55 protein-coding genes (2 of these 55 running past the window's edge) are annotated in these 57,671 nt (G+C 39.5%); 25 read left to right on the top strand and 30 right to left on the bottom strand.

Features of this window, described 5'->3' with window-relative positions:
- Together ABN099_RS14210 and chbG are read left to right on the top strand one after the other, a co-directional pair.
- Window positions 1-399 carry the end of a 6-phospho-beta-glucosidase gene (locus ABN099_RS14210; protein ID WP_349464530.1) on the top strand. The gene continues 957 nt to the left of window position 1, outside the view, so the window shows 399 of its 1,356 coding nt (coding positions 958-1,356); the start codon falls outside the window, past its left edge; it ends in the stop codon at window positions 397-399.
- 40 nt (window positions 400-439) lie between these two features.
- Window positions 440-1,201: a chitin disaccharide deacetylase gene (gene chbG / locus ABN099_RS14205; protein WP_349464529.1), complete on the top strand. Its 762-nt coding sequence runs from the start codon at window positions 440-442 to the stop codon at window positions 1,199-1,201.
- A gap of 103 nt (window positions 1,202-1,304) precedes the next feature.
- Here the strand turns inward: chbG and ABN099_RS14200 are convergent, their stop codons facing one another.
- Complete coding sequence (locus ABN099_RS14200; RefSeq protein WP_349464527.1) at window positions 1,305-1,721, bottom strand: hypothetical protein; 417 nt, start codon at window positions 1,719-1,721, stop codon at window positions 1,305-1,307.
- A gap of 21 nt (window positions 1,722-1,742) precedes the next feature.
- Between ABN099_RS14200 and ABN099_RS14195 the strand changes: the two genes are divergently transcribed.
- The 3 genes from ABN099_RS14195 (at window position 1,743) to ABN099_RS14185 (ending at window position 3,266) form a co-directional block, all read left to right on the top strand.
- The gene (locus tag ABN099_RS14195) at window positions 1,743-2,219 is read left to right on the top strand and encodes a hypothetical protein (protein WP_349464525.1); all 477 of its coding nucleotides are present in this window, start codon (window positions 1,743-1,745) and stop codon (window positions 2,217-2,219) included.
- Window positions 2,204-2,737 (top strand): hypothetical protein, encoded by a 534-nt coding sequence (locus ABN099_RS14190; protein ID WP_349464524.1) that lies wholly within the window; start codon window positions 2,204-2,206, stop codon window positions 2,735-2,737. The genes ABN099_RS14195 and ABN099_RS14190 overlap by 16 nt, the downstream gene beginning before the upstream one ends.
- Window positions 2,738-2,807: 70 nt before the next feature.
- Window positions 2,808-3,266: a GNAT family N-acetyltransferase gene (locus tag ABN099_RS14185; RefSeq protein ID WP_349464523.1), complete on the top strand. Its 459-nt coding sequence runs from the start codon at window positions 2,808-2,810 to the stop codon at window positions 3,264-3,266.
- 77 nt (window positions 3,267-3,343) lie between these two features.
- Here the strand turns inward: ABN099_RS14185 and ABN099_RS14180 are convergent, their stop codons facing one another.
- The 13 genes from ABN099_RS14180 to ABN099_RS14120 form a co-directional block, all read right to left on the bottom strand.
- The gene (locus ABN099_RS14180; RefSeq protein WP_349464522.1) at window positions 3,344-3,868 is read right to left on the bottom strand and encodes an outer membrane beta-barrel protein; all 525 of its coding nucleotides are present in this window, start codon (window positions 3,866-3,868) and stop codon (window positions 3,344-3,346) included.
- A gap of 78 nt (window positions 3,869-3,946) precedes the next feature.
- Complete coding sequence (locus ABN099_RS14175) at window positions 3,947-4,510, bottom strand: Ail/Lom family outer membrane beta-barrel protein (RefSeq protein WP_349464521.1); 564 nt, start codon at window positions 4,508-4,510, stop codon at window positions 3,947-3,949.
- A 230-nt stretch (window positions 4,511-4,740) separates the two neighbouring features.
- Window positions 4,741-5,229, bottom strand: a complete 489-nt coding sequence (locus ABN099_RS14170) for a hypothetical protein (protein ID WP_349464520.1) — start codon at window positions 5,227-5,229, stop codon at window positions 4,741-4,743.
- 11 nt (window positions 5,230-5,240) lie between these two features.
- Window positions 5,241-5,924 (bottom strand): hypothetical protein, encoded by a 684-nt coding sequence (locus ABN099_RS14165; protein ID WP_349464519.1) that lies wholly within the window; start codon window positions 5,922-5,924, stop codon window positions 5,241-5,243.
- 23 nt (window positions 5,925-5,947) lie between these two features.
- Window positions 5,948-7,504, bottom strand: a complete 1,557-nt coding sequence (locus tag ABN099_RS14160; RefSeq protein WP_349464517.1) for an SUMF1/EgtB/PvdO family nonheme iron enzyme — start codon at window positions 7,502-7,504, stop codon at window positions 5,948-5,950.
- Window positions 7,494-8,729 carry an ABC transporter permease gene (locus ABN099_RS14155; protein ID WP_349464516.1) on the bottom strand — a complete coding sequence of 412 codons (1,236 nt, stop codon included), beginning with the start codon at window positions 8,727-8,729 and terminating at the stop codon, window positions 7,494-7,496. The genes ABN099_RS14160 and ABN099_RS14155 overlap by 11 nt, the downstream gene beginning before the upstream one ends.
- Window positions 8,710-9,402: an ABC transporter ATP-binding protein gene (locus tag ABN099_RS14150; protein WP_349464514.1), complete on the bottom strand. Its 693-nt coding sequence runs from the start codon at window positions 9,400-9,402 to the stop codon at window positions 8,710-8,712. Before ABN099_RS14150 ends, ABN099_RS14155 begins: the two co-directional genes overlap by 20 nt.
- Window positions 9,402-11,399 carry a vWA domain-containing protein gene (locus tag ABN099_RS14145; protein ID WP_349464513.1) on the bottom strand — a complete coding sequence of 666 codons (1,998 nt, stop codon included), beginning with the start codon at window positions 11,397-11,399 and terminating at the stop codon, window positions 9,402-9,404. Before ABN099_RS14145 ends, ABN099_RS14150 begins: the two co-directional genes overlap by 1 nt.
- A gap of 9 nt (window positions 11,400-11,408) precedes the next feature.
- On the bottom strand, window positions 11,409-12,419 hold the full coding sequence (locus ABN099_RS14140) for a hypothetical protein (protein ID WP_349464512.1): 1,011 nt from the start codon (window positions 12,417-12,419) through the stop codon (window positions 11,409-11,411).
- A gap of 3 nt (window positions 12,420-12,422) precedes the next feature.
- On the bottom strand, window positions 12,423-15,140 hold the full coding sequence (locus tag ABN099_RS14135) for a putative virulence factor (protein ID WP_349464511.1): 2,718 nt from the start codon (window positions 15,138-15,140) through the stop codon (window positions 12,423-12,425).
- Window positions 15,137-18,118: a virulence factor SrfB gene (locus ABN099_RS14130; protein ID WP_349464510.1), complete on the bottom strand. Its 2,982-nt coding sequence runs from the start codon at window positions 18,116-18,118 to the stop codon at window positions 15,137-15,139. The genes ABN099_RS14135 and ABN099_RS14130 overlap by 4 nt, the downstream gene beginning before the upstream one ends.
- A gap of 3 nt (window positions 18,119-18,121) precedes the next feature.
- Window positions 18,122-19,606: an SrfA family protein gene (locus tag ABN099_RS14125; protein WP_349464509.1), complete on the bottom strand. Its 1,485-nt coding sequence runs from the start codon at window positions 19,604-19,606 to the stop codon at window positions 18,122-18,124.
- 569 nt (window positions 19,607-20,175) lie between these two features.
- Complete coding sequence (locus tag ABN099_RS14120; RefSeq protein ID WP_349464508.1) at window positions 20,176-21,690, bottom strand: vWA domain-containing protein; 1,515 nt, start codon at window positions 21,688-21,690, stop codon at window positions 20,176-20,178.
- A 440-nt stretch (window positions 21,691-22,130) separates the two neighbouring features.
- Between ABN099_RS14120 and ABN099_RS14115 the strand changes: the two genes are divergently transcribed.
- The 6 genes from ABN099_RS14115 (at window position 22,131) to ABN099_RS14090 (ending at window position 27,963) form a co-directional block, all read left to right on the top strand.
- A complete protein-coding gene (locus ABN099_RS14115; protein ID WP_349464506.1) occupies window positions 22,131-22,913 on the top strand; it encodes a class I SAM-dependent methyltransferase in 783 nt (260 codons plus the stop codon).
- A gap of 22 nt (window positions 22,914-22,935) precedes the next feature.
- Window positions 22,936-24,510 (top strand): nickel ABC transporter substrate-binding protein, encoded by a 1,575-nt coding sequence (gene nikA, locus ABN099_RS14110; protein ID WP_349464505.1) that lies wholly within the window; start codon window positions 22,936-22,938, stop codon window positions 24,508-24,510.
- Between the two features lie 80 nt (window positions 24,511-24,590).
- Entirely contained in the window at window positions 24,591-25,517 is a 927-nt protein-coding gene (gene opp1B / locus ABN099_RS14105; protein ID WP_349464504.1) for a nickel/cobalt ABC transporter permease, read from the top strand.
- Between the two features lie 2 nt (window positions 25,518-25,519).
- Complete coding sequence (opp1C, locus tag ABN099_RS14100; RefSeq protein ID WP_349464503.1) at window positions 25,520-26,389, top strand: nickel/cobalt ABC transporter permease; 870 nt, start codon at window positions 25,520-25,522, stop codon at window positions 26,387-26,389.
- Window positions 26,367-27,176, top strand: a complete 810-nt coding sequence (locus ABN099_RS14095; protein WP_349464502.1) for an ABC transporter ATP-binding protein — start codon at window positions 26,367-26,369, stop codon at window positions 27,174-27,176. The genes opp1C and ABN099_RS14095 overlap by 23 nt, the downstream gene beginning before the upstream one ends.
- 34 nt (window positions 27,177-27,210) lie before the next feature.
- On the top strand, window positions 27,211-27,963 hold the full coding sequence (locus tag ABN099_RS14090; protein WP_349464501.1) for an ABC transporter ATP-binding protein: 753 nt from the start codon (window positions 27,211-27,213) through the stop codon (window positions 27,961-27,963).
- 58 nt (window positions 27,964-28,021) lie between these two features.
- On the opposite strand, the gene ABN099_RS14085 is transcribed toward ABN099_RS14090, so the two are convergent.
- Window positions 28,022-28,450 (bottom strand): hypothetical protein, encoded by a 429-nt coding sequence (locus ABN099_RS14085; protein ID WP_349464500.1) that lies wholly within the window; start codon window positions 28,448-28,450, stop codon window positions 28,022-28,024.
- Between the two features lie 498 nt (window positions 28,451-28,948).
- Between ABN099_RS14085 and ABN099_RS14080 the strand changes: the two genes are divergently transcribed.
- The 10 genes from ABN099_RS14080 (at window position 28,949) to ABN099_RS14035 (ending at window position 40,337) form a co-directional block, all read left to right on the top strand.
- Window positions 28,949-30,535, top strand: a complete 1,587-nt coding sequence (locus tag ABN099_RS14080; protein ID WP_349464498.1) for an FGGY-family carbohydrate kinase — start codon at window positions 28,949-28,951, stop codon at window positions 30,533-30,535.
- A 40-nt stretch (window positions 30,536-30,575) separates the two neighbouring features.
- Entirely contained in the window at window positions 30,576-32,222 is a 1,647-nt protein-coding gene (locus ABN099_RS14075) for a signal transduction protein (RefSeq protein ID WP_349464497.1), read from the top strand.
- A 10-nt stretch (window positions 32,223-32,232) separates the two neighbouring features.
- Complete coding sequence (locus tag ABN099_RS14070) at window positions 32,233-33,162, top strand: dihydrodipicolinate synthase family protein (protein ID WP_349464496.1); 930 nt, start codon at window positions 32,233-32,235, stop codon at window positions 33,160-33,162.
- Window positions 33,163-33,184: 22 nt separating this feature from the next.
- Entirely contained in the window at window positions 33,185-34,237 is a 1,053-nt protein-coding gene (locus tag ABN099_RS14065) for a sialidase family protein (protein ID WP_349464495.1), read from the top strand.
- A 20-nt stretch (window positions 34,238-34,257) separates the two neighbouring features.
- Complete coding sequence (locus ABN099_RS14060) at window positions 34,258-35,232, top strand: tripartite tricarboxylate transporter substrate binding protein (protein WP_349464494.1); 975 nt, start codon at window positions 34,258-34,260, stop codon at window positions 35,230-35,232.
- A gap of 60 nt (window positions 35,233-35,292) precedes the next feature.
- On the top strand, window positions 35,293-35,754 hold the full coding sequence (locus ABN099_RS14055) for a tripartite tricarboxylate transporter TctB family protein (RefSeq protein ID WP_349464493.1): 462 nt from the start codon (window positions 35,293-35,295) through the stop codon (window positions 35,752-35,754).
- A gap of 19 nt (window positions 35,755-35,773) precedes the next feature.
- On the top strand, window positions 35,774-37,291 hold the full coding sequence (locus ABN099_RS14050; protein ID WP_349464492.1) for a tripartite tricarboxylate transporter permease: 1,518 nt from the start codon (window positions 35,774-35,776) through the stop codon (window positions 37,289-37,291).
- A gap of 54 nt (window positions 37,292-37,345) precedes the next feature.
- Window positions 37,346-38,350 carry a substrate-binding domain-containing protein gene (locus tag ABN099_RS14045; protein WP_349464491.1) on the top strand — a complete coding sequence of 335 codons (1,005 nt, stop codon included), beginning with the start codon at window positions 37,346-37,348 and terminating at the stop codon, window positions 38,348-38,350.
- 105 nt (window positions 38,351-38,455) lie between these two features.
- Entirely contained in the window at window positions 38,456-39,553 is a 1,098-nt protein-coding gene (locus ABN099_RS14040) for a Fic family protein (RefSeq protein WP_349464490.1), read from the top strand.
- A gap of 193 nt (window positions 39,554-39,746) precedes the next feature.
- Entirely contained in the window at window positions 39,747-40,337 is a 591-nt protein-coding gene (locus tag ABN099_RS14035; protein ID WP_349464489.1) for a DUF4291 domain-containing protein, read from the top strand.
- Window positions 40,338-40,390: 53 nt separating this feature from the next.
- Here the strand turns inward: ABN099_RS14035 and metF are convergent, their stop codons facing one another.
- A complete protein-coding gene (metF, locus tag ABN099_RS14030) occupies window positions 40,391-41,290 on the bottom strand; it encodes a methylenetetrahydrofolate reductase (RefSeq protein WP_349464488.1) in 900 nt (299 codons plus the stop codon).
- A 318-nt stretch (window positions 41,291-41,608) separates the two neighbouring features.
- Here metF and ABN099_RS14025 point away from each other — a divergent pair, with 318 nt between their 5' ends.
- A complete protein-coding gene (locus ABN099_RS14025; protein ID WP_349464487.1) occupies window positions 41,609-41,959 on the top strand; it encodes a DUF488 domain-containing protein in 351 nt (116 codons plus the stop codon).
- A 145-nt stretch (window positions 41,960-42,104) separates the two neighbouring features.
- Here the strand turns inward: ABN099_RS14025 and glpD are convergent, their stop codons facing one another.
- The 6 genes from glpD to gntX form a co-directional block, all read right to left on the bottom strand.
- Window positions 42,105-43,601 carry a glycerol-3-phosphate dehydrogenase gene (glpD, locus tag ABN099_RS14020; RefSeq protein WP_349464486.1) on the bottom strand — a complete coding sequence of 499 codons (1,497 nt, stop codon included), beginning with the start codon at window positions 43,599-43,601 and terminating at the stop codon, window positions 42,105-42,107.
- A 343-nt stretch (window positions 43,602-43,944) separates the two neighbouring features.
- Window positions 43,945-44,703 (bottom strand): DeoR/GlpR family transcriptional regulator, encoded by a 759-nt coding sequence (locus ABN099_RS14015; RefSeq protein ID WP_006534541.1) that lies wholly within the window; start codon window positions 44,701-44,703, stop codon window positions 43,945-43,947.
- A 38-nt stretch (window positions 44,704-44,741) separates the two neighbouring features.
- Window positions 44,742-45,581, bottom strand: a complete 840-nt coding sequence (glpG, locus tag ABN099_RS14010; protein ID WP_349464484.1) for a rhomboid family intramembrane serine protease GlpG — start codon at window positions 45,579-45,581, stop codon at window positions 44,742-44,744.
- A gap of 18 nt (window positions 45,582-45,599) precedes the next feature.
- A complete protein-coding gene (gene glpE, locus ABN099_RS14005) occupies window positions 45,600-45,926 on the bottom strand; it encodes a thiosulfate sulfurtransferase GlpE (protein WP_349464483.1) in 327 nt (108 codons plus the stop codon).
- 179 nt (window positions 45,927-46,105) lie between these two features.
- Window positions 46,106-46,684 carry a Fe-S biogenesis protein NfuA gene (gene nfuA, locus ABN099_RS14000; protein ID WP_064718208.1) on the bottom strand — a complete coding sequence of 193 codons (579 nt, stop codon included), beginning with the start codon at window positions 46,682-46,684 and terminating at the stop codon, window positions 46,106-46,108.
- A gap of 60 nt (window positions 46,685-46,744) precedes the next feature.
- Window positions 46,745-47,437: a DNA utilization protein GntX gene (gene gntX / locus ABN099_RS13995; protein ID WP_349464481.1), complete on the bottom strand. Its 693-nt coding sequence runs from the start codon at window positions 47,435-47,437 to the stop codon at window positions 46,745-46,747.
- Window positions 47,438-47,474: 37 nt separating this feature from the next.
- On the opposite strand from gntX, the gene bioH reads away from it, so the two are divergent.
- Window positions 47,475-48,248, top strand: a complete 774-nt coding sequence (bioH, locus tag ABN099_RS13990) for a pimeloyl-ACP methyl ester esterase BioH (RefSeq protein WP_349464480.1) — start codon at window positions 47,475-47,477, stop codon at window positions 48,246-48,248.
- 59 nt (window positions 48,249-48,307) lie between these two features.
- Here the strand turns inward: bioH and ABN099_RS13985 are convergent, their stop codons facing one another.
- The 6 genes from ABN099_RS13985 to yihI form a co-directional block, all read right to left on the bottom strand.
- Entirely contained in the window at window positions 48,308-48,778 is a 471-nt protein-coding gene (locus tag ABN099_RS13985) for an OsmC family protein (protein ID WP_349464479.1), read from the bottom strand.
- Between the two features lie 210 nt (window positions 48,779-48,988).
- Entirely contained in the window at window positions 48,989-49,219 is a 231-nt protein-coding gene (locus ABN099_RS13980) for a FeoC-like transcriptional regulator (RefSeq protein ID WP_349464477.1), read from the bottom strand.
- A gap of 19 nt (window positions 49,220-49,238) precedes the next feature.
- Window positions 49,239-51,566, bottom strand: a complete 2,328-nt coding sequence (gene feoB / locus ABN099_RS13975) for a Fe(2+) transporter permease subunit FeoB (RefSeq protein WP_349464476.1) — start codon at window positions 51,564-51,566, stop codon at window positions 49,239-49,241.
- Between the two features lie 49 nt (window positions 51,567-51,615).
- The gene (gene feoA, locus ABN099_RS13970) at window positions 51,616-51,852 is read right to left on the bottom strand and encodes a ferrous iron transporter A (RefSeq protein WP_349464475.1); all 237 of its coding nucleotides are present in this window, start codon (window positions 51,850-51,852) and stop codon (window positions 51,616-51,618) included.
- A gap of 426 nt (window positions 51,853-52,278) precedes the next feature.
- A complete protein-coding gene (locus tag ABN099_RS13965) occupies window positions 52,279-53,727 on the bottom strand; it encodes a DUF4026 domain-containing protein (protein ID WP_349464474.1) in 1,449 nt (482 codons plus the stop codon).
- A gap of 581 nt (window positions 53,728-54,308) precedes the next feature.
- Complete coding sequence (gene yihI / locus ABN099_RS13960; protein ID WP_349464473.1) at window positions 54,309-54,812, bottom strand: Der GTPase-activating protein YihI; 504 nt, start codon at window positions 54,810-54,812, stop codon at window positions 54,309-54,311.
- Window positions 54,813-55,001: 189 nt separating this feature from the next.
- On the opposite strand from yihI, the gene ABN099_RS13955 reads away from it, so the two are divergent.
- Together ABN099_RS13955 and ABN099_RS13950 are read left to right on the top strand one after the other, a co-directional pair.
- A complete protein-coding gene (locus tag ABN099_RS13955) occupies window positions 55,002-56,459 on the top strand; it encodes a glycosyltransferase family 39 protein (RefSeq protein ID WP_349464472.1) in 1,458 nt (485 codons plus the stop codon).
- A gap of 17 nt (window positions 56,460-56,476) precedes the next feature.
- Window positions 56,477-57,025, top strand: coding sequence for a GNAT family N-acetyltransferase (locus ABN099_RS13950; protein WP_349464471.1), 549 nt, complete (start codon window positions 56,477-56,479; stop codon window positions 57,023-57,025).
- Window positions 57,026-57,091: 66 nt separating this feature from the next.
- Here the strand turns inward: ABN099_RS13950 and ABN099_RS13945 are convergent, their stop codons facing one another.
- Both ABN099_RS13945 and ABN099_RS13940 read right to left on the bottom strand, forming a co-directional pair.
- On the bottom strand, window positions 57,092-57,403 hold the full coding sequence (locus ABN099_RS13945; RefSeq protein ID WP_349464470.1) for a monooxygenase: 312 nt from the start codon (window positions 57,401-57,403) through the stop codon (window positions 57,092-57,094).
- 84 nt (window positions 57,404-57,487) lie between these two features.
- Window positions 57,488-57,671, bottom strand: the end of a protein-coding gene (locus ABN099_RS13940; protein WP_432807516.1) for an NCS2 family permease. It continues 1,169 nt past the right edge of the window; only the last 184 of its 1,353 coding nucleotides appear in the window; its start codon lies beyond the right edge, outside the window; it ends in the stop codon at window positions 57,488-57,490.

Raw genomic sequence — 57,671 nt, 5'->3', positions numbered from 1 at the left:
GCGGCATGTGAAGTTATTAATGCTATCTATAATGACAAGCAGGCAGAGCATTATGTCAATATTCCACATCATGGGCATATTGATAATATTCCGGCTGATTGGTCGATAGAGGTGACGGCAATTTTAGGTCGTGATGGCGCTAAACCCCACCCACGTATCACGCATTTTGATGAGAAAGTGATGGGATTAATTCATACCATTAAAGGCTTTGAAATTGCGGCAAGTAAAGCGGCAATAACGGGTGAATTAAATGATGCATTGTTAGCAATGAATTTAACGCCATTGGTACTTTCAGATAAAGATGCTGAGGTATTAACGCGAGAATTATTATTGGCACATAAAGCGCATTTACCTAATTTTGCTAACGCGATAGCACAACTAGAAAAAGAGACTCACTAATCACTAAAGTGATGCTGAAATAAGTAAAACAGGAGACAAAATGGCGCATCTATTGATTGTTAATGCAGATGATTTCGGACTAAGTAAAGGTCAAAACTATGGTATTGCAGAGTGTCATCGTTATGGTGTGGTGACATCAACAACAGCATTAGTTAATGCCGAGGGCATTGAACATGCTGCGCAATTACGTAAAGAATTACCTCACTTAGGGGTCGGGCTTCATTTTACGCTGACAATGGGTAAACCGCTGTCTCCTTTAGCCTCTTTAACGCGTGATGGTGTGCTAGGTAAGTGGGTTTGGCAAATGGCTGAAGCGGGTGATTTACCACTCGATGAAATACGTATTGAGTTAAATGCTCAATATCAGCGTTTTATCGAAATTTTTGGTCGTGAACCAGACCATATTGATAGTCATCATCATGTGCATATGTTTAAGCAAATTTTCCCGATAGTGGCGCAATTTGCCCAAGAAAAGTCATTACCTTTACGTGTTGATAGACCTTTAGCAAAAAAAGAGTCTATCGATACGCAAGGTATTATTAGTAGTGAGGGCTTTGATAGCCAATTTTATGGTGATGAGATATCACAAGCACTGTTTTTAAAAGTACTCGATGCGTCATTAGCGCGAAATGAACGCTCTTTAGAAGTGATGACGCATCCAGCATTTATTGATAATCCATTGCGCGCGAGCGGTTACTGTTTTCAACGTTTAACTGAGCTTGAAGTATTAACTGGATCGTCATTAAAACAGGCGATAGCAGAGCGAGGATATCAATTAGGGACTTATAAAGATTTAATGTAATGGTGTTGGTTTAAAACGTATTTATTAGTGTTATGCCCTGGTGTGAGTCATTTTTTGTTTTTATTTGCCTCTGTTTTAATAAGACAGAGGCATTTTTGTTTTTTTAAGTGTTTTGACTTAATAGTAATGTAAGTGCATCTGAAACATAGCAATAAGATTGTGGTGCAGTGAAACCTGTTTCTTTTAATTTTTCGAGGGAGATCGGTTTTTGGTATTCAACGATATCTTTTAACCAAATCATCATTCCTTTTTTGCCATTAATAAGGTAGTTTTCTAATTCATCATTCGATATGGCAATTTTATCTAAATAATACTGTTTTATCTCATTCTTACTAACTTGTTCGATTTTATCGATATAAGCGTGACCAGTGATCGCTTTTTTAGGGGAAGAGCTATAAATATACATCTTATTGTTTTGTATAAAACCCAATCCAATAGATTTACGAAGTTCTATAACTTTCTTACCATCATAGATCTTTTGAACATATTTAGGCTTGATACTGATAATAATTTTTTTCATCTTGATCAGGAATGGTTATAAATGACACAGAGTTTAGCGTTTTGGGTTGAAAACTCAAGTGAGAATGTATCTAATAACTTGACTTTAGATCTTCATTTTAATTATTGGCATCTTTATGATGATAAAATAAATTATTTAGACATTGGTATATTAGTGAGTGGAATAGATAAGTGTTTTGATTCAATTAATGTTTACTTACCCTTTAAATATAATATAAAAAGTTATATCCCAACCTTAGGGGATAAAATTGTTGAAAATGAAAAGTTAATCTCAGCTATTTTTAATAATGATGTAAGTAGTATAAAACCAATAAGAGAATGTAGTGCTAAATACATTGTTTTTTCAGAGCAGAAAGAGAGTGAAGGTATTGTATTTTTCACTAACTTATCACATGAAACATCAGAAAATCGAGTCTTAATTGAAGAACATTGTGAAGATGATGAAGTTGGAACAATTCTTAAGTTTTCCAATAAAATATTTAATTGCTCAGAAGAATAAAAAAAAGAAATTGGTATTTAAGATTTAGGTATATTTTAGAAAAAGAAAATATTGATAATATTTCGAGGGAGTACAAATCAAAGGATTCACTGATCACTTATTATTTTGAAAAAAGTGAAGTTGTAGACTTTAGAGTAAATGAATCTCGTAATTTACCTAAAACAATTAGAGAGAAAGTCGCGATATGCAGAAGCATTAATAAAGTTCACTTTTTCCTTATTAGGAATGAATCATCAGAATTTAAAATAGGACATACAACTTATGATCGCTGTAGAATATTAGAGGATAACTTATGGAATGAATATCTTTGTGATAAAAATACGAAAGTGAAAACAAAAATGTTGATTTATCATTGGAAAACAAAGTTAGATAAAAATAGAGATTATTTCTCAGCTTTTGCTAGATTTATTACACGAAAGGTGGGGTTTAAAGAAATTACATTCATTATATTGAGTATTATAGGTTTGGGAACCGTTTCTAGTTTACTTGCAACAAGATTAACGAATATTATTACTTAGCTTTTTAGTAAATTAAAATATGATTGAGTTAATCTATTAATAATAAGCTTTATATGAAAAGGATAATCATATGGAAAGTATAAATTATACTTCTCTATTTTCATCTGATCGCCAAGTCCCTTTATTACAAATAAAGCACTTACTAAGTGATATAACAGTGCTGTACCCAGACTTTGATAACTGGTTAAAGTATAAATTTTATCAGCCATCATATGAAAATCAGCGAAAAGCCATTATTGCTCATAACGGTGAATCGCTGTTAGGTGTTGCCTTACTAAAAAAAAGCACCTATGAGAATAAAATATGTACGCTCTATACCTCTCCAATTTATCAAGGGCAAGGGATTGGTAGTCGATTGATTGATTTATCATTGCAATATTTTGATTCATCTGATGTTTTGATCACGGTTGCACAAGAAAAACTAATAGAATTAACACCCATTTTGAAATCAAAAGGTTTTATCTGTACATCAATAAGCAAAAGAATGTATCGGGCTGAAAATACAGAACATTTCTTTAATTTAAGGTGAAGATTAAAATTTAAGCTGACTTTAAAATTTTAACTTATTAAAGAGTATTACTCTTCTTCTTATTACTTACGATTAAATCAAAACCAATAACCAATATTTGCCAAAATACCGTAAGTCGGTGTGCTGATATCGTTAATCTTAAAGTAACCACCTTCATAACCTATTGTAATAGCAACATTTTTTATTGCAGTAACCGTGATGCCGGTTCCCCAACTCAATGATTTAGCACTATCGTTTTCGTTTGGGTTATTTTTGGCTTGATAAGCAAGGGCGCTAATACCCACAGTAGCGTATAATTCTAAGGTGTTAGAAAACCGATAAGCAGGACCCATAGAAAGTGATGCATAACGATATCTATTTTTTGAATATGCTGTGGTAAATGATTTTTGTGCAACAGTTCCTGCGATTTGTAGTGCGGTTTTTTTATTGCTATCTGTTTTCATTTGATATTTTAAGCTTATACCATTTAAGCTTGGCGTTTCTTTTATTATTATATGAGAATAACCAACAGATAATAATTTTTGAATATCATCAGCATAAACGGGTGATGTTAATAATAAATAGCTTGGTAATAATAAAGTTGGTATTCTTTTAATAAACATAATAATTCCTATTAATATAACTAAATAGATAGGCACATATTATAGGTTTTAATATGTGCCTATTTTTATTTTTTTATATTAAAAGCGATAGCCAATATTTGCAACAAAACCATCTACTACCATTCGATTATCACTAATCTGTTTAATTTTATAACGACTATTTTCATAACCAATAGAAATAGAGACCATCTCTACAGGATTAATCATTAAACCAGCACCCCAACTAAATGCATTTTTCTTGATTTTTTCTTGTTTAATATCTTTTCCATGAATGTTTTTCATCTGGATTTGACTAATACCCGCAGTACCATAAACACTAATAAAATCATTTAAACGTAAAGTAGGACCAGCCATAACAGAGTAATAACGAGTATCAACATTCTTTAAAATTTCTTTGGCGGGTTTATCAAAGTCATACTCTTTTTGAGCATATGTTCCAGTTACAACAAGGCCGAATTGTTGATTTAACTCTTGGCGAAAGGAAATAGAACCACCATGCATAGGGTTTTGTCCTTCAGGCTTGATTTGTGCATAACCCGCTGAAAGAGTTGATTTACCTAATTTGATATCATCATGTGCTTGAACTGTTGGAATTGAAATAATGCTAGTGATAAATAAAGCTGATAATAATTGTTTTCTCATTTGTTATATCCCTTTTATTAGTTAGTAGTAAAAGACGTGGGATTATAATAATGAGATGATTTTTTTTGGTATTAAAAAGGACACATGAAATAGAATATGTTTTTTTTATAAAAATAAAATTATTATATTATCATTTGGTTAGTTTTATTATTTTTATTAGTTATATATTAATTGGTTTTTTATGAAATTAATAATAGCTCTCCAAAATTAATGGAGAGCTATTCATCGTTTTACTTCAGCCCTAAGTCGCTTTGTAAATCGAGAACTTTATTTTGTAAGCCTTCTAATTCAAGCTGTTTTTCCATCACTGATTTTGATGGATTGTTTTGTACAGCTTTCATTCTTTTATCAATATCATCAATTTGTTTTTGAATATCACTTTGGCCTTTGGTTTTTTGGCGAATTTGACTTAGCAAATTATTCATTGATTGGTTTAAGGCGCGTTGGTTAGCTTGTTGTGTTTTTAAATCAGCATTACTTTGCTGTTTCTCTTTCTCGATAGCAGCAAGTACTGCTTTAAACTCAGTATTTAATGCTTGCTCATTACCTAAGATAGCTTTTTTCTGCTCTATGCGATTATCATAAGTGCCTGAATAATTACAATTAAATTTTGTAATAATACTGACATCACCTGTTGTCGGGTCGCAATCAGCGGGATTTGTTACACAGCCACTTAAAAGTAGTGTCATGCCAACTAGGGAGAGAGGTAAACGTTTCATTATCATCCTTTTTAACTAAGTCTTATTGCAGTTCGTTGAGAGTAAAGGCTATCTAACTCTTCTTGTAAAGAGTTAACTTGCTGTTTCATCCCATTGATTTGTTTATCAAGTTGTGCAGTTTTAATTCCATCATCACGACTTTTAACCGCAATATCTCGCCATTCTGCTTCACGTTTTTTCATATCAGATAAACGGGTACGTAAAGCGGCAATATTGGCATCGATACCTTTTAATTGTTTTTCAGCTGCGTCTTTATTTAAGCGCTGCTGTTTCATATCTTGTTCAATTTTAGCTAATGCTTTTTTATCATCAGCAATAACGGCTCTTGCGGCATTAGAGGCACTTTGTAGACGCTGATTCTCTTTCTTAATATCAGCAATCATAGAATTAAGCATCTCTTCGTTAGACGCGTAATCTTTACGCTTATTGTCTAAGTACGCGTTGGCACCAATACCCACACCACAGCCAGCAACAGCCGCGATGAGCATACATGCGCCTTTGTTATCGGTATTTGATACTAAGCAACCCAGAGCACCAATGGCAGCACCTCCAGCACAAGCCGTAATACCAGACTTACTAAAAAATTCCATATCGCTATTATTGGTGATACGAGGATCCGCGCCATTATTGCTTTGACATCCAGATAAGACCAACACAGTACTTAAGCCAAGTACTGCCATTAATCGCTTTTTCATTTCACACCTATCTCAAGTCAATGTTATTGTTTTTTGCATGCTTCAAGCCATTCGTTCCGTGAAACCTTGCCGTTTGTCCAATATCCTTGAAGCCCTTGCATATATGTTGAAAGATACGAATTTAAATTTGATTTTCCTCTTGCTTCCATGAGTTGACGGACAACATCAACCTGAGGCTTCACTAGCGATGCATCGTAGGTTGTTGCCATATCCACCAAAGTGTCAGCGTAATAACTGACGACAAAATCGAGTGTTTTTTTATGTTCGTTAACTTGCTCTTGGCGTCGCTCACAAGTGGCGTCCTTTGTGCCAGCCGGGCAGTTTTTTTCATGAAGCGCAATAAGGCGATCATAAAACTCACCATCATCTTTTAATTTGGTACATAAAAAAGCACCTAACTGTAATGAAGTGCGGATCGCTTGGTCACGTTGTTCATCACGCAGTTGAGCATTCGCGCGTAATGTATTTTTTAGCTCTGCTAATTGTTTTTTAAGTGCTTCATCTTGAACCTGCGTTGATAACGTGTTCAGACTGTTAATAGAGCTATCACTATTGGTTTTTGATTTATTGTCTGCCGGTTTTTCATTACCAAGCTGTTGCCACTCTTTTTCAATCTCTTTTATTTTGTCTCTAGAGGTTAATGCGGGTGCAACAATCGCTAAACGAAAACCCGTGTATTTATTTTTATTGGCACCGGTATTGGTGTAATAAGGCTCTTCTTGTCGCCATGAACTGCGCATATCGCTTTCTGGCGTTAAATAACTTCCGCCTCGCACAATAAAGCCACCCGCTTGACCATGTAAGCGGTCAAGTTTATTGAGTCTAAAAGGCTCAAACATCATTTCAGCCGCATTACCTAGCATATCGTGTAATCCCAGCGGATTTGGCGATAGCAGCCCTGTAAGCTGTAAAGAGCCGTTAGCGGATTGGCTTCCTGCTGACCAGATATAATTTTTAGTCCCTTCTGGCATTGGGAAACGGGTATCACGAAATTCTGAAGCTGATACTTTTAAGCCACCACGAGCGGCAAATTCCCACTCTGTTTCTGTTGGTAAACGGGCAAAACCTTTAGCGCCATCTTCAACAGGTAATGCCTCTGGGTGTTTGCTTCTTAACCACTGGTTATATTGATCGGCAAATTGCATCGCTTCATACCAACTGACATTCACTTTAGGTAAACGCAGTTTATTCGATGCAGTTGGGCACTCTTTACCATTTATCGCGCTTTGCATGGCGTTAAATTGCAAATCAGTGACCGGATATTTAGCCAGTAGATAGTAGCGTCCTTTCTCTTTCGTTTTAAGCGGGAAACTACCTGCAATATGCTCAGCGCGTGATTGTTCTAAATATCCCCATTCATCACCTTCTTGCCCTAATGTCACGCTGTAATCTTGTAACGGCTGACTGAGTGGAACCGCCACTTGGCGAAAGACCATCGTACCTTCACAAGGAAAGGGCAATATCACATCATCAGGCAGTGGTTTTGGATTAACAAACTTGTCATCCCACGCCGCAGAGACAGTAAAACTGCTAGATAACAGCGTGAATGATAAAGTGAGTAGTGATAAATTAAATTTCACGTAAGCTCTCCGCAGGTTGAATAGAGACAGCGCGTAATGCACCAATGCCAGCAACAACTAATGCCACTAACAGTGCACTGCACATCGCTATCAATAAATCCCAAAATGTTAACTGGCAAACAAATGCCTGCTCAGGAAGATGAGTACCTAATAACGTGGTAAATAGATGGCTACCAATACCGTAAAGCACCAGCGCCAATATAAAGGCGATACTGGTTAATAGCAGGGCTTGCAACACGATATATAACGAAACAGCAAACTGACGAAAACCTAATAGTCGCAATACCGCCATGTCTTTACGTTTACGGTCAATATTGGCAAGAAAAGCGCCAATAAGTGATGCCACACAACCCAGTAAAGAGACCCATGCAATCACCGAAAAAATCACATTAAGCACATAACTAATGGCTTTAACGGAGTCAATTTGGCTCTTTTGCGTTATTACATCGATATGCTGTTGTGCAAACCAGTTATCTAAGGGGGCGATAGCCTCTAAATCAGTGGCATAAAGCCTTGCTTTGGCAAATTGCGTGCGAGGTTTTGCTGTTACTCCCTCATTAATAGCGAAAAGGGGAGCTTGGTAACCATCGCGATAATCTTCCATGGCGACTAATACATCAAGGGAGACAAACGCTGCTGCTCTTGGAAATTTGCTATCACTGATAATGGCTCCAACCGTAAAATGACGTTTAGCGCGTTCATTCACACCATTAAGTTTACGGCTGATAAATAGACGTACTTTATCACCGATATTAGCCTGTAATTTTTGTGCTGCACTGGCTGATAACACTAAGGTGTCGGCATCTTGAGGAATAGCAACACCCTCAAGTAGCGGATCATGGTTAGCTGTCGGAATAATTTCAGCATTATCAATAAAATGCTGTCCATCAATAACAAGGTCGGCTTGTGTATTTAAGCTACGAGTGAGCGGAATAACAAAACGGACTTCTTCTTTTTGCGCAATGTTATCAAACCACGATTGTGGGTAATTACCATTACCCAACATACGAATTTCAAGGTTACGTGGGTCATTGAGTAACTGGTGATGAAGCTGCGTCACAATGCCGTTTTTTAAGCCAAAGAGGAGTAACAGTGGCGCAATAACCGAAACAAGTGAGAAAACAATACAGAGTGCCACTTTGCGATCATAAAGCAGATCACGCCACGCTAATGCGCTAAGTAATCCAAGGCGATTGGGTGTCACATTATTGTTTGATAAAGACACTGCCGCCTCCTTCTAATTGAGCGTGATAATGGCTAAAACCAAAGCGCTCAACCAAAGACCAGTCGTGACTAACGACCAATGCTGAGATATCGAGCTGTTTTACCATCTCAACAATTAACGCGTACAGTGCTTGTGCATTATGAGGATCTAGCGCTGCGGTGGGTTCATCTGCCAGTAATAGTGCAGGTTCATGAGCGATAGCACGAATAAACGCGGCGCGTTGTCGCTCACCAATAGAGAGTTGACGAGGTAAACGATTAAGCAAAGGGCGTAACTGTAAATGGTCGATAGCGTGATCAAGCCATTGAGAATGCGGTGTTAAGCCCAACATTTTTCGTGGCAATTGGATATTTTGCATGACACTCAAAAAAGGCAGTAATCCGCCATTTTGTAGCATAAATCCAAGTTTTTCGGCGCGTAATGAAGAGAGTTGTGTCTGTTGGCTATTTAATACAGCTTGTGTGATCGGAAGGTCATCACCTAATTGAAAATGATGGAGTTCATCTGGGCGTAAAATAAGCCCTATCATCTCTAATAAGGTGCTTTTACCACAACCACTTAATCCCGTTAGCGCACCAATTTCGCCTTTTTCAAGGGTCAATGAAGGAAGCGCAACACGAAAGCCGTGTTGCGCATTACCACGCGTAATTGCCATACCTTCAATCTGGATCATTAAGGCAAGTTTTCCAGTGGGACTGGATAAACGTGATCGCGAGGATCGCTTTGCGGTGCAAGGGATATCCAACGATCTACATCTTCGTTATAACGTTGATAGTATTGCAACTTAGTATTTAGTCGGCGGATAAATTTCTCTTGCTCAAGACCGTCCCAGCTTTTCCATGTCTCTTCATCTAAGCCCAATACTTCACTAAGATAAGGTAGGTTTTCAACATACTCACCTAATAGACCCATTTCACCGAGCTTGGTTGCTGAACCTTGTTTAATCTGATTAGGATCATTACCCATGGTTGCCGCAATAGAGCGTAAATCAGCAAACATATTATCAGGTGAAATCAGCCCTTCATTGGCGGCATTAACGATTTTCTTCATTACATCACTTAAATCACTCAACTCACTTTTAGTCAGTAGAACCTGAACTTCTGTTGTTGGGATATTTTGCTGTAATAAATCGCGATCACTAATCCATGCTTTAAAGACAGGTGGCGCTTTCGTACCTTGTTTTTCACCTAAATAGGCTAAACGCATGGCATAACCAAGGTCATGAGCATCGTTTAATAACGTGTTAGTCTCTTTATCTTTGCTATAAGTAGGATCGGCATTTAATGCACTACCCACGGTAGCTTCACCACGATAGGCGGTCTGAATTTGTGTGGTAACTGCCGTTGCTAAGCTATCAACCATTTTGCCAAAGTTATTTACATCCCCTGAATTAATCGGGTAGTAAAGTGATTTGTGTAGGAATGGATTGAGCGTTAATGCTTCATATTGAGCTTGCGCAGAAGCATGGTTTTTAGCACCAGAAGGTGTTTTTAAGTGCAAAGTGTAGAGTGCCACACCACGATAAGCAGCTTCTTGGCGAATTTGCTCAGCATCTAATTTTGTTGATGAAAGTGGGTCATTAGCTGTTAATGCGCCAGCATCAGTGATTAAAATAACATAACGGGCACCAAAGCGAGTCCAATCCACATCATCTAACGCTTGCATTACACCTGCATAAGCATCTTCATCAAAACGACTACTTGAGACCTTCGCTTGGCGCAACTCTTTTACTTTATTGAGAAAATCAGGGCCATCTTTTACATCATTAGGATTAACAAACATTTTGCTGTCATATTCTAATGCGGGTACTGCTTTGATATTAGAGCGAAATGCCACTAAACCAAATTTTACCTTATCAAGCATGTTGTCTTTTTCAACTTGAGTATAAACCTTTTGAATTGCTTCTTTGGTTCTATCAATGTAAGGGTCCATTGAGATTGTCGAGTCGATAACAAACACCACTGCGGCAGAGAAGCCTTGCATCATATTTTCGGTATTAGCATCATCTGGCGAGGCTGGTTTGGTTTTGTTTGCATTGGTATTTTGCGCTTCTTTGCTGTCTTTCGTTTGTGAAGAGACAGACGCCACATTTAATACACGTACCTTATAGCCTGCATCAGTAAAGACTTCATCCGAGCCTAAAACAGGTAACAGATAAAAATTACTTTTCTGATCAATCATATAATCAGGCTCTTTTGCCAAAATTGCCGGATTAACTTTTTGGTTTTTAATATCAGTTAAGAAGGGTTGATACTGTTTTTTAGGATCGGCGCTATCTAATAAGCCCTCTAAGGTCTGTTTCTCTTTAAAAAACAGCATAGGGTTACGACCCGCTGGGTTAGTAAATGCGAGCGTTAACTGCATTTTCCATTCTGCTGTACAGCTTGCATTCATCCAGCCACTGACATGACCTAAGCTATCAGGTCCTACTTGTAGCCACTCATTTGCACCTTGTTTTTGTCGTTGATAAACATAAAAACGACTAAATGCAGGTTGTTCTTTGCCCGCTTTACCGACTGCATCTGCTATTTGGCAACCTGGATAGGTTAATACACGTTGATACAGTGTCTTTTTTCCATCTTGTAACAGTGGCTTTTTCTCTTCAGCACTGACTGGTGCTGTTAGTATTAAGCTACTGAGAATAAGCGTGAGCCAATGCGCTTTTTTCATCAGATTTTCCTATTTTTTCAGTGCTTCAAGACGTGTTTTTGCTTCGCTATTTTGTGAGTCGTGATTTAACACGGCTTCATACCAATAAATAGCGGTTTCTTTATCCGCATTAAAACAGCCTTGTGAAGACGCTGTTGTTGGGTCGTATTCACGGGCGTAATTTAGTGCGATTTCAATATCCCCTGACTGTGCTTTATAGGCATATAAACGCTGGGCTATATCACACTGTTTATTCTGTTTAGCTTGTTCAATGGTGGCGATAATCGTTTTGCTATCAGGCTGACTTTGTAGACAGCTTTGAACAAATGCCAGAGCACTGCCTGTTTGCATATTTTCAACACTACAAACCGCAGGTGTTGACGGTTCTGGCGTTGGTTCTGGAGCCGGTTCTCCTGCGGGATTACCGCGTAGTAAAAAGAACCATGTTAATACGCCTGCTAAAATAAGAATTAAGATAATGGCGAAAATAAGCCCATTTCTTGATTTTTTAGGCGTAGGTGCTGGGCGACGAGGCGGTTCATCCGCTGTTATTTCAGGAATAATCGGTTCTGGTTCAACAATAGGCTCAGGTGCTTTTATTGGCTCAGGTTCGGGAGTTTTTTCAACAACAGGAGCAGGAGGGATCTCTTGCTGATTTAAGGTTGCTGTTGATTTTAATGACTCACTTTGCCCTTGTGCTTGTGACGCTAACACACCATCACGAATACGTAAGCGACCAATATCTTGGGTTTCGTTATCGTCTTTTAACGTAAATTGATACGCCATTTGTAAATTACTAACGAGGGGATCGACTAAGGTTTTATCAAGAACGATTTGATAACCTTCATCGCTCTCTTCAAGAGAAAGCTGGTGGAAAAAGGCATTACCGACCCATTCACCTTGATCGTTTAAAAAGTAGCGGTCTTGGTTACGTTGAATGCTTAAATAAACAGGGGAAGCTTCACCTTCCCAATTACGAATACTTAATACCGCAAAGCCAGGACGAGCAGGTTGTACGGGTTTTAACTCTGGATTAAACACGAATTATGACTCCACGACAGAGGATTTCATGGTTTGAATAATTTGACCTAATAGTGCGTTTTGTTCAGCACTGATTTCTCTACCAGCAGAATGTCCCGCATTCTCTGTAATAATTGCTGATAGAGCGATAAGCCAGTCAAATACAAACAAAAAGGTGTAGTTAACAGGTGTGGTTGGTAAACGAACTAAGCGTTCATCGTTACCCCACTGCACGCTGTTACTGTCTGGTTTTTCAAAGATTTTATGACCTGTATTAATTTTGCTATCAGGGCGCTCAGCACCCATATCTTTGAAATTAAACCAAGTAATAAAATCACCCAGTACATTATGAACACGAGAAGATTGCTGCTCTGCTAAGTCATCACGACGAGCAATAGCTTCCGTGCCAGCAAGGGTTTTCAACATGCGTTGTTCAACACCAAGGCGATTAATTGCGGTGATTAACTCATCCACAAGTAACACCATGATCTCTTGATCAATACCCAAATAACTCAATAACGTACTGTTATCCGGTAAGCTACGCAGATGGTTTATCCATAGCGCCATCACTTTACGTGGATACGCAACTTCATTACCGTGTCCTTTTGGCGCTTCATCTTCTTGTGGGACTAATGAAATTGGCGCGTCACCAAGCAAATCGAACGTAGGTTGTTCCATTGCGGCAAAGGCAGAAACAGGTGCGGGCGATGCTTGCTTTTTATCTGCACTATTTAAAGTATCAAGCACCTCTTTTTCTTGCATATACAAGTCGTAAAGCGCTTTACGTGGAGGAAGAAGATAATCGAGTAGTGCACCTTGAAGATAAGGGCGGCTTTGCATAAAACGTAAAATGGTTTCTGCATTACGGCGTTTTACCAGTAGCTCTTCTTCGCCACCAGATTGATACCATTTTTCAAGATGATGACCAATTAAGTCACGCTGTACTTCTTGTAATTGCTCGTTAATTCGTTCTAGTTTTAGCGATTTAAGGGCGACGGTTTCAAGATAGTCAGCAAGGCGCTGCATACCGCCATCATTAAGCGATAACATCGCATCCCAAGCTTGGTCTGGCTGTTGAATGTAACGTTGAACCGTTTCATCTTCAGCAAAGGTTTTTTTCATCAGACGTAACTGTGAAACACTGTCATCGTTTAAGACAGTCTCTTTACCATTACTGATTTGAATAAATGGCGTAGGAACACCCGGTTTACGCACCAAGAAGGTGTTATTAAAGGCGTCGCCATTAACCCAGTCGGACATCCACGGATATTGACCAAAACGCTCTAACATTGCCATTTTGATCATGCCACCCTTACCCCATGATTGACGCAGCAGCGCTTCATTCATAGTGAGTGAGTTGGTGATACGCATATCAAACATTGTCATCGCCCAAATTAAGCCTGAAGGGCGCTTGGCACGAGTCTGAGCATCTTTACCTTGGGTATTGTGGATCCATTCTGTTAATACGCCACCGACTTCTTTTACGTCAGATTGTTTGTTTGATGCCGTACAAACAACCAATACGTTCATCTCTTGGTTATCGGTGTAGCGCTCAAAAAGGTAGGCGACTTTGCCACGTAAAATAAGCTGAGCCAGTGGGTTAGCACTATCGTCATTAACTTGACGACGTACATCATCCATAGTTTCAACACCTAAACGACCGCGATAACCCGGAAAATCAAGCAGTTCTACTTGTTCAAATAGCACTTTACTTGGTGCATCTAACAGCGGTACTACTAACTCAACAGTTAATGCGGTTAGCTCTGCTAATGAGAGTCTAACGGGGGCATCAGTTCTATCAGTATGAACAGGACAAACGCTAATTTGGCTATCGTTTTCAGTATTAAGACGCTCTAACATATCTACGTTCATAATACTGTCATTTTGTACCAAAATACCGTCTTGCTCTTTTACTAATGCAGACAGTGGTGCTAACACTAATGGCGCATGACCCAGTTGGCTTAATGTGGTGCTAAAACGTTGATAAGCAGCGGTAAGTTCATCAATTTCACCCCACAATACGGCAAACAGCTTTGCACGCTGCGCAATGGTGAGATAAGGCGCTAATTCTATCGCTTTAGGCCAAAATGTTGTTGCCAGTTTCTTTTGGCTTTTCTCAGCATGGCGTTGTAAATAGTCCCATAGCGAGACAACATCATCATGGGTAATACCTGCAACAGGTGTTGCATTACGCTGAGTACTTAATGTAGTGATTAAGCGTGAAACTTTGTCTTCATCTAACTCAAAATCAATTTTTTCCTGATTAAAATCATACAGGTAAGCATTGGCGAGAATTTTGATAATTTCGATTTCACTGAAAAGATGTAGCTCAACAGGGTAATCTTGTGTGCCTTTAGTGGCTTTACGGCTAAAGCGAGTGACTAGCCCTGTGGCTTCTTTACCGCCACCAGGGGGGTTAATATGGTCAATAAAATCAAGTGTCTTGCCAGACATACTGGTTTTAAGACGACCATCTGCACCCGCAGCTAATGCTGAAATTAGGTAAGATTTACCTGCTTGAGATAAGCCAAAAAAGCCCACAGACATTGGGCGTTGGGTCGCTAATGACAAGTTTTTTGCCATATTACGGCTGCGACGTAGGCGATAAATCAGGCTATCGGCCTCGGTATTTAAGCGAGGCGCATTACCTCTCACTGCGGTTACCCAATCGATAGCTTTACCTGCGCCTTGATAAATTGCATCCCACTTAGCGGTTAACTGTTTTTCATCATTCATATTCATTTACCTAATACACTCCCGCTATCTAGCCAATAGGATGTTTCACCAATGCCACTATCTGCTAACGTATTGAGTTTAAAACTTAATTCGTTCTTGGTTGCTCTACCGTTAGTAATGCTGACCTCTTCAATGCGTAATTTTTCTGATTTGCTGTCATCATTTTCATGGCTAGATGCCCCCCTTTCAGTACCTAGCTTGATATGCAGTACGCTGTTTTCTTGGCTTAATTGCTGTGCTAGTTTTTGGCTCTTAATACGCAACGTGTAAAGTGGTGATGCGGGCCAACGAGCATTATCTAACTGTCGGAAACCTAAGCGAATACCGCCTCTGGCTTCAAAGTAGGTATCAGGATCGGGCTCAAACTTATCTTGAATATCACGATAATAAACATCGTTATCAGAGATAGTGTTGTTGTTATCCAACATTCCCAAGTAACGTACTGTTGAATAGGTTTTAAAGTTACCTGTTGAGAAGTAGAAGTTGAGTAAGCGTGCATTCTCAGCCATTAAACACAACATGGCACCTACTGCGGCAGTCGATTTTGGGTCATCAATACGCCCTTTCTTATTAAACGGATACCAACCACCCGTTTTATAGCCATGCAGTGGCAAGATGCGTGATGGCGGTACAGGCTGTAACACTTTAAATAGCGCTTGAATACCCGGTAAACGAGATGGACGACCTGTCAGTAATAAAACATCACAAGAGTAGTAATAGAGCACTTCACATAATGCTTTTAAGCTACGAGTGATATTGATACGTTCACCAGAAATAAATTCTGCATGCAGCTGAGCAAAGTTAATTTGCACCGGTACATTTAAAATAGAGAATGCATCACCACCGCCTAGCTCTTTGTTTGCGGCATCATCAATATAACGACGGACATGTTCAGTAGGTTGAACCGCGAGTAGTTCGCCAAAGGTACTGTTAATGCCTTCATGAGGAACCAGAGGGTCATAGTTCTCATATTGGCTGAGAATACGTAACCCAATTGGGCTGAAGATTTGCAGTGTAAGCTGTTGGCGTAAGACTTGCTGACCAGCATCTAATCCTTCACTACCAAAGAGTGATGACATCAATGCATCAGCATCAGAAATGCCCGCATCAGTTAATGCAGTACGTAGCGCAGGTAATACACAGATTTGAATGATATCTAATAAAATATCATCACCAGCAATTTTAAATCCTTCACGGAATAGTTGTGTTGGAATAATTTTAACGTTGCTACCTGTGCCAGTATCGAGTTTATAGCGTGTGATAACGAGGTCAGTTGTCCCGCCGCCAATATCAATGGAGGCAATTTTTAGAGTGTTATCACCCGTTAATAAGCGGTTATCTTCACGGACTTGGCTGGCAAAAAAGGCTTCAGTACGTTCACCAAATTTAATTTGAGTTTCGTTATAAAGATAAACCAGCTGACCACAAGTGGCTTCATCCCATTTAACGTGAATTTTTGGTAATGGCGGACGGCATTGTTCATCTTTACCATCAAAACGCAGTTTTTCATCGGTTGGATCCCAATTCATCGCTTTCCAAATTAAACCTAATGCATTTTCCATGCAGGTTTCAAAAATGGCGCGTTCTGGTTTTGGCATCGCAGGCGGAATGGTTAAAATGATATTACGCAATTGACGAGGTGCACTTGCGTGGCTCATTTTCAGACGCTGAGCTGGGCTATTCATCTGTGTTAATGCTTGTGCTAACACTTCGGTTAGCATCATCGTCATTAATGAACTACGGGTATAGTTAGGCGTGAAAACGGGCATTCTATCATCTGCTTCTAAGCGAAACAGCGGTTCACCGTAATCATTTAACAGATACGTCATAGGTACTGCGGTCGCTAAGGGTTCTCTGTCGGTTTGACCGAAAGAGTGACTAAAACGCCAGCCCGGAGAATAAGGTGAATCATCCCATAAATAACGTTTAGGGCTTGAAATACCGGTTGAGCCTTCAGTACCTAAGCGTTGTGCTGCCATACGATTGGCTTCAGGACCTACACGACCTATGGTTGGCCACATAAAGGCATTGTTACGACCACTGCTTACCGAGAAATCTTGTTTACCAAAATCAGCTTGAGCAAATTCAACACGACTTTCAAAAGGCTCGTTATAGATTTGATAAGGGCGATTTAAATCACGCAGTGTCATTTCATAAAGTTGCGTTAGCCCTTTGTTATCGTTGATATGATCTTCGATTAAAATCCCACAAGTACGAGAGTTCCCCACATCAAGAATAAGGTCTACTTCAATCGCGGGTTCTTGTGCTTTTGTCTCATTAATTTTTATCTCAGGTAGGCGGATCTTTTCGCCTAAGATATTGAGTAAATTAAGATAGTGCGCTTGATGTTGAAACTCTTTTAGCGCGTCTTCTAATTCATCATGATACATCTTACTGACGGTTAGCGCTTTTTCGCTAAAGACTTCTTTTAACCAGCCATCAATCCACGGTGTTTCAAGAAAGTTTTCAACTTCATAGCCTAAATAGGCAAGGGCGAAAGCAACGCCTGAGCGAATATCTTCTTCATTAGGCGCGAGGTAAGCGGTATTACTTCTATTCGGTTCAATACGAGTATCAAATGCCACTACGATGCGATGTGTGTGACCATCTTCATCCGCTTCTGGTAGTTGATGGAACATCATTCTAACCCAGTTATCAGGACCTTGAGAGAAGGCTCTAGGTGGATTAAAACGGAAAAAAGGTACAGGCAGCCAAGTTTCATTTAATAGATGCAGAGATTCTTCAAGTGAAAAGCTAAATTCTGCCTCTCTTGGGGTTTGAGGTTGATTTTTTGGCGCTGGGTAAAGGTAGTTATCATCACGCTCATTATAGATGAGTCGCATTAACGGGCCGTTTTCGCCTTTTTTAACAAATTCACCGTACTCTTTACGCTGTGCGAGTGTAAAGCCAAAATCCAGAAACTGAATATTACTGTCACGGATAAGGGTAATTTTATCTTTATAATCGGTCAGTGGCGCTAACATGAATTATTTATTCTCCCGCTTCATTGATAATGGGAATGGCTGGCTGTTGTCATATTTCCCTTGGCAATCAGCGATATTTTGACTTCCTGGTTGGCAGACAATATTTGGCATTAAATAATTAGAGCCATCACTACAATTTGCCTGACCTTGATTATTAATATTTAGCCCACCTTGATTGACGGCGGCATTAACTGGCGCTTTACAAGTTACGCCATCACTACGCGTCATCACGACTTGTCCTTTACCGTTATCTAATTGGTAGTCTAGGCTTAACGGTTTCCCTGTTTTTTGATCTTGGATACCCGCACCAGCGCGCCATTGACCATTTAAAAAGTCTGTCGAACCATTGGCGAGAGCACTGGCTGGAATTGTCAGCGGGGTGGTGTTATTAGCACTTGCTGGTGGTGTGACATCAGGAGGTAAAGGTTGTTCCTGATTATTTGCGTTATTATTTTCAGTGCCGCTGTTTTCGTTACCCTTGCCTTTGCCATCATCCGTTTTAGGCTGTTCGTTTTGCGCAGAGGGATCAACGGGTGGCAACTCTGGCTGTTGTGCGCCTTCTGGCGATGTCGCTTGGTTGTTATCTGCTGAAGGCTCAACTAAAGGTAAGCCTGTATTAGGATCAACGCCAGCACCTGAATCAGTAGCGCCATCAATGGCGAGTCCATTTGCATCAACACCACCCACTACACTGTTTGCTCCAGTGGTAATGGTGCCTGTCGGAACAGTCACTTTATGTCCATTAGTGATAACTGTCGGCTCTTGTGGTTTTTCTAATGTGGGATCGGGTAGTGTCGGTTTCTCAATCGTTGGGGTATTGATATTCACTGATGGCAGCGAGGGAGTTGAGAAACAGCCGCGTAGAAATAAGATAGCGAGCAAGATGAGCAATAAAGGAAGTAGCCACCATAAAAAACGCCACCAAGGACGTTTTCTTTCAGTGATAATTTGAGGTTCTTGTACTGGAGGAATGATTGCCGCAGCAGGCTGTAAAGGCGTTGCAACCGCAGGTTTAAGACAAGCGACAGGGTCGACTCTTAAGACCTGATTAGCACTAACAAAACCCCAAAAGGTGATAACAGGCTGTCCATTAACAATAAAAACATGGTTTTCATCGGGAAACTGAATTGTTTTGCTGAGTAAGGCACCAAATAATTGGCTCTCTTTATTGTCTGTTTTTTGCTGCTCTTTTTCGCTAAAGGCAAGTAAGTCAGCTTGATTTTGCTTTAATATCTCATAAGCCGATATACGCTCTTCTTCTGATGCTGCAGACCAAGGAATAACTGAGCCATCGATTGGCGAATACCAGTCAATACGCTCTCCGGTTTCATTGGGTTGAGGAATGGCGAGGCATTGAGAAATATGCGCTTTTCCTCTTAAACGGAGTGTTTCACGCAGCTGTAATGCAGAGATATAAACAGCCTGTCCATTTTCCCCCATTGGGAGGTAACTTTCTAATTTACCACTTCGTAAGAATGCTTTATTCACGACGATCATTCCGCTAGGTAAGAATATCTATGGGTAAGTTGGCTTATCCGTAAATAGGCTTTAAGGCTAAAAATATACATATATAATTTGAATGCATTTTATATTATCAGAAATTGGGTGTCTATCTATCGGATTATTTAACAATAACTAACTGTTTATTATTAAAGAGATTTTAGTTTTTCTTGATAAGAATGGCGAATATTGAAATGAGATAATTGATAATAAGAGAGTGACATCACATATTGCGCTATATTTTCTTAAATATATGGGGTAATTCACCGATATATTACTTTTTTCATTAAAAAATAACGCAACTGGGTCAAATTAATACAAAATAGAACAGAATAGTCGGTGGGTAATATAAGACTAGTGTGATAATAATCACAAAATACCCTTATTTTTAATCATGTTAAAGATATTCAAAACATGAGTAAAGGGTAAAAATAAGTAGTAGCCTTAATTGGATTGATAACTGATTCACTCTACATATATTAGTAATAGAAAAAAATTAGCCCTCAATTTATTAGCTAAAAGAAGGCTAAGAAAATATTAGCGAATGTTATCAATTATTATCGACAATTCTTTGGAATATAGTCATCAATTGCTTTTCTCATCATTAAGTTAACTTCATTCGCATTACGAGCGGTAAAGACGCGACCGCCTGTCGCTTTAGCAACACAGTTACCCGCACCTGTGCCTAGAATATCGACCACATTAATCACTGCACGAGGATGCGCGCGTTTTAATGCACTCGCCGCGGCACAAGGATCTTGGTCGCAAGACTCTAAGCCGTCTGATAACAACACAATAAGTGTGTCTCGATTATTGCTTTTAATTAAAGAGCCAGCCCGTTTAATTGACTCCGCTAAAGGTGTACCGCTATCAGGTTCGATACGTTTGATATAGCTAAGGAGTTTGGCGCGTTCATTGCCGCCATAAGCCGGACTGGATTTTACTACGCCACAATCAGATGCCACCACGGTGGTGATGCTCATATCTGAGGGAATACTGTTAATGATTTTCGTTGCTGCATTTCTAGCAACGGTGATACGACGAGGTTCAGCATCATAACCGGCAAATAATTTACCTGTAGTGGCAATAAAGTCTAAATCATCCTCTGTTAGATCCATGTTCAATGCCATCGAACCAGAAGCGTCAAAGATTAAAATTACTTGCGGTGCCAATTCAGCAGGGCGCTCAGATGGGCACATCTGTTTAATCTTATTTGCTAAACGATTTTGACAGGTCGTATTCGCTGTTTTTTCTGTTACGCCGGTTTTTTTCAGCTCATCTTGGACACACGCTTCTAACGGAGTCAGTTTTTTGGGTGGCACAACGGGTTTAGGTTCGGGTTTAGGTTCAGGTTTAGGCTCTGGTACTGGTTCAGGCACTGGCTCAGGAACTGGCTCTGGTATTGGTTCTGGTTCAGGAATAGGTTCAGGTTTTGGTTCGGGTGGTGTCACCACTTGCGGTGTTTCTTCAACCACAGGAGGAACCGCTTTAGGATCAAAACAGCCTTTTAACCAAGAGGCTAATAACAGTAAGAAGAGTAGGAATAAAAATAACAATAACCAGCGTAACCAACGGCTACGGGTTTTGGCTGGAATATCGGCAAGTGCAGCCCCTGCGGCAGCCGCAGAAGCACCGGCAGTGACTTGTGCTATCGGTGGTGGTAATGGGGTTGTTCTTGGCCACCATGTAATAACCGGTTGACCATTAATTACATATACACTGTCAGTATCTGGCAAGGTAGATGCGGTATCTAAAAGATGACGCTCTTTATCTGTAATTCTACTTTGTGACGCTAATAACGCAGTTTGCGTTTTAATGTCATTAAGGCGTTCATCTAAAATACGTCTTATCTCTTGTTGCTCTTGTCCTTGCAATGAAGCTAAGGCAACAGGATTTCCTGAAACAGCACTATACCATTCAATCACATCGTCTGATTTTTTCTCAGGCGTCGCAAAAAGAGTGCGATATTTAATCGGAAAATGTTGTGTCAGCAATTGAAGTAATTGCTGTTGATGGGTTAAGGCAAAATCGGCGCGTGTTATATCAGCCGTTAATCGTGATATTCGATTCATATTTAAAGAGCCTTATTCTACGGCTATATTTGTTTAATAATGGATAGTATGATCTATAGAGATTATTGACTATAACGCGTTTATAAAAAAGGTAAAATTAACGCATTCATCTTTCAGACTATGCGCTAAAAAGCCACTTTAGGTTTTATTCTCTTTTTTATTTAAGAATTCGCGCAAATTATTACTATATCTTCGCAATCCGCTTTCTCTGCACATAATCTATTTGCTTACTTATCTGACTCCATCTTAGGATGGCGAGTTATTAAGTATTGATATGAAAGCAAGCCAACTATAAGCCTTAATTGATAACTAATGTTCATTGATATAGCACATAGAGCATGCTGAGGTTACAAGGTATGTTAGCCACACTAAAAATAGCCAAATCCTCTTTTTTGGGGAACAAATTCCTCTCCTTACGTTGATACAACAGCAGGTTTCTAATGACGAATAATATAAACAAGAGCCAATTATTGAACGATGTTACCCGTTACTGGAATATCAGAGCCGAAAGCTATAGTGAGTCCAATCAACAGGAATTGCTCAGTGAAAAGCAGCAAAAATGGCGTCATTTACTGCTCAGTCATGTTAAAGAAGGTGAAGCCTTAAAGGTATTAGATATTGGGACAGGTCCTGGATTTTTTGCCATTTTATTAGCGTTATCTGGGCATGAAGTAACGGCAATTGATGCGACTCAGGGCATGTTACTTGAGGCAAAAAATAATGCCGCACACCACAATGCTAATATTCAATTTGTACGTGGTGATGTACAGAAACTTCCTTTTGCTAATCAACAATTTGATTTAGTGGTAAGTCGTAATGTGACCTGGAATTTAAAAGCACCAAAAGAGGCGTATCAAGAGTGGTTTCGTGTGCTTAAACCAGGCGGTAGTTTAATTAATTTTGACGCCAATTGGTACTTACATCTTTTTGATGAAAATTACTGGCAAGGTTTTCTTGCTGATAGAGAACAAGCGGCAAACCAACAAGTTGCAGACCACTATGTAAATACCGATACCAAAGAGATGGAAAGAATTGCACGTCAATTACCTTTAAGCAAAATTAAGCGTCCTCAATGGGATATTAATACCTTACTGGATATTGGATTTAGTCGTTATATGGTGGATATCAATATTGGTGATTTAGTCTGGGATAAAGAAGAAAAGATTAATTATGGCTCGACACCGATGTTTATGATCCATGCACAAAAACAGAAAATAGTTTAATAAGACAGAGAAGGAGATGAGTGTGAAGCCCTTATTTTCAGTGATCCCAACGCTATTATTAACGTTGGCATGTGCCTTTCCTGCATTAGCAGATAAAAGCAATAATATGCTCGATTACGCCAGCACAAAAGATATTCGTGATATTAATCCGCACCTCTATTCAGGGGAGATGGCAGCGCAAAATATGGTATTTGAATCTTTAGTATTGAATACCGATAAAGGCGTTGCACCTTATTTAGCGCAGCGTTGGGATATTTCGCCGGATGGCAAAACCTATACTTTTTTCTTACGTCATGATGTGACATTTAGCGATGGCGAACCCTTTAATGCACAAGCAGTAAAACTTAATATGGACGCAGTATTAGATAACTATGAGCGTCATGCGTGGTTAGAGTTAGTGCGCCAAATCGATAGCGTTGATGTTGTCGATGAATTCACCGTAAAACTAAAGCTAAAAAATCCCTACTATCCAACATTAACTGAACTAGGTTTAACGCGACCTTTCCGCTTTATCTCGCCAACATCGTTTATTGATGGTAAGACGAAAACAGGGGTAAGCAACTATGTTGGTACAGGTCCTTGGGTATTAACAGAACACAAAAAAGATCAATATGCCCAGTTTAAAGTGAATCCAAACTATTGGGGTGAAAAACCCGTATTAAATGGCGTTGTATGGCGCGTTATTCCCGATAGACAAACCATGTTGTTATCGCTACAAAAAGGCGATATTCAGCTTATTTTTGGCGCTGATGGTGACATGTTAGATATGGACTCTTTTGAAGCATTAATGAGTTCAGATAAATTTAAAACACAAATGAGTGCACCAATAGCTTCTCGTGCTTTAGTGTTAAACAGCAGTCGTGCAATCACCTCTAGCCAAAAAGTACGCCAAGCATTGCAATATGCGGTAGATAAAGAGGGAATTGCACAAGGTATTTTAGCGGGTAGCGAGAAAGTAGCGGATACTTTAATGGCGCGCAGTGTACCTTATTGTGATTTTGATTCACCAATCTATACCTACGAAACACAAAAAGCGGCAATATTGCTAGAGGCTGATGGTTGGGTGTTACCAAAAGGGGCAACCATCCGCGAAAAACAGGGGCAAAAACTGCAATTATTGCTCTCTTACAATGTAAATAACGCCATTGAAAAAGAGATAGCAGAGCTTATTCAAGATGACTTTAAGAAAATTGGTGTTGGTTTAACGGTATTAGGCGAAGAGAAACAAGCCTTTTTAGATAGACAAAAAAATGGTGATTTCGATTTACAATATTCGCTTTCATGGGGTACGCCTTATGATCCCGCATCATTTGTTTCATCATTTAGAATTCCGGCTCACGCCGATTATCAAGGGCAAAAAGGATTGGCAAATAAAGCTCAAATTGATGCCATGATTGGTGAATTACTTATTACACCTGATGAAACTCGACGTCAGGCGCTTTATAAAACCTTATTTACTACATTGGCGGATGAAGCGGTTTATATCCCATTAACTTATTCGCGTACTAAGGCTATTCATCGTAGTGAATTAGAAAATGTTGGCTTTAATCCGTCACAATATGAAATACCGTTTGAGAAAATGCGGTTTAAACCTTAACTTTTAAGTAATTATAAAAATAGGTTATTTAACTTAACCAGTGTGGCAGCACAAATTGGCTGTCACACTCACTAAAAACTATGCTGCGTTATATATTCTGGCGTCTACTGGCGATAATTCCGCTGGTATTAGTTATCTCATTTATTGCCTTTATTTTGCTGAATCTTGCACCGTCAGATCCAGCGGAAGTCGCTTTACGCATTAATGAAATTGTCCCTACACCTGAAGCAATAGAGGGAATGCGCCAAGAGTTAGGTCTTGATAAGCCTTTTTTCACTCGTTATTTCTTATGGCTAGCGGCGGGCTTACAGCTCGATTTTGGTACTTCTTTTCTAACTCGAACCCCTGTTGTTCAAGAGATGCTAAGTGCATTACCGCCAACATTGTGGCTAGCTTCAACCGCCTTATTCTTTACCATTATTCTGGCACTCCCTTTGGCTTTATGGTGTGTTGCTAAGCCAAAAAGTGTTGCTGATAAAAGCATTCGCTTTGTGGTTTTTGTTTTAACGGCTATCCCTAATTATTGGCTAGGGCTTTTATTGATTTGGGGTGTTGCTGTCTATTTAGATTGGTTACCCGTGAGTGGAATGTTGTCACCACAATCGGTGATTTTGCCCGCATTAGCACTGGCGTTAGGTTATATCGGCACATATTTACGGCTATTACGGGGGGCGATGCTAAACCAATGGCATCAACCTTATGTATTTTATGCAAGGGCGAGGGGATTACCTGATAATCTGATTTTACGTCGCCATATATTACGAAATTCGCTCTACTCTTCATTAACTGCGCTGGGTATGAGTATTCCTAAATTAATAGCAGGGACCGTGGTTATTGAAAATATATTTGCATGGCCTGGTGTTGGGCGTCTTTGTATTAGCGCCATATTTGGTCGTGATTATCCTATGATACAAGCCTATATTTTACTGATGTCTTTGCTGTTTCTCTTTTTTAATTTTTTGATGGATGTTATTCAAATTACTGCTGATCCTCGGTTGAGGAAATAATTATGTGGCAACTTTTTTGGCAGCGACTTTCTCAAGATAAAAGTGCTCAGCTGTGCTTTTTCGTCATCATTATCGTTATATTTGCGGGGATATTTGCACCTTGGATTGCCCCTCATGATCCTACATTGACCTCGATACGTTTAAAATTTCAGCCAAACAGTATTCATTATCCATTAGGTACTGACAATTTAGGGCGTTGCATTTTTTCTCGCTTATTATTTGGTATTCGCACTACCGTTTTTTACGCCTTATTGGCGATGAGTGTCACCTTAATGATTGGTTGGTTAATGGGGATGTTAGCCGGATTTTTTCATGGCAAAACAGACGCTTTAATTATGCGATTATGTGATGTGGTGTTGTCATTTCCTGCCGAGATAATGATCCTGGCATTAGTGGGTATTATAGGACCCGGAATTGGCAATATTTTACTTGCCGTCATTTTAGTGAAGTGGGCATGGTATGCCAGAATGATCCGTGGTGTGGTGCGTCAATATTCTCATCGTAATTATATTGCTTACGCACGCGTAATTGGCGCCCCTTCAACGCATATTCTACGTCGCCATTTGCTGCCTGTTACCTTGGCTGAAACGATTGTTTTAGCTTCAACGGATATTGGTAGTGTGATTTTAATGATCTCCGCACTCTCCTTTCTGGGGTTAGGTGTACAACCGCCAACGCCAGAATGGGGAAATATGCTGAGTGAAGCCAAAAACGTGATGATATTGCACCCTGAACAGATGTTACCAGCAGGCATTGCGATAACCGTTGTGGTCACTGCATTTAATTTCTGGGGTGATTTTTTACGTGATGTGTTTGATCCCGACAATCGCCAGTCAGTAGGAAAAAAAGATGAACAACTTACTGACGCTTAATTCAATCTCAGTAACACTGAAAAACTCAGAAAAAAGGCTGATTGAAGAGGTTTCCTTCTCTGTATATCAAGGTCGTACTCTAGCCATTGTCGGTGAAAGTGGCAGCGGAAAAAGCCTTATTAGCAAAGTCATTATGGGGTTATTACCAGAAACATTGCAATTTTCAGGTGAAATCTGTTTTGAGGGAAAACCGATTGAGCATCAATCTTCACTTGAGCGTCGTGCTTTATTGGGGACTTCGTTAGGTGTGATTGTGCAAAATGGTATGAGTGCTTTTGATCCGCTAATGACCATTAGTAAACAGTTTAGCCAAACGCTTATTTATCATTTCTCATTAAATAAAAAGCAGGCAATAGAGCAAGTCAGTTCTGCATTATCTCATGTTTTTCCGACACAATATCAAACTATTATGTGTGCTTATCCCCACCAATTAAGTGGCGGGCAATTACAACGGGTTATGATAGCAATAGCATTAGCTTTATCGCCCAAGCTATTAATTGCTGATGAGCCGACAACGGCACTGGATGCTCCTCTTCGACGAGAAATTTTGCAATTACTTCAGAAAGTGATTGAGATACAAAAATCGACACTTATTTTTATTTCCCATGACTTGGGATTAGTCAATGAAATTGCTGATGATATTTTGGTTATGAGAGAGGGGAGAGTCGTGGAATATGGCGAAAAAGCACAGGTATTAAATTACCCAGCTCAAGATTATACCCGTTACCTTATTGAGGCGAGAACGCGGCTTTCAACACGATTTAAGCAATTAACCCGTCAGTATTAACAGAAAATTTGACTTAAAAAGAAGGAGAGAAACAATGTTATTGCGAGTGGAGAATATCAGTAAGTATTATTCACAAAATAGTTCTCTCTTTGGGCGTAAAAATAAGACGGTAATTGATTCACTCTCTTTTAATATTGCCAGTGGTGAAGCTTTTGGTTTAGTCGGTGAAAGTGGCAGTGGAAAAAGCACGTTAGCACGATTGATCAGTGGGTTAGAGTTGCCAGATAAAGGCGCTATCTATTTAAATAATAAGCCAGTAACTCAAAGATTACATCGCCAAGGTATTATTAGTATTGTTTTTCAAGATTATACTACGTCAGTAAATCCTACATTAACGGTAGGCGAAATTATTGCCGAGCCAATACGAATAATAAATGGCAGCCTAAGCAAGCAAGATTTAGAACCACTTATTTTTTCTTTATTAGACCGAGTTGGTTTAGCCAAAAATTGTTATCACCAATATATTTATGAGCTCTCTGGTGGACAAGCACAACGAGTCTGTTTATGCCGAGCTTTGGCATCTTATCCGCAATTTATTGTATTAGATGAAGCGTTGAGCTCTTTAGATTTACCCACGCAAGTGCAGATACTTGACCTATTAAAATCATTAAAAGAAGAGTTTCAATTGTCTTATTTGTTTATTAGTCATGATATTCAAACAGTGGCATATTTTTGCGATACCGTAATGTTTTTTTCACAGGGAAAAAAGATTGAGCAGTGTAACGTTACTCAGCTTAACCAAGTAACTCAAGATTATTCCAAACAACTCTTAGCCAGTGTGATTTAATAAATAGCGATTTTAAATAAGATAAAATCGCTATTTTATTGCGTAGAAAAATAAACAATTAAAGGTTATTCATTAAGTGTTCTTGTACTGCTTTTGCATCATTGCTGGCATTAAAATCGATGCCAAATAACAGTGTGCCTTCTTTGATATCAATAGTGCGTGGTGTTGCTTTTGTGCAGGTGATGTTCTGAATTTTCTCTTTTACGGTCTCTTGTGCGGCTTTTGAGCTTTCACAAACATTGATTACACCTTTTAAGCCTTCGCTACAATAGCCATCAATACCTGCTGTTTTTAGGTCATCGGCAGTAAATGCAGACCAATCAAATGCCACATTAATATTGGTATTACAGCTTTTATTAAGAGAAGCAACACGAGACTGAATATTATCTTCAAACTTTTGATATTGCTCTTTTTCCGCTAATGTTGCTGAGAATGCAGATGTTGAAAGCAGTAATAAAAAGAAAGTGATTATATATTTTTTGAACATATTAAGATACTCCAGAAGTGAATGGATATTAAGTTAAATATGCTATTTACTGTAGTCGTATTTTAATTGATATCAATAAGAAATATTTTAATTTTCCATTATTTTTAATTTATTAAAAATAGCTAAAATAGAGTATTAATATTACTTTGGTTCGAAATACACTTATTATTTGTAATTTACGTTATGGTTGTTTTAAATAAGCTATTTAGCTATCTCGCCGAATATTTAAATAAGTGTTATTACCTATTATTTTCCATATTGTCTCTATCTTATAGTGTTCGTTATTTTAATAGCGAACATAATCGATTCAGTCGCTATATTATCATGCCTATTTTCTTCATTTATTAAATAGTCAATTAAATCAATGTAATAAATTATCAATGTAGATCTGTATCACAATACAGTCTTATTGTGATTGTTTTTTCGTCATGCTCGAATTAACTTGCTAACTCGAAGTAGCAAAAATTAGCATAGCGTTAGCAAATGATGAGGGTTCGCATGGAACAACAATATTTTATTGGCGTTGATGTTGGCTCAGCCAGTGTCCGTGCAGCGGTATTTGATAGCAATGGAAAGCGTTTAGGTTTTTCTGTTCGCCCTATTGCTCAGTTTCGTCCTAAAACAGATTTTGTTGAGCAATCCTCTAGTGATATTTGGCAACAGGTCTGCACAACAGTAAAAGAGTCTGTGAAGCAGTCTGCAATTGACCCAGTTCAGGTGAAATCTATTGGTTTTGATGCCACTTGTTCTTTGGTTGCCGTGGGTCAGCAGGGAAAAGCACTCTCTGTTTCACCAAGTGGTCACTCTGAGCAAGATATCATTATGTGGATGGATCATCGCGCAGTAGCAGAGACGATGACTATCAATCTAACCAATGACTCTTCACTGAGATATGTTGGTGGTGAAGTTAGTATTGAAATGGAATTGCCAAAAATTCTGTGGTTAAAAAATAACTATCCAGAACGTTATCAAGAGGTTTGGCGATTTTTTGATTTAGCTGATTTTTTAGTATGGAAAGCAACCTCAGCAGATGTAGCAAGTACTTGTACATTAACGTGTAAATGGAATTATCTTGCTCATCAGAGCCAATTTAGCGAGACCTTGTTAGCCGACGTAGGATTGGATGAATTATTAGAAAAAGTTCCTCAAACCATCCTTGCTTTAGGTGAACAGGCCGGCTGCCTTAGTGATTCTGTGGCTGAGGCATTCGGATTACATACGGGAGTCATTGTTGCCTCCGGTATTATTGACGCCCATGCAGGTGGGTTAGCATTAACTGCGGCACAGCCCGAAGGTAGTTTAGCAATTATTAGTGGTACATCTAACTGCCATATGATTGTTAGCCAATACCCAATTATGGTTCCTGGCGTTTGGGGTCCTTACTTTGGTGCGATGTTACCTGATTTATGGCTAAACGAAGGTGGGCAAAGTGCGGCGGGTGCATTAGTTGAATGGTCGATTCGTCGCCATGAATCATGGGCTGATTTATCTCAAGAAGCCGAGCAAAAAGGGGTGAGTTATTACGCACTACTCAACGATGCTGTGGCAGAACTTGAAGCATTAGAAACTTATCCAACGGCGCAGTTTCATGTTTTAGCTGATCACCATGGCAATCGTTCTCCTCGTGCTAATTCATCAGCAAAAGGCATGGTAAGCGGCTTAACGTTAGAAAGTGGTCGTGTATCACTTGCTCGTTATTACTTGGCAACGTTGCAATCTATTGCTTATGGCACTCGTCATATTATCGACACACTTGAAGATGCCGGACACCAGATTAGCCGCATTGTGATGTGTGGTGGCGCAACGAAAAATGCATTGTGGTTACGCGAATATGCCAATGCAACAGGACGTGAAATTCATTTAGCCCAAGAAGAAGATGCTGTGAATCTAGGTGCAGCATTATTAGGTGCGGTTGCATGTAAAGCGTTTGATGATTTTTCTCAAGCAGCGAGTGCCATGGTGCGTGAAGGTGGTGTGATTACGCCAGATAGTGATACCTACGCATTCCATCAAGCGAAATACCAAGTTTATTTACAGATGTATCAGGATCAGCAGCGCTACAACGAGATGATGTCAGATTGCTGAGTATCGATGACGAACGAATTTACTTTACCAGGGATATCTTATGTTGAATTTAAACCTACCAAAATTACCAGAAACCATCACAGCAGGTCCGAAAGAGATCTTGATGGTGACTAACGCAGACTTACGTGAGCCTGCAAACGTGACTTGTTGGCCTGTACAGAAAAAATTTGAAGATAAATTAGCGGCAGCATTAGCAGCACAAGGCTACAAAATGAAACGTGCTCATAAAATTAATGAAGCGCGTGGTCATGGTTTTATCAGCAGTCAGCGCGAAGGTTGCGATATGTTTGCGGCAATCGACCCTGATGCACCTGTTATTGTGTTATTAACCGCATGGCAATATTCACATCATATTGCCTCTTCATTAGCGCATCACCGTGGTCCAATTTTACTGTTGGCTAACTTTGATGGTACATGGCCAGGTTTAGTTGGCATGTTGTGTTTAGCTGGCACCATGACCAGTTTAGGTAAAAATTATTCACGTTTATGGTCAGCGGATTTTGATGACAAATTCTTTATCGATGGATTGGCTACTTGGTTAGATTATGGCTCGGTAAATCATAAACTTAGCTATTTAAAAGATATTGCTCCAACGCATAAAGTAATGGCAACAGAGGCTGGAGAAGTTGGTCGTCAAGTCGGCGAATACATAATTAAAAATAAAGAAATAATTGGTTTGTTCGATACATTCTGTATGGGAATGATTAACGGGGTCTTCCCACAACAGGCAATGATCAATATTGGTATGCCAATTGAATCACTTTCTCAATCTGCGTTACTGGTCGAAATGGCGAAAGTACCGACAGAATTAAGAGAAGCATGTTTACAGTGGTACGAAGATAACGGGATGACGTTTATGTTTGGTCAAGATGACAAAACTGAACTGACTCGCGAGCAGGTAATGGAGCAGTGCGCCATGATGATTGCAATGGCGCGTTTCGTAAAACGTTTTGGTCTAACCGCAGTGGGTGTGCAATATCAGCAGGGTCTAAAAGATTGTTGTCCTGCTTCTGACTTTGCTGAAGGTGCTATTGGTTCAACAGTACGCTTCCCTCTGCCAGATGAAAACGGCGAAATTATTTGTCCAAATACGCCAATTCCTTGTATCAATGAAGTGGATATGGGAACGGCGATTCCTCAAACGATGTTATGGCGTTTATTAACTTCGTTAGGATTACCCGCAGAAACCACACTGCATGATATTCGTTGGGGTAGTGAGTATGAAGGAACATTCTACTGGGATATGGAGATTTCAGGATCTGTTCCTTTTGAACACCTCAAAGGCGGCTTAAAAGGTGCTACAGGTTATCGTCAGCCAGCGATGTTCTTCCCTAAAGGCGGTTCAACTATCGCAGGACAAGGCAAAGCAGGACGTCTGTTATGGGGTCGTGCACACTATGAAGGTACTGATGTGATTATGCATATTGGTACGGGTGTTGCTGTTGAGTTACCTGAAGCTGAATTTGAACGCCGCCGTAGAGCAACTAACTATGAATGGCCATTATTGAACTGTACGTTAGATGGCGTCACACGTGATGACCTTATGGCGGGACATCAAAGTAACCACATTACAGTGGCTTATATCGATGAAGATAAATTGGCGTTTGTGCTGCAAGCATTTGTTGCTCAAGCATTAACACAAGGTATCAAAGTGAAAGTGGCAGGCGATGCCATTAACTTACTATAAGGACATTACGATGAGTCAGCAAAAATACGTTGGTATCTGGCCTGTTATGCTAACTCCCTTTGATGCTAAAGGGGAGATTGATTGGGCGTCATTAGAACGCCTTGTAGACTGGTATATCGATTCTGGTGTACATGGGCTATTTGCCGCCTGTCAATCAAGCGAAATGTTTTATTTAAGTGATGAGGAAACTCAAGCACTGACCCGTTTTATCGTCGCAAAAACAGATGGAAGAGTACCTGTAGTTGCTTCTGGTCATACCGCAACAGCACTGAGTCAGCAAAAAGAACAATTGCAGGCGATGGCTTCAACGGGCGTCGATGGCGTGATTATGATCAGTAACCGCTTGGCTTTAGTCGGGGAGCCTGATGAGAAAGCGTTAGAAACACTACAAGTCTTAACAGATGTGGTACCAAAAGAGATTGATTTGGGTATTTATGAGTGTCCTTATCCATATAAACGACTGTTATCAGAAGAGATTGTTGAGTGGTGTGCAAAAAGCAACCGCTTTACGTTTATCAAAGATACCTGTTGTTCTCTGCCGATGATAGAACGACGTTTAGCATTAGCCGAAGGTAGTCGCTTGCATTTAGCCAATGCCAACAGCCAAACGTTATTAGCCTCTTTCCAAGCAGGATGTCAGGCATATAGCGGTGTAATGGCAAACTTCCATCCAGAGTTATATGTCTGGCTTTATGAAAATTGGAAGGATAAACCAGAGCAAGCTGCGGTATTAGCTGAATATTTATCAACAGCGGCTATGACAGAAACACTGGATTATCCAGCATGCGCCAAATATCATCAGCGCCTTATTGGTAATTTCAGTACGCTGGTCTGCCGTTCCCGTAACAGCAGTCAGTTTGAAAATTCATTTTTCCCAAGCGCGGTTAATAGTATGACGGCACTCGGTGAAAACATGAAAAAATGGCTTTCGTTAGATTAATTTAGGACACAGGAGTAGGAATATGCCTTTCGTGATGAAGGAAACACAGTTTGTGCTAGATAATGCACATTCACTTTTTAATCACTGCCATGCTTCAACGATTGTGCGTGTGCCTAATACTGAGCGTTTGTTAACCGCTTTTTTTGCTGGCGATAAAGAAGGTAGCGGTAATACCGCTATCTGGTTAGTCATAAAAAATGGCAATAGTTGGCAACATGCTCAGCCTGTTGTTAAAAATCCGGGTGTTGCACACTGGAATCCGGTCTTACATGTTGAGCCATCAACAGGTAATATCTGGCTGTTTTACAAAACGGGTCCTGATGTACATAGTTGGACAACCCACTATGTTATCTCGACAGACGGCGGAAATAGCTGGAGTTCACCAAGTGAGCTGGTTTCTGGTGATGTAACACCTAGAGGTCCTGTGAAAAATAAAGTGTTAGTGATGTCAAATGGCGAGTGGTTGGCACCAGGTTCGGTTGAGGATGACCAATTCTGGGATGCGTTTGTCGATATTTCTGGCGACAACGGTCAACACTGGCAGCGAGTGGATATTCCAATTGAACACCATAAAGGTGGTCAGACGGAACATGAAATCTGGCAGGGCTTAAAGGATGATGCCTTATGGGAGACAGATCTACAGCGCGTTTTTCAATGGGACGGCGTGATACAACCAACACTATGGGAATCCCGGCCTGGGCATGTGCATGCCATGATGCGAAGTACTCGCGGCGCTATTTATCGCAGCGATTCAACGGATTATGGACGCAATTGGTGTCCGGCTTATGCAACAATATTACCAAATAATAATAGCGGCATTGATGTCGTCTCCTTCGCAGATGGTCAGTTGGCATTGGTGTATAACCCGAATTCAGGTAACTGGAGCCGACGTTATCCCATCTCTGTCAGTCTTTCATCCGATAATGGCAGTACTTGGTCTGAACCATTCGATTTACTGGATGGGGAAGGCGAATTTTCATATCCGGCTATTATTGCTGAAGACAATACCCTACATGTTACCTTTACTTGGAACAGAAAAAACATTGTCTATCAGCAACTAGTAGCTACTCAATAAAAAAGTGGAGAAAGGGTTTTATGAAAAAGAGTCTACTCGCAGCGTTGGCGATTACGATGACACTGGGCATGGGGAATGCAGTAGCCCAACAGTTAACGTATCCTACAAAAAATATTGATGTAATTATCCCGAAAAATCCGGGTGGTGGTACAGATACTTCTGCGCGCACTATCGCTGAGTTTGCGAAAGATGTTATGCCAGCTGGTCGTATCTTTGTGCCAGTGAATAAACCTGCTGGTAATGGTTTAACAGGTTTGATTGAAGTGGCTAATGCTCGCCCAGACGGCATGAAATTAGTCATGACAACTGTCGAACTGGCGATGTTCCCACATCAGGGCAAATCACCAGTGACTTATAAAGACTTTACACCAATCGCAACCACGATAGCTGACCCTGTTGTTTTGGTTGTTAATGCCAATTCGCCATATAAAACATTACAAGAGTTTATTGATGGCGCTAAAGCAAATCCGGGTAAGTTGAAAGTGGGTAACTCTGGTATGGGGGCTATTTATCACTTAGCTGGCGTTAATATTGAACGTACTACAGGTACTAAGTTTAACCACATTCCTTATAACGAAGGTACTGGTCCCTCTATTGCAGCATTAGTGGGTGACCATATCGATGGCGTATTAACCACTCCGGGTGCAGTAAAATCTCAAGTTGATGCAGGTATTTTACGTGTATTAGGTGTTATGGATGAGCGTCGCTTCCCATTATTCCCAGAAGTACCAACATTCAAAGAAGCATTAAAACTGAATGTAAACGTAAAAATGCGTGCTTGGGCAGTATTAGCAACAACCGCAGGTGTACCAGATAACGTTAAAAATGAGTTAGTGGGTGCGTTCTCAGAAGTTGTTCAAAAACCTGAGTACCAAGAAGCACTGAAAAAACAAGGTATTATGCCAGTATTCATCACCGGTGACGATGCTTACCAAATGATGAAAGAAGACCACGAAATGTATGCTGAATTAATATCAGCAACGCTGAATAAATAACCTTTCTATAATAATAAACCACCCTATCCGTAAATCGGATAGGGTCGGGGAGATCCCGACATGACTAAAATCAATACAATCATCGGTGCGATTTCAGTAGCTTTTGGGTTACTAATTATCTATCTCTCCCGTGATATGAGTATGTTTGATGAATATGGTGTACCTGGGGAGCGTTTTTGGCCTTATGGTTTAGCCATCTTATTTATTTTACTGGGGATATTTCAATGGATAAGTGTGATTGTGCAAAAAGCGAAGCACATTCATCAATCTGTTGATTTAAGTTCGACAGCAATTAAGCGCGCTTATGGTTTAGGCATTTTTATGCTGTTGTATGCAACTGGTTTGCATTTCTTAGGTTTTATTATTCCGTCATTGCTTCTTATCCCAATCATTATGTGGTTGATGAATGAGAGAAAACCTATCTCGATGGTTATTACTCCTGTCGTGATTGTTGCTGCTGTTTATGTCTTCTTTGACATTATCTTTAATTCACCTCTGCCAACCTCTGTGTTTTTTGAGTAAGCGGTAAAGGAGCTTTGGTATGGAAATATTAGATGCTTTAATGGTCGTTTTCAGTTTGGAAACGATAACGATGATCCTGTTAGGGGTATTTGCGGGTATTATTATCGGCGCATTACCGGGGCTAACAGTCAATATGGGAATTGCGTTACTACTCCCATTAACTTATTCCTTTCAAGGAATGACTGGAATTTTATTACTACTAGGCATGTACTGCGGTGCGGTATATGGCGGATCAATTACGGCAATATTGATTAGTACACCGGGTACGCCAGCATCAGCGGCAACGGTATTGGATGGTTATCCAATGGCGAAAAAAGGTGAAGCAGGGCGAGCACTGGGATTATCTACCATGGGCTCTATGTTTGGTGGGATCTTTAGTACCATAGCGCTTATCGTGATTGCACCACAATTGGCAAAAGTAGCAACTGGATTTTCTGCTGCTGAATATTTTGCACTTGCTGTATTTGGCATAAGTATTATTACCAGTGTATCATCGCAATCGATTATCAAAGGATTAATGGGTGGCGCAATTGGGTTAGCGATAGCGACGATTGGACTTGACCCAATGACATCAGGCCCTCGTTTTACTTTTGATACCGTGTACTTAATGGGTGGCGTCTCTTTTATTCCAATTTTGGTTGGGCTGTTTGCATTCTCTCAAGGTTTAATTAGCTTTGAAGAGGAATATCGTGAGCGTAAACAGAAGAAGAGTGAAAAAATTAACGCTCGTATTTACCGTGTATTACCAACATGGTTAGATTTTAAACGTGTATTACCAACGTATTTGCGTTCATCTGCCATTGGTACAGCAATTGGTGCTATTCCTGGAACAGGTGGAGATATCTCATCATTTATCTCTTATAACGAAGCGAAGCGTTGGTCAAAACATCCTGAAGAGTTTGGTCATGGTTCACCTGAAGGCGTTGCAGCACCAGAAGCAGGTGCCAACTCAGTGACGGGTGGAACAATGGTACCTTTAATGACATTGGGTATTCCGGGTGATGGTGCAACAGCCATTATTATGGGTGCTTTTATGGTACAAGGACTGGCTTTAGGGCCTCAGCTCTTTACTGATAACCCAGTGGAAGTGAATAGTATCTTTATTGGCTTAATGATGGCGAATATATTCCTCGGTATCTTAGGTTTCTTATGTATGAAACTCTTTGTTCGAGTGATGGATGTTCCCCGTCGTGTGTTAGTCCCTATTATTTTTGTGTTATGTAGTGTGGGCGCTTATTCAGTTAACCATAGCATCATTGACGTATTTGTCATGATGGGGGCTGGGTTATTAGCTTATATTATGATTAAGCTCGATTTCTCTATGTCTCCTGTGGTTATCGGGATTATTTTAGGACCGATGGCTGAGTCTAATTTACGTCGTGCATTAATGATGTCTCAAGGGGATTTATCAATCCTATATACACGCCCAATTACAGCGACATTCTTAGGTATTGCATTATTGACACTGGTATTACCGATTGTCGGACCAACGTTAAAAGCAATGTGGAAGAAATGGCGAGCTAAACCTGCTCAATAATGGTTAACCTGCCCTCACTGATAAGGTGGGGGCAATCTTAATGATGGAATATTAATGGCAAAAACAGTTGAACAGATTGCAAATGACCTGAATTTGTCTATTACCACAGTTAGATTGGTATTAAATGGCAAAGGTGACCAATATCGGATCAGTGCAAAAACGCAAAAGAAAATTGCTGATTATGTTGAGGTTTTTGGTTATACCGTTAACCATGCTGCAAGAAGCTTAAAACTTAATAAAACAGACACTTATGGTCTGGTTATTCCCCGTCTCTCCAATCCATTTTTTGCAGCTTTAGCTGAAAAACTAGAGATGCATTGTCACCAAATCGGTTGCCAGCTAACGATTAGCTGTACCTATGGTGATATCAAAAATGAAAATAAGCTCGTTAAATCAATGGATGAGCGTAATGTCGATGGCATCTTTATCGTCTCAGCAAGTCGAAAAAATCAGCAGCACCATGTTAAACATCGCCAAAAACCGTTAGTTTTTTTAGATAGAGATTTTTCGGTCTCTGATGCAATTTGTGTGGCATCAGATAACTGTGACAGTGGTTTGCAATTAACCAAAGCAATGATAAAAGATAACGTCGCTATCCATTTTTTTGCGGGTGATGCATTACTACCTACCATTGCTGCACGTTTGCGCGGTTATGTTCAAGCGATTAAAGCGCATTATGGTGATGATAGCCGAGTAACGGTCTCTTATGCTGAACACAACACGACCAAAGATGGTGAGCAGATGATGAGACAATATTTAGCGCAATATCAGCAAATACCTTCTCATTTTATCGCTTCATCATTGCCCGTGTTAGAAGGAATATTAAGTGTAATACGCCAACAAGAAGGTGCTATTCCTGAGCATTTGCATATTGGTACATTTGATGAACATATTATGTTGAGTTTTTTACCTAATAATGTGTGGTCAATGAAGCAAGATGAAGCCTTATTGGTAGAGAAAGCCTTTAAAATCATGGCAGCTAAAATTGCGGGTGAAACCGTAAAATCCCCTTCGCTGATTAAAACACAGCTAATCGAACGCCTAATTTCTACCCAATGAGTCAATTAGCAAACTTATTCGCCTCACTTTGTGAGTAGATTAGGCTTTCTATTCGCCTCACTTTGTGAGTAGAATAGAGTTTGTATTTGACTCAAGAGGTGATTTATGTGGATTTGGCAACATTCAAACTGGACTCATTTCAGATTTAAAAACAATGTCGTAATCCCTTTACTTATTGATACTCGTTTCGTTCAAGGGATGCTCTATGGTCAAAGCCAAATGTTGTCTGAGAACAGTACATCCTCATTAGATTCTATTTTGGCAAATATTATTTATTCGAGTGATATTGAAGGTGAGAAGTTAAATGCATTTTCTGTGCGTTCTTCATTAGCGACTCGTTTAGGTATTGTGGAAGAGAAAACATACCCAACTGATGAAAAATCAGAGGGTTTTGTGCAAGCTGCATTAGATGCTATTAATAATTTAGATGAACCATTAACTCATGAGCGTTTATTTCAATGGCATAACCTGTTGTTTCCTGAAGGACACTCTATTTTAAATTCGATTATTTCAGGGGAATATCGAACAGGTATTGTTCAGGTCGTTTCAGGTAAAAGAATTGATAAACCTATTGTGCATTTTGAAGCTCCGCCGCCTGAATTAATAGAAACAGAAATGGCTTTATTTTTGGATTGGTTTAATAAAACGAAAACCCATTATGAGCCTGATTTAATTATTAGAGCGGCTATTGCCCATCTTTGGTTTTTAACTATCCATCCATTTGAAGATGGAAATGGACGAATAGGCAGACTTATTATGGACTTAGCATTAGCCCAGGCTGAAAATAAAACAGTCAGATTATATGCGATGTCAAAAACGATTAATGAGCATCGCCAAGAATATTATGACACCATCGAAAATACGCAAAAAGGTGATGGTGATATTACATTATGGCTTCAATGGTTTTTACAAATGCTTCAATTATCGATTTTGGATGCAACTCATGAAATTGATAAGACAGTAAGGGCAACAAAATATTGGCAAACCCACGATCAAGCGTTGTTATCACCAGAGCAATCAAAAGTCATTAATAGAATGCTTCAAGGGGATTTTGTCGATGGAATTAATAATAGCCAATATAAGAGTGTGGCAAAAGTCAGTCGAGCCAGCGCGACAAGACATTTAGTATTTCTTGTGGAGCAGGGTTTTTTAGCAGATAGTGGGGCCGGTGGGCGAAGTGTGAGATATATTTTACAAGACTAACTTTTCATTATTTAGCCACAATCGTGACATTAGTCGGTTTGTTTTATTGTTATTCTTTTTTTTATTTCTTTTATTGCGCGTTACGCTATTTGTTGCTTAAGTAAAAATAGGGGCTCTTGATTATCATTAACTAGAGGCTCATAATTTAGACAGATAGTTCCATTTTATTAATATAAAAGGATATTAAAGAAAGATGAACGATGATGTTGACCGATGTCCTGAGTGTCAAGTAAGGGCATTTTATACGGATGATTTTGTCCGTGTTTACCAAGCCTACTCGAATACTATTGCTCAGAGCGCAGTCGCAAACGGGACTTTTGTTTCTCCACCTTTCAGTTTAACGCGTATGACGTGGGTAAAACCCTCTTTTCTTTGGATGATGTATCGTTCTGGTTGGGGACGTAAAGATCCTAATCAAGCCTCTATTTTAGCGGTTGATATTACCCATAAAGGGTTTCAAACGATGCTTACCGAAGGTGTTGTCAGTCATTTTGATCCAGATCGCTACACGAGTGGTGATGTATGGAAAAAAGCGGCGGAAACCAGTGATATTCGCATTCAATGGGATCCTGAACGTGATATTTATCTTAATCGACTCAGTTATCGCACTATTCAGATTGGTCTGCGTAATCAAGCAGTAGAAAAATATTGCCAAGAGTGGATTGTGAATATTACCGATATCACTGATAAGGTTCATCAGATTGATGCGTGTATCGCAAATGGTGATTTAGATACTGCATACCGCTTATTACCTGTAGAAAAACCGTATCATTTTGGTGAGTGATTTCTCACCAAAAGTCACCCCGCTATTATCATTGGCGGGGTAATTGCTTTCTATTATGCAGTTGTAAGTTCTGGGCGAACCCCAAGAGTATGACAAATTGCATAAGTGAGCTCTGAACGGTTAAGCGTATAAAAATGAAAATCTTTTACGCCTTCTCGGCTTAAAATCTTTACCATATCAATAGCAATTGAAGCACCGACAAGACTGCGTGTTTCTGCGTCATTCTCTAATCCATCAAACATTTTATTCATCCAACCTGGAATTTTAACATTGGTTAATCCAGCAAAGCGGGTGAGTTGTTTAAAGTTAGTAACAGGTAAAATACCCGGCACAATTTCGACGTCTATTCCGGTTGAAACGCAGCGATCACGAAAACGTAAATAGCTTTCCACATCGAAGAAAAACTGTGTAATCGCTCGATTTGCTCCCGCATCCACTTTTTTCTTTAAATTGATTAAATCTGCTTGGGCGCTTTTGGCTTCAGGATGAACTTCTGGGTAGGCGGCGACAGAAATATCAAAATCACCTACACTTTTAAGTAAATGCACCAAATCAGTGGCATACATTTGCGGTTTTTGTGAGTTGTCAGGTAAGTCACCACGTAAAGCAACAATATGGCGAATACCACTTTGCCAGTAATCTTGGGCAATATGTTGTAGCGCTTCACGACTGGCATCTATGCAAGTTAAATGGGGTGCTGCTTCTAATCCTGTTCGCTCTTTAATACCTTTAATAATTGAGTGAGTTCTATCTCGTTCACCTGAGTTTGCACCATAAGTCACAGAAACAAAACGTGGTTTTAAGGTATTTAAACGAGCGAGCGATTGCCAAAGTGTATTTTCCATCTCTTCTGTTCGTGGTGGAAAAAACTCAAAAGAAACGTCAATCTTACCGTTTAATTCAGCTAGATTTTGGTTAAGTGCTTCATGTTGGCTTGCGTGATAAAAGCTCATACCTGTACCTCATTGATGTAATGTCACTGTGTTTTTTATTTTTATTCAGTTAAGTATTACTGCTTATTTAACCGTCCAAACGTTTAGACGTCTAGAAGTAGATTCTCTTAATTAGGTTATTTAGTCAACAACTATTCACCCTGTTTTTGATGAGGATAATTCAATGGGAATAAGAAAAAACTTCATGTTGAGATGGCTAATCGCATAACAAATAAGACATGAAATTGTGCTTAAGAAGAGAAAACAAGTGCTTTATCTAATAAATCAAGGTCGTTATCTTCTACAATAAAGCGAAATTAAGCACCGATAGGAGGAAAAATGATTGTATGTAAGCGAGTTTATGGTGACAAAGAAAATGAGCACGAAGGCTATCGGGTATTAGTTGATAGGCTTTGGCCTAGAGGGATCAAAAAAACCGATCTTCATTACGATGAATGGAATAAAAACGTTGCGCCATCATCTGAATTAAGAAAATGGTTTCATGCTGGCGGAGGCGATTTTGCTGAGTTTACCCAACGCTATATTAAAGAGTTGGAAACATCCCCGGAATACTGGCTGCCGTTGTTGCAGATAGCGAAAGAAAAGCCACTGGTTTTACTCTACTCAGGTAAAAATGAGCAGCAAAATAATGCCACAGTATTAAAGGATTTCTTGGCAAAACAGTTTTGATAACCGTTTTGATATAAGTAAGAAGCTAGATTTTATGAGTAGTGTTGATGAAAAAAAGTAAAAAAAAGTGGCGCAGTATTAAGCGCCACAAACTTGCTAATAAGAACATTGAACAGAGTCAGAGAATAAATTTATAGTTTATTTGTTAAGCCACAGTTTGCGTGTTGGCCTCTAACCATTGGGTGATGCGTTGTTTCTGTTCGTCATTTAACCACATGCCGAGTTTGGTACGACGCCAAATAGCATCATCAACACCAATTACCCATTCGTGTTTTACTAAATAACGTAATTCAGCTTCATAGAGGTTATGACCAAAGTTCTCGCCCATACCTGCTAAGTCGCTAATACCTTCAAGTAGCAGTTCTGTATTGCTGCCATAAGTGCGAGCAAAGCGTAGCGCAAGCGCTTCTGGCAACCATGTATGACGTTGGCGAATTAAACGTGAATAACCATCACGGTCACAACCTTCTAAATTACCACCCGGCAATTGACCATCTTTAGTCCATGGTTTACCCATATTTGGAAAATAAGCAGCCAGTTTATCAACGGCATGTTCACCTAATTTACGGTAAGTGGTTAATTTGCCACCAAATACAGAAAGTAATGGTGTTTTACCGTTGTCATCATGTACATCAAGGGTGTAATCGCGGGTAATCGCCTGTGGTGAATCAGATTCATCATCACATAGCGGGCGAACACCTGAGTAATCCCAAACAACATCATCTTTAGTGAGTTGTTTCTTGAAGTGATCATTGTAGACTTTCAGTAAGTACTGAATTTCGTTGTCATCAATCGCCACATCTTTAGGTGAGCCTGTATATTCAACATCGGTAGTACCGATGATTGAGAATTCATCCATCCAAGGAATAACAAACACAATACGGTTATCTTCATTTTGTAAGATATAAGCTTGTGGTTCGTTATGGGCACGAGGAATAACAATATGGCTACCTTTAATTAGGCGAATACCATAAGGTGATTTCAGTTTTAAGCCTTCATCAAATAGCGTTTTAACCCAAGGTCCCGCAGCATTAACAAGCGCTTTAGCTTGATAACAGGTGGTTTCACCAGAGCGCAGATCTTGAGCTTCAACCATCCAAAGGTCATTTTCACGCCATGCACGAGTGACTTTAGTACGAGTACGCACTTCACCACCACGACGTACAATTTCTTGTGCATTCAGTACCACTAAGCGTGCATCGTCAACCCAGCAGTCTGAATATTCAAAACCACGAGTGAAATCAGGTTTTAGCACAGAGTTTGCACCAAACTTGATACCTTTACTGCTTGGTAAACTGACGCGTTTTCCTAAATGATCGTAAAGGAACAAACCGATACGGATCATCCATGCTGGACGCAAATGTGGTTGGTGTGGCAGACGAAAACGCATTGGAAATGCGATATGTGGAGCCAGTCTCAATAATACTTCACGCTCAGCTAGCGCCTCGCTAACTAAACGAAATTCGTAGTGCTCTAAATAGCGTAAGCCACCATGAATCAATTTTGAACTAGCGGAAGACGTTGCGCTTGCCAAGTCTTGAGCTTCCAGCATTAACACTGAAAGGCCTCGGCCTGCTGCATCCGCCGCAATTCCAGCGCCGTTTATTCCGCCGCCGATGACTATCAAGTCTTTGGTTTTCATAACATCCTCCCGAGAATGCGCGAAACAATTCTTTAATGTTCGTTTTCGCTCACAAGTGTAATGAAATTTGATAGAAATGCCAACTATATAACTGATAAAAAACATTAGTGCGTGATATACATAACAATTTATTATCATATCCTTACATTTAATGTGCTTATTGGTTGGCGAAAAACATTGCTAATAGATTGATAAAAATAGAAAAGATATTAAAAGAAGAGAAAGTAAAGAAATAGGCGAAAATAGGTGAAAATAGAAAAAAATAAGAAAAAATAGCGAAAATTAATAAGTGAGAAGATAAAAAAAGTACCTTAAAAGGTACTTTTCCTAAGCGTCGAACCCGTTAACAAAGTTCTAATTGAACATTATGTTGTTCAACAATTTTCTGAATACCAGCAGGTGGCTCTTGGTCTGTAAAGAGATAATCAATAAGGTTCATATTGCCAAGATTAACCATTGCATTACGACCAAATTTTGAATGGTCGGTAACTAGCATCACACAACGTGAATTTTCGATAATTGCGCGTTTTGTGCGTACTTCGTGGTAATCAAATTCAAGTAGTGAGCCATCCATATCAATACCGCTTATCCCTAAAATACCGTAATCAAGGCGGAATTGAGAGATAAAATCAAGCGTTGCCTCACCGACAATACCGCCATCTCTTGTGCGAACTTCACCGCCCGCAAGAATTAAGCGAAAATCCTCTTTTCCCATCAGTAATGTTGCCACATTCAGGTTGTTGGTCACAATACGTAGGTTTTTATGATTTATGAGCGCATGAGCAACGGCTTCTGGTGTGGTGCCAATGTCAATAAACAGTGTTGCACCATCAGGTATTAAGCTAGCAACACGTTGTGCTATACGTGATTTTTCGTCAGACCACATGATTTTGCGGTCATGATACGCAGTATTGACGGAACTTGATGGCAATGCGGCACCACCATGGTGACGTTGGATTTTGTTCTTTTCCGCCAATTCATTTAAATCACGTCGGATTGTCTGTGGGCTGACTTCAAAATGCTCCACCAGTTCTTCGGTGCTGACATAGCCCTGTAGGCGTACCAGTTCGATGATGGCATCATGTCGTTGTGTTTGCTTCACAGGTGTCCCCTAATGTTAAAAATATCATGTTAATTTTATTATGATCTGCGAGATAATTGCTGTCGATTATCCCACAAAGCCATCAATAAGCCGATAAGGAAACCTGCGAAATGTGCAGCATTTGCAATTGAGTCACCTAATGCTCCCATCAGACCTGCGACAATCCAAATAAGCGAGAAGATAATGAGTCCTGTCGGTACGCCAATCCCTTTTTCTGGGTAGCGTAAGCCAGTAAAACCAACATAACCAATGAGTGCGTATACTACGCCAGACAACCCGCCAAAATTTGATTCCGTAAACAGAGATTGTGCCCAATTACTAAATAATGCAGAAACCAACATAATGACAAAAAGTTTGCCAGTACCTAATTTTTGTTCCGTTTGGCTCGCGAGATACCACCACATCGCAAGATTGAACGCGATATGAGTGAGTGAGAAATGGACAAATGCTGGGGTGATATAGCGCCAGATCTCTAGATTTAACGTCTCATTGTAAGGCCATGCAAGGTGAAGCATAACCTCGTAGTCACCCGCGACTTGTTGCCAAAGATAAATAAGCACACATAAGATAACAACAAGCACCGTTAAAGGACCTGATTGTTGCACCATACCTTTTAGTGAAAACGATGGGCGATATTTAATTCCCGTATTTTGTGGGTTGCCTGTTTGCCAACTTGCGGCTTGATATCGTGGGTGAAAAGGCTCACGAAGAAATGTTTTTAGTTCTTTTTCAACCAGTTCCAACTGTTGTTGGTCTTCTAACCAAAGGCTGACTTGTTGTTCTTCTACTTGTGTATGAATGCGAACATGTTGAGTCGCCATATAATTAACAAATAGATCAGCAAGTTGAGGGTTAGATAGGGTGATAATGTGGATCATCGGGAAACTCATCTGTAGTTATTGCAGAGAAGTTATCGCTTGTGGAAACTCTCTTCGCCACGCTTCAAAACCACCGTTAATGCTATAAACGGTTTCAAAGCCCATATTAACCAGATATTGTGCGGCACCTTGACTGCTATGGCCGTGGTAACACATTACCATTACCGGAATATCAAAATCAGCACCTTGTAAAAACTGATTTATGGTTTCATTAGTAAGATGAAAAGCACCGGTAGCATGACCAAGTCGGTAACTCTGAGGATCTCTTACATCAACTAAAATAGCTGATTGAGAATCCCAGAATTGATAAGCTTGCTCAATACTGAGAAATTTAAAACTATCCATAATTGTCTTATTTATTATATAGTTAATTTGTTTGTTGTGTTCTGAGCGAGAGAACAGTGTATCTATAATAGCGTCAAATGAGTAAAGATGACGTTACCATTTGTAAATGATAATTTTTATATACAAATCCCCAATGATATCAGTGCAGGTGAGTACCAAAGGGGATTTGAAACTGAGGATCAGTAGTAGGAGTGTTCACCACGTTGGTGTTCAGTTAAGTCTTTCACACCTTTTAATTCATCAGGGAATAGGTTGAGAAGCTCTTTTTCGATACCATCTTTTAAGGTGACATCTATCATTGAACAACCGTTGCAACCACCACCAAATTGTAAGATAGCATAGCCATCTTCAGTGATTTCCATCAGACTAACACGTCCGCCATGACCTGCTAATTGTGGGTTAATTTGCGACTGAAGCACATATTCAACTCGTTCAATTAATGGGGCATCAGCATCAACTTTACGCATTTTTGCGTTAGGTGCTTTAAGGGTTAATTGTGAACCTAGTTGGTCAGTAACGAAGTCGATTTCAGCTTCTTCCAGAAAAGGGGCGCTAATATCGTCAACGTAGGCAGAAATTTTTTCGAACTTAATTTCAGTGTCATTAGGTTCAACAGCATCGGGTGGACAATAAGAGACGCCACATTCAGCATTAGGTGTTCCGGGATTAATAACAAATACGCGGATTTGGGTGTTGGGTTCTTGGTTAGCCAGTAGTTTGGCAAAATGCGCCTGTGCGGCATCAGTAATTGTAATCATATCGTCTTGCTCAATAGTTGACTGTTCTGGTTGGTTATCATACGCCCAATTGGCGGTTAACTACAAGGTTCGACAAATTGCCCATACCTCAACAGAGCGTGCTCCCGCACGAATTAACAACGGCACGATGGCATTGAGTGTCGCACCTGTAGTGATAACATCATCAATCAGTGCCAGATTTTTCCCTGTTACCGACACTGTGTTATTTAATACAAATGCATGGTCTAAATTCTGCTGCCTTTGATGGGCACTCAGATGGCTTTGCACCAGTGTAGCACGAGTTCTTATCAAGGTATCTGGCTGATAAGCACAATTTAACCACATAGCCAAGGGGTTAGCGATAGCTTCTACTTGGTCAAATCCTCGATGCCAACGACGATATCGATGCAAAGGTACACTAATAATTCTATCTGGTTTATGCACGATATTTTCTCGACGATGTGATAACCAGCGTAATAAAAAAAGTCGTGCAAGACATAACGCTATTTGAGGGCGAGGGTGGTATTTATAAAGGTGTAATAATTTATTTAATGGCGGACGATAATCTGTCACTGTCAACATCTGTTGCCAAAGTGGGGAAGATTTTAGACATCGACCACATAGCATCATAGAATGCGTTGAAGGATAAAGACAGGTAGGGCAGCGGTTCTGTTGTGGTGGTAAATGGCGAATACAAATCGAACAAATACCTTTATTATCATAATGTAATGGTTGGCGACATAACCAGCAATATCCTGCTATCGTTATTAGCATAAAGAAAGCCTTAGTAAGAAGAGAAGAGAGCATAACAATGAATAAACTGTATTGGCAGACAATCGGAGAAGGTAAAACGCATCTTGTGCTATTGCATGGGTGGGGCTTGAATGCACAGGTCTGGCAATCATTAATAACGCGACTAAACTCGAATTTTACTTTGCATCTTGTGGATTTACCGGGATATGGACGAAGCCAAGGTTTTCCTGTGTTAACGTTAAAAGAGATGGCTGATGTGGTGTTTGCACAAGCGCCTGAAAATGCGATTTGGTTAGGGTGGTCTTTAGGTGGATTAGTCGCAAGTCGCATTGCTTTAGATAATCCACACCAAGTCGCAGCGTTAGTGACTGTCGCTTCTTCACCTTGTTTTAGTGCTCATCAAGATTGGCCGGGTATTAAACCAGAAGTATTAAAAGGTTTTGAACAGCAGCTCAGTGAGAATTTTCATCGAACAGTTGAACGTTTTTTAGCGCTGCAAACACTAGGTACACAAAGTGCGCGTGAAGATATGCGATCATTAAAATCTGTGGTATTAGAACAACCTTTACCTTCTGTTGATATTCTCAATGGCGGTTTAGAAATTCTTCGCATTGAAGATTTACGTGAAGAATTAAAAACAGTGAGTTGCCCATTTATTCGTTTTTATGGCTATTTAGACGGATTAGTACCAAGAAAAGTCGCGAGTTTATTAGATGAAATGTACCCTAATTCCCCTCGTGTTATTTTCCGTAATGCCGCTCATGCACCTTTTATTTCGCATCCTGATGAGTTTAGTCAGGCGCTAATTAATGCGGTTGAAAATATTCACTAAATAACCCACGAAGGTTATTTTTTATTTGTATACAGCCCTATTATTAGGGCTGTAATTATTTAAACGGTTGTACTTTCTGTACTATTTTCGAGGCGATATGAAGTCTCACAAACAGGCGGGTTTTTAATCGTGTCAAATACCGGGCAAGTGCGTTCAATAAAGGCAATAAAAGCAGCTATCTCTTCTTCGCTATTATCTGCCTGAATAAAGAAGTGTGTTGTGATTTTACTAAAGCCAATTTTGGCATCTTTATTTTTGCCTGTAAAACCATCTGTATCGAGTTCGCCCGTTACTTCAATACGAATATCTTTAAGGTTAATGCGATGCATACGAGCAAAGCTTTTGGCGACAATACCTTTACATGCCCCCAGTGTTCCTAATAGTGCTTCTACTGGATTCATTGCACTATCTTTTCCACCTAATGATGCAGGTTCATCGAGTAACAGCTGAAATTGGCGAGAAGCACATTGCATCTGTAATCCACCTTGTTTGCCACTCGTCACAATAGATGAAAATTCAGTTATCGGCATATCTCATATCCTTGTTGTTATAAATTATTCTCAATATAAATAGACGTCTTTACGTCTAAATTAAAAATAATATTATGCCGTGATAATAAGAAATGTAAATCAGTAAATAGGAAGGTGAAAATGATTCATCTTGGCTCTTTGGGGGAAAGAAAGATAAAAAAATCCCTTACTGCTGTAAGGGATTATATTTTTTGCTAAAAGCTAAGTTGTTTAACTTAATTGATAAAGCTTGGTCTGGCATGCCGTAGATTCAGGACAGCTTTTACAGCTACCACTGAGACACTCTTCGACATCGACTTCATGAAGCTTACCCATCAGAGTGAGTCGCTCTAACATAGCCTGTACCAACGGTTCTGGCACATTTAACTGATGGCTGATAAGGCGAGCATCTGCTCGACCATTAAGTGCGACACAATCACGTACCTGTATCAAACTTGCCATCTTACTTTTCCTTTATCACTTAGTGACAACTACCTTCAGAACAACACGATTTTGCTAATGTCCGTTTGTTACTTAAGTTAATTGTTAGGCGATTACGTGATTTACGCAACAAGATAAAGAGAATTAAGTTAAATATCACCACCGCGGCAATGGTAATACCGCTACTTTGTGGATGTTCGTTAAAGGTTGCCACTTGATAGAACAGTGCAGCCATAGAATAAGCGATATTTAAGCCCCAAAGAATAGAGAATGTCATCCATCCACGGCTAGTTTCTCGAGCAATTGCACCCATAACTGAAACACAAGGAACATAGAGCAGAACGAAAATAAGGTAACTATAAGCGGCAATGCCTGAGCCAAATTTAGCGCCCATTGTGCCCATGGTACCGGTATCCATTTCGCCATCACCTTTGCTCGCTTCAATTGGGTTAGAGAGTGCGGCTAACGTGAAGGTCTCTTTTAAGCTATCCCATGTTTCACCAAAGGCATCACCAATTTCACCCCAAAGGTCAAACGCTTCTGCATCGAAAGGCTCATTGACAATACTTTCAGCGGTATAAAGGGTATTTAATGTACCTACCACCACTTCTTTTGCCATTGCCCCCGTGACTAAACCAACCGTTGCTTGCCAGTTATCACTATGGACACCAATAGGCTGCAGTAATGGAGTGATAACTTTACTGACAGAAGCAAGTGCGGAGTCATTGATGTTATCTGCGGGTTTACCTGAGAAGGTAAAGCTATTTAATGCACCGATAAACATACTGGCGATAATAATGACTTTACCTGCGCGGATAACAAAGCCCTTTAAACGTTGCCATGTTTGCAATAATAACGTTTTAGCATGAGGAACATGGTACACCGGTAACTCCATGACAAATGGAGAGGCTTCACCACGCATAATGGTGTGTTTTAGCAGTAGTCCAGTAAGAATAGCGACTAAAATACCCAAAATGTAGAGTGAGAAAACGACACTTGCACCATTTTTGCCAAAGAATGCGGCAGCAAAAACGGCAAAGATTGCCAAGCGTGCACCACAAGACATAAAGGGTGCCATTAACACAGTGATTAAACGTTCTCTTGGCGCATCTAATGTACGCGCTCCCATAATAGAAGGAACGTTACAACCAAAACCAACAATCAGGGGAACAAAAGATTTACCAGGTAAACCTAATGCTTGCATCAATCTATCCATTACAAAGGCGGCACGAGCCATATAACCGGAGTCTTCAAGAATAGACAAGAAGAGATACATCATGCCGATTTGCGGGACTAATGGGAGAACCGTATTAATACCCCCACCAATACCTTGGGCAAGGAAAATAGTTAGCCACTCAGGGAAGTTAAAGGTTGCACCAATCCATTGAATACCATGAATAAAGATAGCCTCTGAGCCGCCTTCAAATGCAGGCTGTAAAGCACCACCAATATTGATGGCTAAAACGAACATTAAATACATCACAAAGAGGAAAATAGGCACACCTAACCATCTATTTAATATCACTTTATCGATATTTTGTGTGAGTAGATTAGGTTTAATTGCTGCCATATTAATAACAGAATGACAGATGCGCTCAATATTTTGATAACGCGCATCGGCAATCACTAACTCAGCTTCATTATCATGCTCATCTTGAATACGCTGACGAATTACTTTGATATCTTCGGCGGTAATTTGTGCGCGTTGGTGGGTATAAATATCACCTTCTAGGCACTGCAATGCCATCCAACGACGTTGTTGAAGATTAAATTCATCATGATTAATTTTCCCAGCTAATGCCTCTACTTCATTTAATAACCAAATAGGGTATGAAGTAAGAAGTTCTTGGGGTTTTTTCTTTTCAGCAGGAAAACTATCAATAGCTTCTTTGAGTTTATCAATACCAGAAGCTTTTGTTGAAACCATTGGAATAACAGGGCAGCCCAGTTGTTTAGACAGCGCTTCAATATCAATTTGAATATCTTGATGCTCTGCAATATCCAGCATGTTTAATGCCACAATACAAGGGATGCCAAGTTCAAGTAGTTGTAATGTTAGATAAAGATTTCGCTCTAGATTAGAGGCATCAACAACGTTGATTAGCATATCGGCTTCATTGCTAAGAATGAAATGGCAGGCGATTTGCTCGTCTAGGGATGTTTGTTCTGAAATCGTGGTTAATGAGTAAGTACCTGGTAAGTCAACTAACTCAATTTTATGGTTAGTGGTCGTAAAACGGCCCACTTTACGTTCAACTGTTACACCAGCCCAGTTACCCACACGTTGGCGAGAACCGGTTAACTGGTTAAAGAGTGTTGTTTTACCGGCATTAGGATTGCCGATAAGACCAATAGTGAGAGGAGTCATAATTGTGATGCCAATAGTTGCGTTGCCAGAGTGAGTGAGAAATTAACGGTTATTTTTCGTTATGAATTACTTCGCTAAGATTAATCAGAGCGAGATCTTTTTTTCTCAGTATTAAAGATACGCGATGCGTCTCTATCTGAATGGGATCACCAAGTGGCGCGATACGGATAACGTTAAACACTGATCCTGGTAACATCCCCAATGATAACAATTTTTGGCGATAAGCAGGGCTTATCTGGGGTGAGTAGCTCAGGATTTTATAACTATGATTTGGGATTAGAGACATAAGTCGTCCTTCCACCGATGTTGATACAAAAAATAATGATACTGATAATTATTAACGCATGTAAAAAATGATCACACAAGATAATTAAGGTAATTATAATAAATATTTTTAATGCTAATGAGAATTATAATTATCCTTATTGGGTATAATTTAGCCTACTCTATGCTTATCTACTCTTGATTTAAATCAATTCGAGAAAAGATAACCAAGGGAAACTCGGTCTTAAATGTAGAGGGGACATTATCTGTTACTAGAGAAAGAATGAAATGTAACCGTTTTAGGCGGGGATGTAGCAACAAAATAACAATCAATTAATAATATTAACGGGTAATGGCTCTAAAATGGATCGTTATAATAAGAACTCTGCGGGTTTTGCTTTGTAATAAAGTCAAATAGCCCGCATGATCAATAGAGATAATTGAAACGCTAGTGTGTTTGTTGATGACTGAATAATTGATAAATATTACTAGGGGTATAATTATCATCTTGATAAGTAATAACCCAGTCTGTTATCAACGCTATATCAATAGGATAAACTTCCCCTTCTACCATATCTTCAACATAAAATGGCACATTGATTAATTTGGCATACACCGTATTGCCATCGCGAGATTGAGGAATAAACCACATATGCTCGAGCTCTTTCTTTTTTTCATGCTCGCCATAAGGAATGCCAAATTTAATCATAAATTGCCATGGATTGTCGATTTTTTCAGCTCTGTTTTGACCTAGCCATTTTGAGAAAAAATTATTTCTCTTCTCTGCAGGAGGCTGATTATAATTATCAAACAGCGATACAAAATATTCCCAACGAAGTTTGGCTTTTTCAGACATCTCATAGGTTTCTTCATTGGTGCGTAATAGCATCATGGCTTGTTGCTCTTCATAGCCTTTGAAGAACGTTTCTAATACAGGGTTCTCTTCATTGGTGCGAAATAGCATAGAAGACGGGTGCTGATGATATTCATCGCGGTCAGCCATATCGCCTAAAAATATCCCATTAGGTGCATCTTGTGTGTCATAACGCATTTCGGCTAAAGGGCGAAGATGGTCTAGTGGTGTTGATGCATTTATATGACGGATACCTTCTTCATAAGGTAGTGCCACCAGATATTCTAAGCCGGATGATGTTTGCCCACAAAGCATTGGCTCACCAAATTCGATTTGCTGATGATTGATACTGTTATTGACAAAACAGCGGAAAAGATCAGGAATACCATAATAAGATTCAAGCATACTTGGGATGACTAAATCGACCTCGGTTAAACCACAACGCTCTAAACCATGAGTATGAAACCAAAACATTGTGGGGGGATCATTTTCAGTATCATAAACCGCATGAATGACATATAGGCTTTCAACTTCAGGGTAGAGATCTGGCGTCTCTAACTGAAAGCGTATCCATTCTGGTGTTAATGCTTTACCCGCAGCAGATTCATCAAGCGCTAATACTATTTCAGGTGCGATGATATTAAGAAAATTAAGATGGTGAAGATAACTCGCTAAAGGATGCAAAGTATCAGAAAATAGCGTCTCTAATAAAATATCTTGAGTCGTTGCATTAGCATGAGCCAGTAATTCTGGTGTCAGTGTATCTGTTGAGTAAGCCGGGCGGATCTCATAATCAGGATCGCGCTCTAATAAACAAACGAAGAATTTCAGTTCATCGCCATCTTTTTGGCAAGTATAAAAAAAGCCGTCTTCGATATTTTCACTTAAATAGTCAATTTCACCATCCGTATAATCCGCCTGATCTTCTAGACGTTGCTCAATTAAAGCATAGTTTAGTGGCTGTGTAGGGAATGCCACTATACGAGAGGGTGTTTTTTTTCCTTGCCCTGTAGTGATATTTAAGTACTGCTGTTTGTTATCCATATTTTTTATTGCTCGTATATGAAAAATAGGAAATAAGAATATCAGGGTTAGTCAAGAAGAAATAGATGGAGTAATCTTAGCTTTGATGAGTTTATTTAAATCTTCATCAAATACGCCTTTAAAGCGTATTTAAATAATGCTGGCGTCAGAATTTGTTTATCTAAAAAAGAGGATATTATAATAGAAAATATAGATAACCTTGTTACTCATTTTAGAAAGCCATTTTATGGACGACAGGATGCTGAACGTTTAGATACCACGATAGCGTCGGTTCAGTATAAAGCAACGAGCTTGGCGTTTGAATCGCGTTGTGATTTTTTATCTAATGATAATATTTAAATTATACAAATAGAGTATGACAATGTAATTAAAAGTAAACTCACAAAAATTAAAATTTATTTATATGGGAAAGTTATTGCATCGCATAAATAATATATTAATGTTTTTAGTCAATATTAAAATTAATATTAAGTAGAAGTTTGAAATAAGAATAGGATATAGAATTAGATAAAATTATAAAAGCAGCCTGACAGATACTAATGGTTTATCAGTATCTGTCAGATAAAAATCAGTAAGATAAATTACTTACCTTTTAATAACTGCATGATGTCTTCGGTTTTCTCTTCGTCGTCATCATCTTCAAACTCAATACCTAACTCAACCATCAACTCATCAATACGATCAAGTGTTTTCTCAGTATAAGTTTGCTCTTCTGCGGTTAACTTCTCACCACTTTCAAGACGAGACAGTAACTCATCTAAACGAGCATCATTTTCTAACAGCTCTAGCTCTTCTGCTGGAGACAAGCGAACAGGCTCTGCTTTTGCTGGTGCGACTTTCTTCACTGCTTTAGTTGCTTTTGGTTTATCAGCCACAATCAGAGGTACTGGTTTTTTACTGCCAATACGTGGATCTTTAGGCTCTTGAACTTGGTTTTTCTTGGTATCAATGGATTCCTGCTGACGGTTACCAGCAGGATTGCCACGATGTTTCTTTTGACGCTTACGGTCGCGTCCTTCCGCATTTAGCTCTTCACGCGTTTTTCTATGTGCTTTTGCGGCTGGCTTTCTTTTAATCATATTCATAATGGTAACTCGATTTGTGATCTTCTTGGTTGCGCAATCTATCAGAAACTATTTTGCGATAAAAGCGCGAATTTAAGACAATTTAATTTTTGCTCACGTACAATACACGGCTCATTTCACTATACTTTACTGTGTTGTGACATCAATTAACTATAAATTTAAATTTATCAACTTAACTTTTTGTTTATTATGACATTATCATCTGCTCAATTACGCAAACCAGTATATTGGTGGATTATTGGTTATGCGACGTTATGGATTATCGTCAGTTATATGTTCGATCCTACTGTGCCTTATGATGCAGTGGAAGCGGTCAATTGGGGTACTAATGGAGAATGGGGCTCTCCTAAGAATCCATGGTTTGTTGGCTTTTTAATGTGGCCTGCTATCTATGGTGGCATCGATTTTAGCTTTTATTGGTATTTTATCCACTTTATTGTGATTGCCATAGGGTTATTAGGTGTTTGGAACCTGGCTTATCAACTAACAAAAAATCAGCGCTTAGCTTGGTTTGCTATGCTAGGGCTTAATTTATCAGGAATAATTAATTTTGATATTATTCCTTATAATGATAATTATATTTTAGTCGGTTGTTGGGCTTGGGCACTCTATTTCTTTGTTTGTGCTATTAATGAGAGCCCTAAGTCTTGGCTTGGTTTTGCTATCGCCATGGGTATTGCTACCATGGGAAAATACTCTTCGCTGGCGATTATTGGCTCGGTTTTTTTATTAAGTCTATTTGTTCCTAAAGTACGGCAAAGTTATCGTTCACCTTATTTTTATCTTGCGATAGCGATTTGGTTTGCTTTTGTTGTGCCAAATTTTATTTGGTTATGGCATAACGATTTTGCCGCTTTTAAATGGGTCAATTCGCAAATAGATCATCGCTTTAATCTACGCACAGCGCGCGCTGCGCTAACGGTATTTTATCCTGTGATTATTATGTGGGGTATTTTGCATTTATATGGCGGGCGAGTGGGTTGGTCGGCATCTCAAGATAGTCGATTACTCAATTTTATTTTGTTATTTCCATTGGCGATTATTTTTATCTGGTTTAGTTTTAATGACGGTGGTCGAATTACTGAGTGGTTGCAGCCATTTATGTCAGTGGCAACCGCGTTATTTGTAGGCTCAATTACGGTTATGCCAAAGCGTTCATTACGCGGTGCGCTCTATGGTTTAGGCGTGTTTGGCATGTTAGTTTTGTCGGGTTATACCGTAGTACAAGCTGCCAATATGCGCAATGCAGGGCAAAAATTTATTGGCATAAAATCTTTTGTGCAAGAAGTCGAACAAGCTTGGTATCAACGTTATCACACACCGCTATCTTATGTTGGTGGTGAATATCTGCATGAGTGGGTTATATTTTATGGTAAAGACCGACCTCTATCATCACAACCTTGGATATTAGAAGATAATATTCAGCCGCCAAATATTTATAATCGGCATATCACATTACAACAGCTTGAGGATAAAGGGGTTGTATTGATTGCTGAAGCGGGTGATAACTGCACAAAAGCACATTTCGATACAGGATTAATGCATTGGCCAAGTCTACAAATAGCCGCTACTCAAGAAATTTTATTTCGTTCAGAGCCTAGTGCTATTGCTGAGCCAGTATGTATCGCTTTCGTTGCCCCGAAATAAAAAAATGGAGAAAAATCATGCGTTATGCAGATATTCGTATTGAAACGCAGCGACTATTATTACGTCCATTTGAAATGAATGATGCACAATCTTGGTTTCAGATGATGAGTTCACCAGAGTTGACTCGTTATTGGAGCCATCTTCCTTGGCAATCATTGCAAGAAGCAAAAGAAGATATTGTTCAAGATATTACTCATATGGAACGAAAAGAGTATTTACGTTTAGCTGTGATAGATAAAGCCAGCGGTGTAATGCAGGGAATGTGTGTTTTTTTTAATCACTACCCTAACTCGCAACGTGGTGAAGTTGGCTATTGCCTTGATACTCAATATCAAGGTAAAGGCATTATGAAAGAAGCAATGATGGTATTTATTGACTATCTGCAAACTTATTTATCTGTTCGTCGTTTAGAGGCAGATATTCATCCAGATAATAAAGCTTCTGCTGCTTTGCTTGAAAAACTTGGTTTTGAACAAGAGGGATATCTTAAACAACGCTGGGTAGTGGGTGATGAAATTTCTGACTCCGCAGTTTATGGGTTGTTACTTTCTACTAAAGTTAACTAACGAAAATCATTACGCTAAAGTACAAGTGGCACAATGCCATTTGTACTTTATAAGCAATATAAGTAATTATTTGCTCAGAAATGAGGCTTGGTTATGTAAGCTTAATGCTTGGTTTATAGCAAATATTTCACCACGCACTTCTGGAATACCAAAAGATTTTAAACGCGCACTATGTTTTTCTAGATATGATTGAGCGTCTGATGCCGATGTGAAAAGATAGACTCCACCTGCTTTTTGAGCCTTTTTATTTTCAGTCCAAATTTTCCAAATAAAGCCGGGTTCTTGGTTAATCGAGGTTGATAACGCATCCATTGCTTGCGTCATCTCTTCACCCCAAGGACCTTGGTAAGGAAAATCTACCTGTAGAATAACTTGCATAGTGACCTCTTTTATTCATGCAAAACGGCACTTTATTGTGCCGTTCTGTTATTGTCATTCTGATATTGTTAATCGCGATTTAAATTAGAACAGATTTTTTAAATCAATAACATGCGTATCGATCAGGAGTATTTTTAAAATAAACAGTAACGATACAACGACAACACATAGGTTAATTTCTTTCCAGCGGAAAGTCCCGATTTTCATCACACAATAAGCAATAAAGCCAAGTGCGATACCTTCGGTGATTGAGAAACTAAATGGCATC

The sequence above is a fragment of the Proteus hauseri genome, from assembly GCF_040139125.1.
Lineage (GTDB): Bacteria > Pseudomonadota > Gammaproteobacteria > Enterobacterales > Enterobacteriaceae > Proteus > Proteus hauseri_B.
The sequence above is the reverse complement of the archived record's forward strand: the minus strand, read 5'-3'. Positions and strand labels throughout refer to the sequence as shown.

Coding starts and splice junctions, on each gene's coding strand:
- chbG (WP_349464529.1), top strand. CDS start 440: ATGGCGCATCTATTGATTGTTAATGCAGATGATTTCGGACTAAGTAAA.
- ABN099_RS14200 (WP_349464527.1), bottom strand. CDS start 1,721: ATGAAAAAAATTATTATCAGTATCAAGCCTAAATATGTTCAAAAGATC.
- ABN099_RS14195 (WP_349464525.1), top strand. CDS start 1,743: ATGACACAGAGTTTAGCGTTTTGGGTTGAAAACTCAAGTGAGAATGTA.
- ABN099_RS14185 (WP_349464523.1), top strand. CDS start 2,808: ATGGAAAGTATAAATTATACTTCTCTATTTTCATCTGATCGCCAAGTC.
- ABN099_RS14180 (WP_349464522.1), bottom strand. CDS start 3,868: ATGTTTATTAAAAGAATACCAACTTTATTATTACCAAGCTATTTATTA.
- ABN099_RS14175 (WP_349464521.1), bottom strand. CDS start 4,510: ATGAGAAAACAATTATTATCAGCTTTATTTATCACTAGCATTATTTCA.
- ABN099_RS14170 (WP_349464520.1), bottom strand. CDS start 5,229: ATGAAACGTTTACCTCTCTCCCTAGTTGGCATGACACTACTTTTAAGT.
- ABN099_RS14165 (WP_349464519.1), bottom strand. CDS start 5,924: ATGAAAAAGCGATTAATGGCAGTACTTGGCTTAAGTACTGTGTTGGTC.
- ABN099_RS14150 (WP_349464514.1), bottom strand. CDS start 9,402: ATGATCCAGATTGAAGGTATGGCAATTACGCGTGGTAATGCGCAACAC.
- ABN099_RS14145 (WP_349464513.1), bottom strand. CDS start 11,399: ATGAAAAAAGCGCATTGGCTCACGCTTATTCTCAGTAGCTTAATACTA.
- ABN099_RS14135 (WP_349464511.1), bottom strand. CDS start 15,140: ATGAATATGAATGATGAAAAACAGTTAACCGCTAAGTGGGATGCAATT.
- ABN099_RS14130 (WP_349464510.1), bottom strand. CDS start 18,118: ATGTTAGCGCCACTGACCGATTATAAAGATAAAATTACCCTTATCCGT.
- ABN099_RS14120 (WP_349464508.1), bottom strand. CDS start 21,690: ATGAATCGAATATCACGATTAACGGCTGATATAACACGCGCCGATTTT.
- ABN099_RS14115 (WP_349464506.1), top strand. CDS start 22,131: ATGACGAATAATATAAACAAGAGCCAATTATTGAACGATGTTACCCGT.
- opp1B (WP_349464504.1), top strand. CDS start 24,591: ATGCTGCGTTATATATTCTGGCGTCTACTGGCGATAATTCCGCTGGTA.
- opp1C (WP_349464503.1), top strand. CDS start 25,520: ATGTGGCAACTTTTTTGGCAGCGACTTTCTCAAGATAAAAGTGCTCAG.
- ABN099_RS14095 (WP_349464502.1), top strand. CDS start 26,367: ATGAACAACTTACTGACGCTTAATTCAATCTCAGTAACACTGAAAAAC.
- ABN099_RS14090 (WP_349464501.1), top strand. CDS start 27,211: ATGTTATTGCGAGTGGAGAATATCAGTAAGTATTATTCACAAAATAGT.
- ABN099_RS14085 (WP_349464500.1), bottom strand. CDS start 28,450: ATGTTCAAAAAATATATAATCACTTTCTTTTTATTACTGCTTTCAACA.
- ABN099_RS14080 (WP_349464498.1), top strand. CDS start 28,949: ATGGAACAACAATATTTTATTGGCGTTGATGTTGGCTCAGCCAGTGTC.
- ABN099_RS14075 (WP_349464497.1), top strand. CDS start 30,576: ATGTTGAATTTAAACCTACCAAAATTACCAGAAACCATCACAGCAGGT.
- ABN099_RS14070 (WP_349464496.1), top strand. CDS start 32,233: ATGAGTCAGCAAAAATACGTTGGTATCTGGCCTGTTATGCTAACTCCC.
- ABN099_RS14065 (WP_349464495.1), top strand. CDS start 33,185: ATGCCTTTCGTGATGAAGGAAACACAGTTTGTGCTAGATAATGCACAT.
- ABN099_RS14060 (WP_349464494.1), top strand. CDS start 34,258: ATGAAAAAGAGTCTACTCGCAGCGTTGGCGATTACGATGACACTGGGC.
- ABN099_RS14055 (WP_349464493.1), top strand. CDS start 35,293: ATGACTAAAATCAATACAATCATCGGTGCGATTTCAGTAGCTTTTGGG.
- ABN099_RS14050 (WP_349464492.1), top strand. CDS start 35,774: ATGGAAATATTAGATGCTTTAATGGTCGTTTTCAGTTTGGAAACGATA.
- ABN099_RS14045 (WP_349464491.1), top strand. CDS start 37,346: ATGGCAAAAACAGTTGAACAGATTGCAAATGACCTGAATTTGTCTATT.
- ABN099_RS14040 (WP_349464490.1), top strand. CDS start 38,456: ATGTGGATTTGGCAACATTCAAACTGGACTCATTTCAGATTTAAAAAC.
- ABN099_RS14035 (WP_349464489.1), top strand. CDS start 39,747: ATGAACGATGATGTTGACCGATGTCCTGAGTGTCAAGTAAGGGCATTT.
- metF (WP_349464488.1), bottom strand. CDS start 41,290: ATGAGCTTTTATCACGCAAGCCAACATGAAGCACTTAACCAAAATCTA.
- ABN099_RS14025 (WP_349464487.1), top strand. CDS start 41,609: ATGATTGTATGTAAGCGAGTTTATGGTGACAAAGAAAATGAGCACGAA.
- glpD (WP_349464486.1), bottom strand. CDS start 43,601: ATGAAAACCAAAGACTTGATAGTCATCGGCGGCGGAATAAACGGCGCT.
- glpG (WP_349464484.1), bottom strand. CDS start 45,581: ATGATCCACATTATCACCCTATCTAACCCTCAACTTGCTGATCTATTT.
- glpE (WP_349464483.1), bottom strand. CDS start 45,926: ATGGATAGTTTTAAATTTCTCAGTATTGAGCAAGCTTATCAATTCTGG.
- nfuA (WP_064718208.1), bottom strand. CDS start 46,684: ATGATTACAATTACTGATGCCGCACAGGCGCATTTTGCCAAACTACTG.
- gntX (WP_349464481.1), bottom strand. CDS start 47,437: ATGCTAATAACGATAGCAGGATATTGCTGGTTATGTCGCCAACCATTA.
- bioH (WP_349464480.1), top strand. CDS start 47,475: ATGAATAAACTGTATTGGCAGACAATCGGAGAAGGTAAAACGCATCTT.
- ABN099_RS13985 (WP_349464479.1), bottom strand. CDS start 48,778: ATGCCGATAACTGAATTTTCATCTATTGTGACGAGTGGCAAACAAGGT.
- ABN099_RS13980 (WP_349464477.1), bottom strand. CDS start 49,219: ATGGCAAGTTTGATACAGGTACGTGATTGTGTCGCACTTAATGGTCGA.
- feoB (WP_349464476.1), bottom strand. CDS start 51,566: ATGACTCCTCTCACTATTGGTCTTATCGGCAATCCTAATGCCGGTAAA.
- feoA (WP_349464475.1), bottom strand. CDS start 51,852: ATGTCTCTAATCCCAAATCATAGTTATAAAATCCTGAGCTACTCACCC.
- ABN099_RS13965 (WP_349464474.1), bottom strand. CDS start 53,727: ATGGATAACAAACAGCAGTACTTAAATATCACTACAGGGCAAGGAAAA.
- yihI (WP_349464473.1), bottom strand. CDS start 54,812: ATGAATATGATTAAAAGAAAGCCAGCCGCAAAAGCACATAGAAAAACG.
- ABN099_RS13955 (WP_349464472.1), top strand. CDS start 55,002: ATGACATTATCATCTGCTCAATTACGCAAACCAGTATATTGGTGGATT.
- ABN099_RS13950 (WP_349464471.1), top strand. CDS start 56,477: ATGCGTTATGCAGATATTCGTATTGAAACGCAGCGACTATTATTACGT.
- ABN099_RS13945 (WP_349464470.1), bottom strand. CDS start 57,403: ATGCAAGTTATTCTACAGGTAGATTTTCCTTACCAAGGTCCTTGGGGT.